This is a genomic window from uncultured Faecalibacterium sp. (genome assembly GCF_900066275.1).
Classification (GTDB): Bacteria; Bacillota; Clostridia; order Oscillospirales; family Ruminococcaceae; genus Faecalibacterium; species Faecalibacterium taiwanense.
This window is the reverse complement of record NZ_FMFG01000017.1, coordinates 1-49,792: the sequence shown is the minus strand read 5'-3', so window position 1 is coordinate 49,792 and position 49,792 is coordinate 1. Positions and strand designations below refer to the sequence as shown.

Here is a 49,792-nt window from a genome sequence, read left to right as displayed (position 1 = left end):
CTGGGAGAGGTCTGTGCAAACCTGTCGTAGAAATACGATAAGGCGGCACTTTCCTACTCTACTATGTGGGCGGCGGAAAAATGCTGCACTGCGGTGACCCTATCCAGTATGCAGATATCAACACAAGCTACTGGCAATCCCACTTTTACGCTTTCGGGCGACCGCCCTACAACTGATTGGAGGTGAGCATATCAATATTGTCTCCTATGGTGGCGGTGCAAACAGCACCGCCCTTCTTGTTGGGCTGCACCAGCACCACATTCCCGTTGATCTGATCTTGTTTGCAGATACGGGCGGCGAGCATCCGCATACCTACGCTTATCTGGTTATCATGGATCAATGGCTGAAAGAACATGGTATGCCAGAGATCACACGAGTCTATAAGACCACAAAGGACGGCAAGCGTCTGACTTTGGAGGATGAATGTTTGAAAAGTGGCACGCTGCCCTCTATTGCCTACGGCTTTAAGCGGTGCTCTTTGAAACACAAGATCGGCCCGCAGGAAAAGTTCTGCAACAATTATCCCCCGTGCCGTGAGGTCTGGCGCAGCGGGAAGAAGGTAGTCAAGTTCATTGGCTATGACGCAGGTGAGCATTACCGCAGCGACAAAGTATTGCTGAATGATTTAGCAGACCCCAAATACAGCAAATGGTATCCCTTGATGGAATGGGGATGGGACAGAGAGGAATGTATCCGGCAAATCGAAGCGGCAGGCTTGCCGCAGCCGGGAAAATCCTCCTGCTTTTTCTGCCCCAGTATGCGGGCAGAAGAAATCATCGACCTGCGTGAGCATTACCCTGATTTATTCCGGCGTGCACTGGCACTTGAGGACAACGCAAAAGCCAATCTGAAAACTGTCCGTGGGCTTGGACGCAACTATTCATGGAAAGAACGATTTGGAAAGGAGTTTATTTGACTATGGCAACGACACAGAAGATCCGCAATGACATTACGAAAATGAAGGAGAAGATCGCGGAACAGCAGAAACGCCTTCGCGCACTGGAGGCGCAGCTTGCGGAGGAAGAAAATCTGGAGATCGTCCGCATGGTGAAGGCTGTCCACATGGACAATAAGGAGCTGACTGCCTTCCTGAAAGCCTACGCCAGCGGCCTGATTACCTTGCCAGAGGATATGATGGCGGCGGATAGCGGCGCGGAGATCGAGGAAACGGAGGGATACGAGGATGAAGCATAATTTTTTGACAAAAATGGTATCGGCTCTTTTGGCGGTGGTGCTGAGCACTGCCGCCTTTTCTGTCACCGCCTTTGCCAGCGGCGGCGAGGAAACCATGGAGCCCGTGGCTGAACAGGAAACGGCCGGGGATGTTTCTGATCTGCTTTCCGATCTGGCCGGCAGCCAGGTCACGGTATCCGTCACCGAGGATGGTATCCAGTTCAGTTCCGGCGAAAAGGACTCCGGGCAGACCGGCACCGTCACCACGGGCGGCGGCAATCTGAATGTCCGCACGGGTGCGGGAATGGACTACACCGCCTTCACCCAGCTTCCTAACGGAACGACCGTGAAAGTGATCGGCACGGACGGCGACTGGCTGAAGGTCATCCTGCCGGAAAAAGTTGGCTATGTCTATTCCGGCTACATGACGGTAAGTGATGGCGAGGCTGGCTCCGGGGGAGGTTCTTTCTCTCTGGACACGGAAACGTTGGAAAATCTGCTGGGGATGCTGGGCGGCGGCTTGAATGGCAGTGCTGCCCTGACGCCGGACGGGAACCTGTCGCTGATTGACGATATCGGCAGCCCGACCGCCAGCGGCAAGCAGTTTATTACAGTGGAAACGAAGAACGGCAATGTATTCTATCTCATTATCGACCGTGATGACGAGGGCGAGGAAACCGTGCATTTTCTGAACCAGGTGGATGAAGCCGATCTCATGGCACTCACGGAGGATGGAGAAAAGGCGGAAACACCTATTGTCTGCACCTGTACGGAGAAGTGCCAGGCCGGAGCGGTCAATACCGCTTGCCCGGTCTGCGTAAAAAACCTTAGTGAATGTGTTGGCACAGAACAGAAAGCTGCGGAGCCCACCGAGCCGGAGAATCCGGAACCCGAAAAGAAAAGCAATACCGGGGCGATCCTGGCGGTGCTGCTGATCCTTGCAGCCGGAGGCAGCGCAGCGGTCTATTTCCTGGTGCTGAAACCGAAACAGGGTAAGAAAGTCCCTTCTGACCTGGATGATTTCGACCTGGAGGATGAAGAAGAATATCTCACCGCGGACGAGGAAACGGAGGAAAAGAATGAGTAAACTGATTATCGCAGAAAAACCGAGCGTGGCAAAATCTATCGCGTCGGCCCTGGGTGCTTCATCCAGAGCCGATGGCTTTTATGAGGGCAACGGCCTTCTCGTATCTTGGTGCGTGGGACACCTGGTATCCCCGATGGATGCTGGTGGCTATGACGAGCGTTTCAAGAAATGGCGCTATGATGATCTCCCCATTCTGCCGGAGCCGTTCCGCTATGTGCTGGCACCCGGCAAAGAGGACGCCTTTGAAAATCTCCGTGCTCTGATGAATCGCTCCGACGTGGATACCATCGTCAATGCCTGTGACGCCGGGCGTGAAGGCGAGCTGATCTTCCGCCTGATGTATGAAATGGCTGGATGCCGCAAGCCGGTCCTTCGCCTCTGGATTTCCTCGATGGAGGACAGCGCTATCCGAGAGGGCTTTTCTGACCTGCGCCCCGGCGCCGATTATGAAGCATTGTATCAATCAGCCCTGTGCCGCCAGAAAGCGGATTGGCTGGTGGGGATCAATGCCACGCGCCTTTTCTCCGTCCTCTATCACCGCACCCTGAATGTAGGCCGTGTGCAAACACCCACGCTGGCAATGCTGGCGGAGCGTGACGCAAAGATCACGCTGTTTCACAAGGAAAAATATCATTTACTGCGCCTGACGCTGGACGGAGCCGAGGCGGTGTCGGAAAAGTTCACCGATCCGGCGGAGGCAGAACAGGCAGCGGCCATGTGCAAGGGTGCGGCCGTCACCTGTACCTCTGTCACGAAAGAGCAGAAAAAGGAACAGCCTCCGAAGCTCTATGACCTTACCACCTTGCAGCGTGAGGCAAACCGCCTGTTCGGATATACGGCAAAGCAAACCCTTGACTACGCCCAAAGCCTCTACGAAAAGAAGCTGCTGACCTATCCCCGCACGGACAGCCGGTATCTGACCTCCGACATGGCGGAAATGGCCTCCTGTGTGATCCACCTGGCGGCAAAGCTGCCGCCCTTTGATGGCTGCACAAACTTCTTCCCGCTGGTGGAGACCATGATCTCCGACAAGGATGTATCCGACCACCACGCCATTATCCCCACGATGGAGATTGAAAAAGCGGATATCAAGGCTCTGCCCTTGGGCGAGCGCAATTTGTTCCTCCTGGTCTGCTGCAAGCTGCTGTGTGCATCGGCAGAGCCGTATGTATATGAGGCGGTCACGGCAATTTTCGACTGCGGTGGCCATTCCTTCACCGCAAAGGGCAAGCGCATCCTCTCCGAAGGCTGGCGGGAGATCGACCGCATTTTCCGTACCTCCCTAAAAGAAAAGCCTGCGGATGGGGACGGCGATACGCTCCCGGACTTCACCGAAGGGCAAACTTTTGACGGTGCGGAGGTTGCTGTTACCGAGCATTTCACCCAGCCGCCGAAGCCCTACACCGAAGATACCCTCCTGTCAGCTATGGAGAACGCAGGCAAGGATGATATTCCCGATGAGGCGGAGCGAAAAGGTCTTGGCACGCCTGCGACCAGGGCGGCCATCATTGAAAAGCTGGTGGCAGCCGGATTTGTGGAACGCAAGGGCAAGAGCCTGATCCCCACAAAAGCCGGTATCAACCTTGTCACGGTCCTGCCGGAGCCGCTGACCTCTCCCATGCTGACAGCGGAATGGGAACAGAAATTGACGGAGATTGCAAAGGGCGGCGCTGACCCGGATACCTTCATGGACGGTATCCGCACGATGGTCCAGGAGATCGTGTCCACCTATTCCTGCATTTCCGAGGATGGCAAAAAGCTGTTTGCCCCGGAGAAGGAAGTGATCGGTACCTGCCCCCGCTGCGGCCAGCCGGTTTATGAGGGCAAGAAGAACTTTGCGTGTTCGGATCGGTCCTGCGGTTTCGTCCTCTGGAAAAATGACCGCTTCTGGACGAGCCGCAAGAAGGAGCTGACAAAGAAGATGGCAACGGACCTTCTGAAAAAGGGACGTACCAATGTCAAGGGAATGTGGTCTGAAAAGAAACAGGCTGCTTATGACGCTGCGGTGATCCTGGATGATACGGGCGGCAAATACATCAACTTCAAACTGGAATTTCCGAAAAGAAAGGAAGGTGTCAATGGCAGAAAATAAGACTTTGGAACATTTACCCGAAGTGAGGGCGGCGGTGGCTGCCCTCTCCCCGGAGGACCGGGAGGTGCTGGCGGCGGTGCAGACCTCGCCCTTCAAGCTGACAACACCAGAGCAGTTCAAGGAGTTTGCGGCCAACATCGACTATTTCGTATTTGAACGCAATATCCACGATCTGAATGATCTGGGGTGGCGGTATCTGGCACAGCACATGGATATGCTGCTGCCCCCGGAACTTCTGAAAGCAATCGACCCTGTTCCTTTTGGCAAGTATGCCATGCAGGAGGAACAGGGCCATTTTACGGAACACGGATATATTTCTCTTTCCGGCGACGAGTGGGTGCATGAACGCCCTGCGGAGCCGGAGAAAAAGCCCTCCATCCGGGAACGGTTGGAACAGGGCAAGAAGGAATGTGCAGAGAAAAGCAAGGCGCAGCCCCATAAGGAAAAGTCTGCGCCGGAACTGTAAGGAGGTGCTGATATGCCATATTACAATCACGACAAGGATTATCCTTTTGCCGCCTTTATCACCAATCTTGGAAAGTACAATGAGGGCGAGCTTGTGGGCGAGTGGGTGAAGTTTCCCACCACCGCCGAGGAACTGAAAGAAGTGTTTAAGCGGATCGGGATCGGCCAGAAGGATGACTTCGGCCAGCCCTATGAGGAATGGTTCATCACGGACTATGACTGCTATGTGGACGGTCTTTACAGTAAGCTGGGTGAATATGAAAATCTGGACGAGCTGAATTATCTGGCATCGAAGCTGGATGAAATGAGCGAAAGCGAATACGCACAGTTTCAGGCCGGTATGGAAATGGGCGACCATTGCGGCAGCCTGCAGGAGATCATCAACCTCACCGAGAATCTGGATTGCTATGAGGTTTACCCCGATATCCATGACTATGACGATCTGGGCCGCTATTACATCGAAGAACTGGACGTTATGCAGGTGCCAGAGCATTTGCAGAATTACATCGACTATGAGGCCTACGGCCGGGACGTTGCGTTGGAGGAAAACGGCACCTTCACGGATCAGGGCTATGTGCGTGATACGGGTGACAGTTTCCATGAGTATTACGACGGTGAGCGCGGCAGTATCCCCGACGAGTACCGGGTGATGACTTTTCAGGACGATCTTCCCGAAGAAGAAAAATCCGAGTGGGCTATAGATATCGCCTTTGACATGGACAAGTTTTTCCGGCAGCGTGATCCGCAGTATGCGGCGGAGCACCCGGAGGCGCACGCCGCAAAGGAAGAACTTTACGAAAGCCTGATGGCTGGGCGCATTTCCGCTTTGGATGAAAAGCTGGCGGCGCTGGGACAGACGCAGGAAGACTATCTTCCTTCGGAGATCGAAAAATTTAAGGATGCCACGGGCTATGAGGAATTTCTTGATTTTGATCCGGCGGAGGTCAAGGCCGCTTTGGATGATCCGGAGAAGTCCCATGCGGATGAAATGCTGTCCGCTGCGGAGAAGGTTGCCTCGGAAAAGATGACTGTGCTTGTAGTGGAACCTATGAAGGAACCCTATGTGAAGGAGATCGACCCCGACCTTCATTCCCTGCAGGCAGAGGTTGGCGGTGATATTGGGGCAACCTATCCCTATTCTGACCCGGTGGCGCTGGTCTGCAATGATGAAGGAAAGCTCATCGGGCTTGATCTGAACCGTGGGCTACGGGATGAAAATGGAGAAATTTATGATATCGTAGCAGGGACTTTTTTGGTGGTTGGACTTGGTGAGGAAGATTTTGCCTCCCTGTCCCCGGAACTGATTCAGAAATACACGGAACAGTTCAAAACGCCGGAACGATTTATGCAGATCAATGGCAATATCGTTGTTCTCCCTGTTCCCGCAGAGAAGCAAGACCTCGCTTATCTGCCAGACCGTTTTGAGACCGGCGAGCGTGTGCAGACACCCAGGGGCAGCTTTCAGGTGACGGCTATGAGCCGGGAACAGATGGAGGCGGCCGGTTACGGTGTCCACCATATTTCCGATGATGGAAAGTATCTTATCATGGGAAATGGTACACGGGCCTTTGCCGTGGCAGCGGAGCAGCCGGAGAAGGACAATCCTCTCCGCACCGCTGAAATGACGCTGGAGGATGACTACGGCATGATCGACGGCGTTATCAACAACGGCAGACGCGGCGAAGAATTGGAAAAAGCCCAGGAGTATGCAGAGCGGACAACGCCGGAGAAGCCTTCCATCCGTGAGAGGTTGGAGGACGCAAAACGGGAGTGTGCCGAGCACAAGCCCCCGGAGGGCAAGAAGCCCGGCCGTGATGTGCCGGAGCATGACTGCCTATGAGTCGAAGCAAGAAATGGCGGCTGGAATGGGCGTTCTTCCTGGGTGAGAACGGCAGGCGGCAGTATAACCATATCTGTAAAAAATGTGTTCACGGCTGCAAGCAGAGTTTCCGGGCGTGTCTGGTCGCTTGTCCGCATTACAATTCCAAACGGTCTAAAATTTGTGAGGATAAGGGTAGAAAAACCGCAGAATAATTCCCTGTATCCGTACTTTCAAAGAGAGCCTTTATGATTTCTCATGTGTCGGTCTGCTTGCTGGCACATAGAGAAAATGGCTCGATTCCAAACACTTTCTGATACACAAAACGGGAGTACAGCTTTTCGGTTCATCCGATTGGCTGTACTCCCGCTTTTTCTTGTGCGCCCGGCGGCGCACGTTTCTAACGGGTTAAAGTCCCGAATCCGCCCGGTAGTGGGAAGGATATAGCCGAAGGCAAGGGTGTCCATCGTGAGGTGGAATCTAAAGGAAGCCGGATGTGGGAACAGACTAACCACGGGCAAATCTCTGGTCTGACGAACAGAAATCTCATATAAGGTTATGCATGAGGGTAAGGCTACAAGTCAAGTCAAAGCCCAATAACTACACGGAATCATGTATGATAAATGAGGCAGATGGATGGAGAGGAAGAAACGTGTGGTACCCGGGGAGGTCTGTGCGGTATGCCTTGAAAGAGGTAATCATTGCATAAAGCAATGCTGAACGCATAGAAGTCAGCAGAGGTCATAGTAGCCGAGAGGTGAAGGACCGAATCAGTAGGAGTCTTGAGTATGACCGAGAAAGGAGGAATGACCGTCTATGGCAGAAAACATTGAAAACAATGGCTGTTCGCAAAGAGATAATGCGGAACATGAAGGGTATGCGAAAGCGTCTAGGTCATTCAATCGGATATGGAAAGAAAGAGACAGTGCACAGCCGAGACTTTTAGAAGCGATACTGTATAAAGATAACTTTAACAGAGCGTATAAGAGAGTTAAGGCAAACAAGGGAGCGCCAGGAATTGATGGCATGACCATTGAAGAGGCTCTTCCATATCTAAAGGAGCATCAACAAGAGATAACCGACCGCATTTATCGTGGAAAGTATACTCCGTCTCCAGTAAGACGAGTTGAGATTCCCAAACCAGATGGTGGTGTGCGAAAGCTTGGCATACCAACAGTGGTAGACCGTACACTTCAACAGGCAATAACCCAACAGTTAGTGCCAATCTATGAACCGCTGTTTGCAGAGGACAGCTATGGCTATCGTCCGAACAGAAGTGCAAAAGACGCAATACTTAAGGTTAAGGAGTATACCGAACAAGGCTATACATTTGCTGTAGTCCTTGACTTGACAAAGTACTTCGATACTCTTAATCACGAAATTCTCATCAATCTTCTCCGAAAGAATGTAAAAGATGAACGTGTAGTACAGTTGATAAAGCGCTACCTGAAAAGCGGTGTAATGGAAAACGGAGTAGTCATTGACACAGAGGAAGGCTCACCACAAGGTGGGAATCTATCACCATTGTTGGCAAATGTCTACCTCAATGAGTTTGACCAAGAATTCTTGAAAAGAGGTGTTCCATGCATAAGATATGCAGATGACATCGTGCTTCTTGCAAAGAGCAAGCGAGCATCTGAGAGACTCTTGGAAAGCAGTACAAAATATCTTGAGGAGAGGCTGAAACTTATAGTCAACCGAGAAAAGAGTCGTACGGTCAGCGTATTTGCAATCCGAAATTTTAAATTCCTTGGCTTTGCATTGGGAAGGAACGGAAAAGGCATTTATGTCCGAGTTCATCCGAAGTCATGGAAGAAGTTTAAGTCCAGACTGAAGGAGTTGTCTTCCCGTAAACGATGTCAGTCAATCAAACCAAGCCTTGAGAAAATCAAGGTATATGCAAGAGGATGGCTGAACTATTACGGAATAGCAAGTATGAGGAGCAACATTGAAGATATCAACGGATGGCTCTATCACAGAATACGCATGTGTATATGGAAACAGTGGAAACTTCCAAGAACAAAGAAAAGAAATCTGATAAAGATGGGAGTACACGAATACTATGCGAACATGGCAGCAAACTGCCGAAGAGGACAATGGTATTGTGCGAATCTGACAACAGTTAAGAAAGCCATGACAAAAGAAAGACTGATAAACGGTGGCTTCTACGATTTAGCCACAGCTTATCAGTCGGTGCACGTCAACTATTGAAACCGCCGTGTACCGAACGGTACGCACGGTGGTGTGAGAGGACGGGAGCTAATCACTCCCTCCTACTCGATTTTGCTACCATCAAATTACTTTAACACGGTTCTGTTGTTTGAACAGGAGTACAAATTGTACCTCCGTTGAAAAGGAATTTCCATAGTATTTTCTCATTAGGATTGGATAGGAAAGGATGGATAGCCGCCGCAGTAGGCGTTGTGGGAATGTGTGTAAACTGCCAGGATTGTGAGGCTGTGGGAAAGCTGTTTGCAGACTTGTGGGAAAAGGCTTGTCTTTTTCCATCAGGTTGTGAATGGCTTTTCCATCGGCACGAGCGGCAGTTTTCCATATTTCCATGACGCAAGAAAATCATCCAACGATCAGCCGGTACACCGTCAGCGGCACATACCATACCGCTACGATCAGCCGCCATACCAGAACGAAACCACCGATCACACCACCGATAATAAAGTTCAATGTAAACAGGGCGATCCCTCCACCCAGGGAGCCGCCGCCCGGCACGATCCAGAGGCACATCCGATGGAGGCCAAACGGCAGCCCGCAGAGTATCCAGAGCCATACATAGTCAATTTCTCCGTTCTTCATGCAAGCGGATTTGAAGATACAATACAGAATCAGTGTCATGGTCACGGGCAATACGCTTTTGAAGAAAAATGCTTTGATTGCTTCGCTTCTTGTCATCGGTAAAACCTCCTTCCGCAGTTCCATTATACAGGATGCTGGGAGCTGCGCCCAGCGTCTTTCAAAGAAATTTATTCAAGTTCATGCCGCCGCTGTTGTTCCTGTTCCTTTGGAACGGTCAGCAGCGCCTCCACATTCTGCTTAACGGTATCGTATTCCTGGGCTTCGGTTCTTGCGGCTTTGTATTCAGCAAGGAGCCGTTCCTTTTCTGCGGTGAGATTGGCAAGTTCCTTTTTCATGCTTTCCGTTGTCGGCAGCGGCACAGCCCCCAGCCGTTTCAATTCTCTGGCGGCCGCTTCAAAAAGGATGATCTCGCTCTCATGCCCCCGCAGGAACTTTTCTTTATCATTCGATTTGCGGTATCTGTCATAAAGAGGCTTTAGCTGGCGGTAAGTGCCGGCGTGCTTCATCACAATGGCAAGTTCGGCACTTCTGCTTTCTATCCGCTTGATTTCTGCATGAGCGGTATCCCTGCGTGCGGATACTGCGGTCAATTTGCTTTCCAGTTCTCCATAACTGCTTATCCCGTGTTCCGTCAGGAAATTCATGGTCTTGGCGGCCTGTTTCAGATTGTTCAGCTTCGCCCAATGGGTGAAGCCTGCACTCTGCTGTGTCTTGATGTTGTTCTGGATATCAATAAGCAGGCTGATCTTTCCGTTCTGCGGTTTCGGCTGGTGGGAAGGTCTGGAGCGTCCGGCAATCCGGGCAGCAAGGGCTTCTTCGGTGTAGTCCACACCCAGGGTTTTCAGACGGGTGAATCGTTCCTGATCCGGTGCTCTGGCAGAGATATACTTGCCGCGCTTGATCTCATAACCTTCTCTCTGCAGGCGGCGAAGCAGTTCTTCCAGGTTGGAACAGGCTGGCAGGAGTCGGTCGATGGCCGCTTTCAGCTTCGCCTTATAGCTGGTGCCGTTCTGCGCGGCCTGATGTTCAATATAGCTCTTGCCCTTGTCCTGTCCGGGGATTATGACGGACAGACCGTGTTCTTTGCAAAGCCGGTCCGAAGTGCGGCGGATATCGTGATAGCTTCGCTTGTTGGAATGATAGTGCTTATGATCCGCAAAACTGACCGCATTGAAAATCAGGTGGTTATGAACATGATCTTTGTCTATGTGGGTGGTAAGTACAAATTCATACTTGCCGCCCAGAATTTCTTTTGCAAGCTCCATGCCGATTTCATGGGCTTGCTCCGGCGTGACCTCCCCAGGTTGAAAGGCTTGGATCAGGTGGCGCCCCAGGTTCGTTCCCTTGTCAATAGCATGGCGGCGGGTCCAGGCAAATTCGATATCCGCAGTTTCGGCGGCGCAGCCATAGGAGGATACAAGCAGCTTTCCGTCCGTCTTTTCCGGGTTGCAGATATAGTCAATGGCTGCTTTCAGCGTTGACTTGATAGGATGTGTCTTTGTAACTGCCATATCTCGTCCAGCCTTTCCCGTATCTCGTCCATGTCGGCCTGATACGCAGGACCTCCGGCGTTGATTCGCTTGGCGATCTGGTTGATGTTCCGCCCGATGGCGGAAAGCTCTTTGGTGAACGCCTTGATATCTGCGGTGTCCGTATAGATGATATATCCGTCAATCGCCATCTTGCGGAGGTAGGCACCATATCTGCGTGTGGGGAGCTGGCTCATTTTCTCGTCTATGAGCTGTTTTTCGTCCTCCGTAACATAGAATTTCATTTGGATATTCCGCTTTCGGTTTGCCATGCGCCGCCTCCGTTCTTTATAAGGGTTTGGGACTATCCCAACAAGCAATTTTGAATTTTCGGGCAAGGGACCTGAAAATCTCAAAATTTGCAAGCGGGTACTCGCTTGCTGTGCTTGCTACCGTATCTTATCCCTACTTATAAAGCGTTGCGGAAACCTCAAAATGCCCGCAAAATAAGAAAAACAGAGGATGTTCAGACACCCTCCGTTTCTTCATTCGGCTTTTCAATTTTTAAGGCCCCGTCAATGGCACCTTCCACGATAGGCAAATACTGTTCCGGGCAGAGCTTTAACTTCTGTCCGACCCGCTGGCGCAGCTCGCTTTCCTCTCGCATGACCTCTGGATTGAAATATCTCTCCATCGGCAGGCCGCAGATTTTTACAAGCTGAATGATGACCGGCAGGCTGGGGATCGTGCCCTCGTTTTCAATGTTGGCAAGATACCTGGTATCAATGTTCACCTTTTCGGCTAAATCTTTTCGTGCAAGGTTCTTCGCCTTCCGTGCTTCTTTTACATCTGCACCGAAGGTTTCAAAGCCAGGGCAGTCTTCAACTTTTGCCATTCAACATCACCCACATACATTCTATATTTCATAGTTTGCACATGGAATGATTTGATATGTACCACACATACATTTTATAATTCTTTGTTATGTCCTGCTCTCCTTGACTGACTACCAAATATGAAGTATTATATACTTAGTTTCAACTAACTCAAAAAAGAGGGCACACAATGACAAATCAATACATGACGAAGCTGTACCACGATCTGCTCTCCAACTCTCCGCAGACAGTGACAATAGATATTCCGGCTGATATGGGAACAGGCCAGATTTCACAGGTTGTTACAAAGCAAGGTGCTGTTGTATCCGACTGGAAAATGAACTATTTTTCAGATATGAATGTGCAGGGTGTAAGCTGCGAAGATTATATTCAACTTTTATTTTGCTTCAATGCGGCTTCATCGGATGCTTTCAGGCAAGGATTAAGGATAGAGAATCAACACGCATACTTCAAAATTCAAAAAACATCCATGGACTGCGGCCATGAAAATATGCTATACTAACCGTGGTTTGCTTATGCTAACCAGGGAGGAAATACAAATGAGCGAACAGCAATTTACAGACTTTTTTGATCCGGAAATTCAAAAAATTGTCAGCGAAGATGGCTGCTCCATTTACAGAATGAAAAACGTAACTGGAGAGGGTGTTATCACTCGTTATGAAATTCTTCCGGGTATTGAATTATTCTATAATGATTTTCACATGAGCGATGGACAGAATCAAAACAAGCTTCCGCACTCTGATGTACTTGAAATCAATCATTGCCGGGAGGGACGTTTTGAATGCGAATTTGCTAATGGAGATTATCAGTATGTCGGTGCTGGCGATCTTGCAATTAACCGCCTGACAAACGAAACTACATCAACTTACTTTCCGTTGTCGCATTATCACGGCATTTCTATTACCATTGATCTGCCTACGGCAGATCAAACTATGAAGCGGATAGAAAGTGTGATTGGTGGGCTGAATATAGATGTCTTTTCGATTGCAGATAAATTTTGCAAAAATGACACCTGCGTTGTATTAAGAACCCAAAGCGAAATCGAACATATTTTTTCGGAACTTTATCGGGTGGAGCCTCGGATGATTGCTTACTATTTGAAAGTGAAAGTGCTGGAATTGCTGATGTTTCTGAATCAGGTTTCGCTTCAGGATTACCAGGAAGAACGAAGATATTTTGCAAGAAATCAAGTACAAACAATAAAGAAAGTACAGGAATATATGACAGCCGATCTTCGCAACCATTATACTTTGCAGGAGCTATCAGAAAAATTTGAAATTCCTCTTACCTCAATGAAGGTTTGCTTCAAGGGCGTTTATGGGTGTTCTATTTATGCTTATATGAAATCCTATCGTATGCAGGCTGCTACGATCTTGCTTCGGGATACTTCTGACAGCATAACAGAAATTGCGGCTAAAATGGGATATGATAATCCCAGTAAATTTTCCGAGGTATTCAAAAAGGAATTTGGAGAACTGCCTTCCGAGTTCCGAAAAAAGTTGTCCAAATAGGGGATGTTTGGTCTTTTTAGAGTGGCAGCAAAATAGCAGATACAATATACTATCATCTGTACGAGCAGATGATTTAAGAGCGTCGTGCAGACGCTCTTTCTTTTTACATGGAGGTTAGCCCCCTCTAACTCTCAAAGGAGTCGGTATTATGAAACAGGATATGAGAAAATATATCCTACGGAAACTGATTGAACTGATATTTACTTTACTGTTTGTAACTCTGTTGTCTTTCTTGCTGATGAGACTGTCATCCGTTGATCCGGCCACAGCTTATGCAAAGAGGATGATCGGAAACCCCACAGCGGAGCAGATTGAAAAAATTCGGATTCAGTTAGGTTTTGATAAACCATTGCTTGTCCAGTATGGCCGTTGGGTATGGGACTTACTGCATTTTGATTTAAGCGTTTCTTTGGCAAATGGACATGATGTTTGGACGGATATTGCCACAGCCTTTCCGAAAACGCTTGGAATTGTAGCTCTGGCATCTATCTTTCAGGTTGTTTTCATTGTAATCGTTAGTTGTATTGCCTTTTTACTTCCGTGGAAACTTCCGAAAAAGGCAGTCAGGCTTTTGTGCATTTTGGGTGTGTCCATACCCTCTTTCTATTTGGCAACCGTTTATCTGGATTATTTTGCTGTTCAAAAGTCCTTAATTTCTGTGGCAGGAAATACAACCCTACTCAGCTACATATCTCCGGCAATCTGCATTGGCGTATTCGGGGCTTCTTTCTATACGCCGCTTCTGATGGATGCTCTGGAGCATGAAAGCAACGAGGATTACGCATTTTATGCCCGTTGCCGTGGGCTTTCGGAAAAAAGGCTTTTGCTGTGCCATTTTTTTCCGCGGGCAGCGATGGGTTTAGTTCCAAACTTTTTACAAAGCATTGGTTTGGCACTGGCTAACGCAACGGTGATTGAATCCATTTTTTCAATTCCGGGATTTGGTTATCTGATTGTAAACCATGTGCTTGATCGCGATACTCCCATGATACACGCCGAGGTGTTTTTTCTGGCGCTGGCGATTGCTCTTTGCAACATTGCCGCTGACTTGGTGCAGTGGGCAATCGGGCGTAAAAAGGGGGTGGCATAAATGAACGCTAAGCGTTTTCGGAAACGGTTTGCGCTCCTTATTCCGACACTTGTGATTATTTTCTTTTTCATCGGATTTTTATTTGCTCCCAACGATCCGATGAAATCAAATCTGTTGGCGAGATATGCTGATCCCAGTGCAGAATATCCGTTTGGTACGGATGCGTTAGGCCGCTGCATTCTGTCGCGGATTCTTTATGGCGGATGGACAACGCTGGGGATTGTATTAGGCGGCTCTCTTATTGTTTTTCTGATTGGTACTGTCATTGGAATGGTGACGAGCCGGGCCGTTATGAAAGAAAATGCGCTGATAGATGGACTGATTAACGCTGTCACGGCTATTCCTCCGATTGCGTATTTGATTGTGTTTATTGGAGCCTGGGGCAGCGGAGCGAAAACTACTCTTGTCGCGCTCACTGTGTCTTACATTTTGAGATACATAAAACTGGTTCGTACCCGTACCGACATGGAAATGGGAAAAGCCTATGTCATGTGTGCAATCGCTTCCGGCGCTTCAAAGCTCAGAATCATGCTGATTCATATTTTCCCGAATTTGATTGCCGAAATGATTCGCTTTCTGTGCCTTTCCTGTGCGGATATGATTCTGGCTATTACCGGATTTTCCTTTATTGGATTAGGGCTTGGTGATAATGTAGTAGATTGGGGAAGTATGATTTTAGACGCAAGGGGTGCTTTGGTTCTTCACCCGACCATGATTCTCTATCCAATAGGGGCAGTAATTTTATCGACACTCTGCTTTAACGTCATTGGCAGGCAGTTGACAACGAAGGAGGCAGAGTGATGTTAAAAATTGAACAGTTAGATGTCAAGGAACGGTCAGGCCGCTACCTTCTGAAAGACATATCTATGGAAATTCCTGCAGGCCGTGTGATTGGACTTACAGGTAAAAGCGGCTCTGGAAAAACAACTTTGCTGCGGAGCATTTTGGGAATGCTTCATACAAGCTGTCATATTGATGCCGGGAAGATTTTGTTGGACGATATAGATTTATCACATCTTTCCCGCAAGTCACATCGTGAGCTTTGTGGGAAAAAGCTTGGATTTATCCCCCAGAACCCTATGACGGCTTTTGACAGCCGATTAAAAATCGGTTATCAGATGCGGGAAACCTTTGTCAATCGTTTGCATTTGAATACAAGTGAAGCAACTGACCTGGCGAAAGAGAAACTGGTTTCCGTGAATCTAAAAGACACGGATCGGATTTTGGGGGCGTATCCGTCTGAACTATCAGGCGGAATGCTACAACGAGTAGCTGCGGCAATCTTATTGGGAATGTCGCCGGATTATGTTTTAGCCGATGAACCAACCGCTGCATTGGATGAAGAAAACAGGGATTTATTGCTTCTCATCATGCAGGAGCAAATGAAGGACAAAGGCATATTATTTGTATCCCATGATGTGGCCGCACTTAAAAACTTATGTCAGAACGTTTATGTTCTGGGAGCCGGAAAAATTATTGAGCATGGAACGATGGATAAACTCTTGTCAAGTCCGCAGACAGACTGGATGAAACAATTTTCCGCGTTGAGCCATAGGGAAAGTCGGGGTGAATGGAAATGGGAGAAATTGTAATCCAGAATGTAAATCAGGTATATCATAATGCGAATCAGGGAGATTTCAATGCACTTTCGGGCATCAATCTCCGTCTTAGCAAGGGCGAAAATATTGCTATTGAGGGAGAAAGCGGATCAGGAAAGAGTACGCTCGCAAGACTTCTGATTGGACTTGAGAAACCCACTTCGGGAAAGATATTACTGGATGGTGAAGATATAACCTGTTGGAATTATCGAACATGGAAACAGCATCGTAAAAAAATACAGGCGGTCTTTCAGGATTCTTCCGGCACTTTAAATCCTGCCAGGTCCGCATACGCAAATGTGGAAGAAGCACTGGTGAACTTAACTGATAAGAAAAGAGCTGAGAGAAAAAAACATATTTTAGATTTGATGGATGCCGTACACATGGATTATAGGCTTTTGGAAACTCCTGTCCGTCAGCTTTCGGGCGGCGAACAGAGGCGTCTCTCTTTGCTTCGGGCGATTGCCGTGGAACCAGATTACTTAATCATGGATGAAGTGACCAGCGGGCTTGACCTGATTTCGGCGGATGCCGTACTTACTTTAGTAGAGAACTTTGTGAAGCTATCCGGCAGCTCCTGCATTTTCATTACGCATAGCAGAAAGGACGCAATGCGTATTGCAAATCGGATTATCATCATGCGGGAGGGACGGATCGCCGAGCAAGGCTATCTAATAGATCAATTATCAAACCAGAAAGGACAAGGATAACATGAAACAGATTTACAAGAAACTTCTCGCCGCTGCATTGGGCGTGAGTATGCTTCTGTCTATGGTCGGCTGTGGTCAGAATGATACCTCCGATCAGACGCAGACTGGCGGTGAAAACGAAGCGAAGGTACTGACGATCGTCACGGCTAAGGAATTGGACAGCCTTACGACACTGACCATGAACAAGGAAAACAATATTGCCTGTGGCCTGGTCTATGAGACTTTAGTCGCCTATGAGGACGGGGAAATTGTTCCCGAACTGGCCGAGGAATGGGGATGGGATGAGACAAATACTGTCCTTACCTTTAAGCTCCGTCAGGATGTTGCTTTTACAGATGGAGCCGCTTTTAATGCGGAAAGCGTAAAGGAAATTCTGGACTTTGACCGTTCCAACCCTAATTTTAGCGGTATCAAGGGCATTTACAACATTGAAAGCGTAGAGGTTGTTGACGAGTACACGGTGGCTGTTCATTATGCTGCCCCTTGCTTCTCTTATATCAATGACTTCTGCTTCCAGAATGTTGCTGGTATGATGTCCCCGAATGTGTTTGAAGCTGAAAACTTCCAGACATTCACAGATGTTGTCGGCACTGGTCCATACATCCGCGAAGAAATGATTTCCGGTGACTGCACCCGTTTTGTCAGAAATGAAAACTATTGGGGCGAAGCTCCTTACTATGATGAAGTTGTCATAAAGTATATCCCGGAGGCATCTTCCAGACTTCAGGCATTACAGACTGGTGAGGTTGACCTGATTTACGGTGCTGACCTTCTCAGCTATGATGACTATAATCAGGCTCTTTCTCTGGATGGGATCGAGGGCGCAATCAATGATGGAAATACCCTGACCCGGAACCTGGTTCTGAATGCGTCCAGCGAAATTTTGAGCGATCTTAAGGTTCGCCAGGCGATTGCATACGCTGTCAATAAGGAAGAAATCACCAAGGGCCTGACCTATGGATACGAAACTCCGGCCACCAGCCTGTTTGCACCCGGAGCGCCCTACACAGACATTACTTATAACAGCACATGGAGCTATGATCTGGATAAAGCAAATGCACTTCTGGATGAAGCTGGATGGGTGATGAATGAAAGCACTGGTATCCGTGAAAAAGATGGACAGCAGCTTTCCCTGAATTACACCTATTGGACTGATCTTTCTCTTGCACAGGACATGGCTCTTGCAATTAAGACCCAGCTTGCAGAGGTTGGTATTGACGTAACCACTACCGGCCAGGATCAGATGACCTGGTGGACCGAAGGCGTTGCAGGAAATTATGACATTACAACATGGAATACAGAAGGGTCTTATACTGAACCGCACAAGTTCCTGCAGGAATCCCTCGGTGCTGATCCTCATGCTATTTCCTTGCAGGCACTTGAGGATTTCCAGAGCTATTCGGATGCGGTAAATGCGTTCTCCACCTCTGCTGATCCCGAAGTGGTTCAGAGTGCGATTGCTACTGCACTGAATGTTTCCAACGACAATGTGATTGACCTTCCGATCTCCTATTCTAAGGATCTGGTTGTATATAATTCCTCCAAAATCGCCGGATATACTTTCTCCAGCGTGCCACAGTTCTTTGAGATCGATAACGTACAGCCTGCGGAATAAATATAATCCAATGTCTAAATGGAGGGTTTAAAGCCCTATCAGAGTGGCGAAAAATAGCCGAACGACTATAATAGAGGTTGGTTAGAATTGTTTAACCAACCTCTATTTTTATGAAAAGGAGCGTATGTGAAATGGACAAGAAAGATAATCCCATGTCCAGACTGATGGAACTTGCCGCTCCATATAAGGGTGAATATGTTCTTTCAGTGATTCTGGCAATCCTGGGTGTTGCCGCCGGATTGTTGCCGTTTTTTGCAGTTTCAAAAATTGTGATTCTCTTGATGGATGGAGAGACATCTGTGGCCGTCTATATGGAGTGGTGTCTAATTGCGGGAATTGGTTTCCTTGGAAAAGTATGCTTTGCAAATTTATCTACTTTAGTTTCCCATACGGCCACTTTCGCAACTCTGGCGGAAATCCGCCTGAAACTAGCAGATAAACTTACCAGGGTTCCGATGGGCTATATGATTAACACCCCATCGGGAGAATTAAAAAATGTCTTGGTAGATCGTGTGGAGGGAATGGAAACGACCCTTGCGCATTTAGTACCGGAGCTGACAGCGAATCTCTGTATTCCAATTTGTATTCTGATTTACCTACTGTTTTTGGATTGGAGAATGGCGCTGGCTGCATTGATTACCCTGCCGATTGGTATGTTGTGCTATAAGGGAATGGCAAATGGATATGAAGAAAAATTCCAGGGTCTTATTATGCGCGTGCGTAAAATGACCAGCACTGTGGTTGAGTATATCGGCGGGATAGAAGTCATTAAGGCGTTTAATCAGTCTGCTAATTCTTACCAGAAATATTCAGATGCCGTTGAAGATAATGCGTCCTATGCTGTGAACTGGATGAAAAGCGTGCAGCTTTACAAATCCATGCTTGTTACAATCTGGCCCAGTGTGTTAGTGTGTGTTCTTCCTATTGGCTGTGTCCTGTACCGGAACGGGAGCCTGAGCGTTCCGGCATTTGTTACCTGTATCGTGCTGTCATTGGGTATTATCACACCAATTTTAAATGCCATGAACTTTACGGACAGCATTTCTCAAATGAAATCAGTAGTCGGGGAATTGTGCGCCGTATTGGATGAAAAAGAACTGGATCGCCCGGAAACGCCGGTGTCTATTCATTCTTCCAATATTGTGTTAGAAAACGTCAGCTTTTCGTATGAAAGCGAAAAGCCGTTGCTAAAAAATATCAACCTTTCTATTCCAGAAAACAGCATTACCGCTTTTGTCGGCCCCAGTGGCGGCGGCAAGTCTACCATTACGAAGCTGATTGCGGGATTTTGGGACGTAACAAACGGAACTGTCAAGTTAGATGGAATAGATATTCGCAAAATTCCGTTGTCACAGCTTATGGATAACATCGCTTATATTTCACAGGACAACTATCTTTTTGACGAAACTGTTTTAGAAAATATCCGTATGGGAAAACCATCCGCAACGGATGAAGAAGTATATCAGGCCGCCAGAGATTGCGGCTGTTACGATTTCATTCTGAATCTGGAGAATGGATTCCAGACAGTTGTCGGCGGTGCCGGAGGTCATTTGTCAGGCGGCGAACGCCAGAGGATTGCGATTGCCCGCGCTGTATTGAAAAATGCGCCGATTGTTATTCTTGACGAGGCAACTGCCTACATTGACGCTGAGAATGAAGCGTTAATCCAGGAGGCAATGGCGAAAGTAATTGCCGGAAAAACCGTTCTGATGATTGCCCACCGTCTTTCGACGATTACCGACGCAGATAAAATTGTTGTCGTGAAAGACGGGCAGATTATAGGCGAGGGAACACATGAAAACCTGCTGACTTCCTGTATGCTCTATCAGGAAATGTGGAAAGCGCACATGGATACAAAAGATGTGGCATAGGAGGTGTGAACGATGATAGATACGTTAAGCAAAATTTATCAGTTTTCAGGAAAAATGCAGGGGACAATGAAAAAAACCATCCTGTTTTCCGTCCTGCACTCCCTTTTTGATATGATGTCTTTTGGAGCATTAGTCCTGGTGTTTTCGGGTTTAATAGACGGTTTTACTACTTCTATGATCTGGATGATATTTGGAATCACTTTGACGAGTATGATGCTTAAAATTTGTTGCAGCTATATTTCAGATTTTGGCAAGGTGCAAATTGGATATTTTATGTGCGCGGAGAAGCGGATTCATATTGGAGATCGCATGAAATATATGCCGATGGGGTATTTTAGCGATCATAATTTAGGGAATCTGACTTCTGTTGTCACCACTACTATGGGCGATATTGAAAATAATGCTTCTATGGTGTTGACTAACATATTAGGCGGATATATCCATGCAGCGATTATTACTATCGTTATGCTCTGTATCGACTGGCGGATCGGACTGACGATTTTGTGCGGGATTCTGCTTTTTACATGGTGCATCAGCCGGTTACAGAAAAAATCGGAAACGGTTTCTCCGCAAAGACAGCAAGCCCAGGAGACTCTCGTTTCTAATGTGTTGGAATATGTTCAAGGAATGCTGATTGTAAAATCCTTTAATCTCAGTCATAGTTCCAATAGCAAGATGAAACAGGCAATCTTGGACAGCAAGGATAAAAACCTGAAATTGGAGCGCACATTCGTCCCTTACAATATGCTGCAACAGATTATTCTCTACGGAACAAGTATTCTTGTTATAGTGGAGGGACTGTACTTTTATCTGAATGGAACAATGGCGCTTTCCATTTGTCTGCTGATGACAGTAGCATCCTTTATGCTCTTTGGTCAGCTTCAGTCAGCCGGAAATACTTCTGCGCTCCTGCGATTACTGGATGTTTCGATTGACAAAGTAAACGAAATTGACAAAACTCCCGTCATGGACGAACATGGTAAACCCGTAAAGCCTGAAAATTACAATATTGTTTTTGATGATGTTTCTTTTTCTTATGGCGAACACCAGGTTCTGGATCATGTGAGCCTGACTATACCCGAAAGAACCGTAACGGCTATCGTCGGTCCGTCCGGTGCCGGAAAAAGTACGCTTTGTAACCTGATCGCCCGGTTTTGGGATGTTGACGGAGGAAAAATTACAATCGGCGGTGTAGATGTGCGGGATTACACACTGGACAGTCTGCTTACCAATATTAGCGAAGTATTCCAAAAGGTATATCTTTTCGCTGATACCATAGAAAATAATATCAAATTCGGCAATCCAGCGGCTTCCCATGAAGAAGTTGTAAAAGCAGCTCAAAAGGCTTGCTGCCATGAGTTTATTATGAGCCTGCCAGATGGTTATGGCACCGTAATTGGAGAGGGAGGCGCTACATTGTCCGGCGGTGAAAAGCAACGGATTTCGATTGCCAGAGCAATCCTGAAAGACGCTCCTATCATCATTTTAGACGAAGCTACATCAAGCGTCGATCCAGAAAATGAAAATCTTCTGATGGGTGCTATTGCAGAACTGACAAAGAATAAAACGGTTATTATGATAGCTCATCGGCTAAAAACAGTCAGAAACGCAGATCAAATTTTCGTGTTGTCTGGTGGTCACATTGTTCAGACAGGCAAACACGAGGATTTGATAAGGCAGCCTGGTATTTATGCAGATTTCATTGGTATTCGCAAGAAAGCGATTGGATGGAAACTAAAATAGCCGTGGGAAGGAGGAGGCAATGAAACTATATGCGTCAGGCGAGGATTACTTAGAGGCCGTGTTGGTTCTTCAAAGGAAACAGGGCATGGTTCGCTCCGTTGATCTTGCCCGGCACATGGGCTTTAGCAAACCGAGCATCAGCCATGCGGTGGGCGGTTTGAAGAACGGTGGTTTTCTGATCGTGGATGACGATGGATTTCTCCATCTGACCGCCATAGGTCAGGAGGTTGCCGAGAAAATCTATGAGCGGCACCGATTTTTTATGGAGCAGCTTGTGGCCGCTGGCGTTGATCTTGAAACGGCAGAACAGGAGGCTTGCCGGATCGAACACGCCATCAGTGATACATCTTTCCGAAAGCTGAAGGAGAAAGTACAAGGAACCGATTAGCGCACATCGGTTCCGCTCTGCATAATAAGTTATCTGCCCCGTCCGGGGAAAGAAAAAAACCGTTGACTGGGGCAGATAATTTCGTGCGCTATTTTAAGGTTTAAACTCAATCGGCGGTTTTGAAGGACAATTTCAGAGCCGCCGTTTCTTTGCGTTTACACAAACCAATGACGACTTGCAGGGACACGGTAGCCGATGGGAGGTTATTTTGCCGTGTCCTTTTCTCTTTTTCGCAGTATCCATGATCTGCACCAGCTAAAAAAAGCGTAGCCCCTCCATCGGAGCAGTCCGGCTTCGAGTATGAACTATACCATGTAAGCAATCTTCTTTATAAAACACTTCTGCGCCCAGCAGGTTCGTTGCGACTTGCTGGGCGCTTTTTGCTGTTTTCCGAGGACAAGCCCACCTCGAAAAAAATTTTTGAGAAATTTTCAAAAAGGAGGCTTTTAGCGGGTAGCGAGCGGCTTCGCGTTCGCCTTGTTAGCGGAAAGGGAGAAACCCACCTCATTCCCCCAGGAAAGGGGGTGAAAAGATGGATATGATCCCCCGCAATGACTATGGCGAGCGGTGCCAGTTCGATGCTTACTGCAAGCTGGTACTGTACCATGAGGCGATTGACTACCTCCGGGAAATGCAGAGGCGCCGTGACAGGGAACTGTCATTCAGCGACCTTCCGCAAATGGAGATGGACAAGCTCTGCGTTATAGATCACTACCCCAGTGACAGATTTACATTCTCGTCCCACGGGTATGACCTGCATATCGAAAACGAGCTTGTGGCTGATGCCTTCGCCGGTTTGTCTGTTCAGGAGCAGAGTATTTTGATCCTGCATTTTGTTCTGGACCTGCCGGATCAGGAGGTTGGCCGCCTTGTTGGAATGTCTCGCAGCGCCGTTCAGCGGCGAAGGGCAAAATCATTGACCGAGCTGCGGATCAAGTTGGCCGCACTCATGCCGAAGGGAGGTTGAAGGTATGAAGAAACCCACTTACAAGGGCAAAGAGCTTCTTCCTCTTTCGGTAATCGACGCCGCCCGTGACGGGGACTCTCAGGCTGTGGATCAGGTACTCCGGTATTATGAGGGCTATATCAATAAGCTCTGCACCCGGACGCTTTACGATCCTGACGGCCAACCCCATGTTCGGGTGGACGAGTACATGAAGCGCCGATTAGAGATCAAGCTCATTCATTCCATTGTCAGCATGAACTGACAAGCCCGGTCTGAAAGCAGAAACAGCTTACCCTTTCCCTGTTTCTCTCTTTCGTGGCCGAAGGCAGCACCTTGACAAAGAAAGCCCGTTGGGAGGCCAGCGCCGCAGTATAAGGCAAACGGATACATTCCTGTTTGTGCCGAGCCATACGGCCGGCGCGCCATGACCTCGTTTCAAGTCCGCAGGACGGGACCACTGTAACGGGCGAGCGAACAGCACCAGACCGCAAAGCAAGCGTGGCGGCTTGCGGGCGATGACACACGGGCAGGGTCAAAGATACTCGCGCATTGAACGCCCGCAAAGCATTGTGCGCCGCACCCATCAGCATGGGCCGGGGTTAGACTCCCGTGGAGCTGTGCCAGCAGCCGTCCGTTTTGCCTCTTTTATTGCTTATCAACTTGCAAACAATGAAAGGGGTCAATCTATGCAAGAAGATAGAAACTTTGAAAACAAATTCGCCCCGCCAGTACGGAGCGAAAAGAAAATTGGAAATACAACCTTCACCGTCAATTCGTTCTTCCTGGAACAAACAAAAGACGGTGTGGTTTCTAAAATAGAGCGGCTTATCAAGGATGATGTCCGAAAAAAAGCTGCTGCAATTTGACCTCCATAGGCAGACAAAACCAACAAAACGCGGTAGAATGAAGATAGAACTTCATACCGTGTTTGACTGCCAGATTGGAGGTTATTATGTTTCATCAGTCAAACACCGCTGCCGCACTTCAATTCCCTTACACCGCTATGAGCGTCGAAGCTATTACCGCTTTGTACTGCCGTTTATCGCGTGACGATGAATTGCAGGGTGACAGCAACAGTATCATCAACCAAAAGAAAATTTTACAGAAGTACGCTCTTGAACACGGGTACACCAACTTCCGCTTTTACATTGACGACGGCATTTCAGGAACAACCTTCAATCGACCTGGTTTCCAGGAGATGATCGCCGATGTGGAGGCAGGGATCGTCAAACGGGTCATCATCAAAGATATGTCCCGTTTTGGCCGTGATTATCTGCAGGTGGGTATGTATACCGAGATCATGTTCCCCGAACATGATGTTCACTTTATCGCCGTAAATGATGGGGTGGACAGCACCCAGGGCGATAATGAGTTTACTCCCTTCCGCAATATCATCAATGAGTGGTATGCAAAAGACACCAGCAAGAAAATCCGTGCCGTTATGAAGGTCAAGGGAAACGCTGGGGAACATTTGACGACCAGTGCCCCCTACGGGTATATGAAGGACCCGGAGGACAGCAAACATTGGATACCTGACCGTGAGGCTGCCGATGTGGTCTATGAAATCGGGCTGTATGTTATGGATGGGTTTGGACCGTCCCAGATAGCACGAAAGCTGCGGGAGCGGAAAATCCTCACTCCTGCCGCTTACTACGAAAGCAAAGGCATCCCTTGTAATGTAAAAAAGCAGGGTGATCCCTATGGCTGGGACAATACCACGATAGCGGGAATTATGGATCGCTGGCGTGAGTACCTGGGGCATACGGTGAACTTCAAGACCACAAAGAAGTCCTACAAGAGCAAAAAGAAAATTAAAAATCCCGAAAGTGAATGGGTCATCTTTGAAAATACCCATGAACCTATCTGGACAGAAGCCATTGCCGAGGCTGTAAAGCAGGCGCGGCAGTCACGGCGCCGTCCGACAAAGATGGGCGAAATGGGGATGTTCTCCGGCATGATGTACTGTGCCGATTGTGGCTCGATCCTGTACCAGTGCAGAGCGACCGGTTTCCGAAAGGATCAAGAATATTATATCTGCTCTGGTTACCGTAAGGGAAAGCAGGTATGCAACACACCACACTCCATCCGAACGGTTATCCTGGAGGAACTGATCCTTCAAAATCTGCGGGAGATTGTGTCCTTCGCAAGAAGCCATGAAAACCGCTTCGTTCAAATGGTCATGGATATGGATGTAAAGGAGCGCAATAAAGGTCTTGCCAAAAAGCGCAGGCTACTGTCTGAAAGTAAGAAGCGTATCACGGAACTGGATATGATCTTCAAGCGGCTGTATGAGGACAACATCAGCGGAAAGCTGACAGACGAGCGTTTTCACAAGCTGTCCACCGACTATGAAGCGGAACAGGCTGGCTTGCAGGCACAGGCTGCAATGCTCCGTGAGGAAATCGAAGAAGCAGAAAGCAAAAGTGCCAATGTTGATAGGTTTCTGTCCGTTGTCCGCCAGTACACCGATATCCCGGAGCTGACACCCCGTATCCTGCATGAGTTCGTTGAGAAGATCGTCATTCACGCGGCGACCGATCCCCATAGCAAAATCAACCGCAGGCAAGAGGTAGATATCTACTACAAAGGTATCGGGATTTTGGAAATGTCCAAAGTATTTGATAGCAGGCAAAAATGAAAGAAACGGCATAGCCGAAGCTATACCGTTTCTCTCTCGCCTTAGAATGTTTTCTTAACTGGACACCCCTAACGCAGCCTCCCTTTTTTATTTGTGATCCGTTATTTTACATAGCCAAGGGTCGCAGCCATCACGGCCTTGATGGTGTGCATCCGGTTCTCGGCTTCGTCGAACACGATGCTCTGGGGGCCTTCAAACACTTCATCGGTCACTTCCATGGCATCGCGGCCAAAGCGCTCGCCCATCTCCTTGCCCACGGTGGTCTTGTGGTCGTGGAAGGCGGGCAGGCAGTGCATGAACACAGCGTGCGGGCCTGCAATGTCCATCAGCTGCTGGTTGATCTGGTAGGCGGCAAGGTCGTTGATGCGCTCAGCCCACACCTCCACCGGCTCACCCATGGACACCCACACATCGGTGTACAGCACGTCGGCACCCTTGGCGGCCTTGGCGGAATCCTCCTCAAAGGTGAGGGTGGCACCGGTCTCGGCAGCGATCTTCTGGCACTCGGCCACGAGGGCAGCGTCCGGCTGGTACTTCTTGGGTGCACAGGCGGTGAAGTTCAGGCCCATCTTAGCGCAGCCCACCATCAGGCTGTTGCCCATGTTGTAGCGGGCATCGCCGAAGTAAACGAAATTGATGCCCTTCAGATGGCCAAAGTGCTCCCGGATGGTGAGGAAGTCAGCCAGGATCTGGGTGGGATGGAACTCGTTGGTCAGGCCGTTCCACACCGGCACACCGGCGTAGTAGGCAAGGTCTTCCACGATCTGCTGGCCATAGCCCCGGTACTCGATGCCGTCGAACATGCGGCCCAGCACACGGGCAGTGTCGGCGATGGACTCCTTCTTGCCGATCTGGCTGCCGGACGGGTCAAGGTAGGTCACTTCCATGCCCAGATCGTGGGCAGCGACCTCGAAGCTGCAACGGGTGCGGGTGGAGGTCTTTTCAAAGATCAGGGCGATGTTCTTGCCTGCCAGCTGGTCATTGTGGCGGATGCCGGCCTTCTTTTTTGCCTTCAGGTCTGCGGCAAGGTCCAGCAGTTCTTCGATCTCGGCAGGGGTGTAGTCCAATAGCTTTAAAAAGCTGCGGTTCTTCAGACTCATTGTATATTTCCCTCTCTATGCAAGCATTGTTGAATATTTATTCGATATATAGTTCTATTATAATGATATCCTGTAAAAATTGCAATACCCTGTCGGATATGCTATACTGGCTGTGCTGCCCTTCTCCATTCTGGCAACAGAAGGGGGTGGATATCATGGACACCATTCTAACCAATTTTCTGGTGGCTGTCGCAGCACAGGTAGCTGCACACTTCCTGTGCAAGTGGCTTGAGAGTCACCGCAAGGGCAAGTAAGCACAAAAAGAACCCTCTCGGAGCTGCAACTCTGAGAGGGCTCTTTTTTGTGCGTGGATACAATGGAATGTTCTAACCAACTTCCTACCCTTAGTATATGCAATCCCACACAAAAGTCAAGATGCTATGAAAAAAGTTCACAGCTCCAGCTCTGCCTTCCGTCCGGTGGACTGATAGGCAGTCAGCTTCACGCCGGCCTTTTTGAACATGAACCGCGCCGCCACGCTGGAATCGCTGTCGTGGTACTTGTCGCCGTAGTACACCACCTCGGCAATGCCCGACTGGATGATGGCCTTGGTGCACTCGTTGCAGGGGAACAGCGTCACGTACACCCGCGCACCTTTCAGATTATTGTGGGCGCTGTTGAGGATGGCGTTCAGCTCGGCGTGGCACACGTACATATACTTGGTGTCCAGCGGTGCGCCCTCACGCTCCCAGGGCATCTCGTCGTCGCTGCAGCCAATGGGCATACCGTTGTAGCCCAAGGACAGAATTTTGTTTTCCGAGCTGACGATGCACGCGCCCACCTGACTGTTGGGGTCCTTGGAGCGCATGGCCGTGAGCAGCGCAATGCCCATGAAATATTCATCCCAGTTGATGTAATCCATACGTTTCATTTCGGTATGCTCCTTGTGCCTGTATTCTGCCTTTTATTATAGCGTATCGCTGTGGATTTTACAATAAACTTTGGCACTGCCGTGCAACTTGCACAAAACCTTGCCCCGAAGTTTGGCGCTTGATTCGTCAGAATTTTCAAACGAAATATTTAAAAATCATTTTGAGTGTGGTATTATCTTTGTAAAATATGCCACAAAAGCGGAGAGAATGCTCCGTGCGGCGGAAATGAGGGAAAAACCGATATGAAATACGCAAGCAACAACATCCGCAATATCCTGATTGCCGGTCATGCCGGCAGCGGCAAGACCACGCTCACCGAGGCGCTGGTCTATTTTTCGGGCGCTGCCGAGCGTATGGGCCGTGTTGAGGACGGCACTACTGTTTCGGACTTTGACCCCGAGGAAGCAAAGCGCAAGGCCAGCCTGTCTGCATCGGTCGTCCCCGTGGAGTACGAGGGCATCAAGTACAACCTGATCGATGCGCCGGGCCTGTTCGACTTCGAGGCCGGTGAGTACGAGGGCATCCGCGCAGCCGAGAGCGTGCTGGTGGTGGTGTCCGGCCGCAGCGGCGTGACTGTGGGTGCGGAAAAGGCGTTCCAGCTGGCCCGCAAGAATGGCAAGGCTACCATGGTGTTCGTCTCCAAGTGCGATCTGGAGAATGCCAACTACTTCAAGATCCTTGAGGATATGAAGATCAAGTTCGGCTCCACCGTCTGCCCCTGCGTGGTGCCCGCCAAGCTGGACGACGGCACCCCCGTGTACATCAACCTGTTCAGCCAGAAGGCCTTCAAGTACGAGGGCGGCAAGCAGATCCAGGTGGACCTGCCGGACATCGGCCACCGTTTTCAGGGCCTGATCGAGGCCATGAGCGAAGCCATCGCCGAAACTGACGATGAGCTGATGGAAAAGTTCTTCGGCGGCGAAGCCTTCACCACCGAGGAGATCGTGGAAGGCATGCGCAAGGGCGTCAAGGACGGCCTGATCACCCCCGTGTTCTGCGGCAGCGCCGTGAACCAGCAGGCACTGGATATGCTGCTGTTCAACATGCACAAGCTGCTGCCCAGCCCGGAGCACGAAGCCAGCACGCTGGCCGAGGATGCCGCCGGCGAACCGGTGGAACTGCACTGCACCGTGGACGAGCCTACCGCCGCCTACGTGTTCAAGACCGTGGCCGACCCGTTCGTGGGCAAGCTGAGCTACCTGCGCGTGGTCAGCGGCAAGGTGACTGCAGGCGAACCCCTCACCAACGCCCGCACCGGCGATGTGGAGAAGATCTCCAAGCCCCTCACCGTCATTGGCAAAAAGCAGGTGGACTCCGACGGCATCATTGCCGGTGACATCGGCGCAGTGGCAAAGCTGGTGAGCGCCAAGACCGGCGACACCCTGTGCGACGCTGAGCGCGTGGTCAAGCTGCCCGCCCCCGTGTTCCCCAAGCCCAGCCTGTTCATGGCCGTCACTGTGGCCAAGAAGGGCGACGAGGGCAAGATCAGCAGCGCGCTGGCCCGCCTGATGGAAGAAGACCCCACCCTGAGCTACGAGAACAATGCCGAGACCCATCAGCAGGTGATCGGCGGTCTGGGCGAGCAGCATCTGGACGTGGTGAAGGCCAAGCTCAAGAACAAGTTCGGCGTGGAGATCGGGCTGGAAGCCCCCCGCATCGCCTACCGCGAATCCATCCGCAAGGCCTGCCAGAAGCAGGGCCGTCATAAGAAGCAGACCGGCGGTCACGGCCAGTTCGGTGATGTTATCATCAACTTCGAGCCCTGCGACAGCGAGCAGGTCGTGTTTGAGGAGAAGGTGTTCGGCGGCAGCGTGCCCAAGAACTTCTTCCCGGCTGTTGAAAAGGGCGTGCGCCTTGCCGCCGAAAAGGGCGTGCTGGCAGGCTACCCCGTGGTGGGCCTGAAAGCCACCCTGCTGGACGGCAGCTACCACCCGGTGGACAGCTCCGAGATGGCCTTTATTATGGCCGCAAAGCTGGCTTACAAGGCCGCTATGCCGGAGGCCGGCCCGGTCATTCTGGAACCCATCCACACCCTGAAGGCTCATGTGCCAAACGACAACACCGGCGATATCATGGGCGATGTGACCAAGCGCCGCGGCCGCGTGCTGGGCATGGAGCCGGACGAGGACGGCCTGCAGACCATCATCGCTGAAGTGCCGCTGGCAGAGCTTGCAAACTTTACCACCTTCATCCGGCAGACCACGCAGGGCCGCGGCTGGTTCACCACCGAGTTTGCCCGCTACGAGGTTCTGCCCGAGATGCTGGTGCCTGCCGTTGTGGAGCAGGCCAAGAAGCTGGGCAATCTGGACGAGAGCGCAGACGATTAAACGGCAAACGTCAACTTCCCCAGTCTGCTGCGCAGACAGCCCCCTCGCCGAGGGAGCTGGCAGAATCGTCAGGTTCTGACTGAAGGAGTTCCCACCGAAATACGACATCACCCCGACCCCCGTTGACACTTTTCCCTCTGTCAGCGGGGGTTTTTGCGGGCAAAAAGCTTGACAATGCGCAGTGATACGGTATAATAAAAATAGAAGGGGCGCTGGTCCTATCATGGTCAGCTCCTTACCCTGCAATCAAGATTGACCGCGTGGCTGGGAACCGTTGGCGGTCAATCTTTTTTGTTATCATCGTCTTTCTTCTGCGAAGTTTTTGCCATGACCTCAACGGTCAGACGAATCACATCCACGATCAGGCCCAGCAGTGTGAGAATGAACGTGAGCAGTGCGAGAGTCTCCAACAGAGTCATCCGACATCCCTCCCTTCGCCTTCAGGGCTCCGGGCGGTTTCCTTCAAAAAAGTTCCCTCCCGGACCCCCTGCTTCGTTCCATGTACAGGAAGAATCAGCGATTCGGGCAAGAGAGCATGACCACCGGTCGATACGATCAGCGCCTTATTTTTAGTATAGCATATTTCTCGACCCAATACAACAAAAAGCCCCCGGTACTGCGAATACCGGGGGCTTTTTGTTTAGTGCTTGGGGAATGCCCTATTCCAGGTTTCGATCACGTTGAACTTCGGTGTCCAGCCTTCGGGCTTGAAGGTGTCTGCGCTCTTGGCCTCCATGATGCCCTGCTCCGCTTTCCCTCTGTCGGCGGGGATTTTTGTTGTTATTTTTCTCAGATCCTCTAAAATCTCTGCCATTTTTAGGCATCCTTCCAATCTTGTCTAAAATCCTTGATTTCTGTTGGGGGGGTAGAATAAAGATTGGTGAATCTTTTTTGTCCACGATCCGCGCAGACAAGATCCACCCGCAAAAGTCGTATCAAGGAGGAATTTATATGAAAACGCGACTTATCAGCCTGCTGCTGGCATTCAGCATGGCACTGACATTTCTGCCTGTCGGGGCAGTCTCTGCATTTGCGGCGGAGACGGGCAGTAATGAGCTCGACCTCACCCCTAACACTGGGGTCACAATCACAGAGACTGCCACCTATGATCTGCTGCCCAGCAAAAATGCACAGGGGCATCTTGTGATTGACGCCCCTGGAAGCACTGTGACGCTCAATCTCAAAGGCAGCATTACGATCCAGTCACTCTCTACTTATTTTATTCAGGTAAAGCAAGGCACGCTTGTTTTTAACGGAGGGGACTACAAAATCGATTTCAACTCGACAGCCAAAGGCTTGATCCAGATTCAATCAGGTGCCACGGCGATTATTGAATCTGGAAATTTTGAAGGCAATGAGGAAATCATCAATAATGCCGGCAATGCAGTATTGAATGGAAGCGGTCACTATTGCACATCAAACACTACCGCGAATACCTATGTTGTTTACACCTCTGGCGGTTCCACTTTGACAATTAACGACGGTTATTTTTATTCTGAGGCAAACCATGTGATTTATGGGGCAAACCATAATAAAATCGTAATCAATGATGGAACATTCATCACTGAGGCTTGGAACAAATCCACGCTCAACTTATACGGTTCCGGTGAAGCAGAAATTCATGGCGGAACGTTCAAAAGCATGTCAAGCGGTCGAGTTCTTGGCACATGCGGTGTTGTGACCATTGAAGAGCAGAATGGCAAAAGCATTCTGTTCGAGGGAGAGGGTACGCAGACGCTTGTTGCAATTATAGCACGTAAAGGTACAACATTGAATTTTAAGAGCGGGACTGTGAAATCCCCCAAGTCAGCCGCAATCGGAGGTGAAGGCGGCGAAACAATCAATATTACCGGCGGGACGATTCGTGACAGCCTGTACGGTGTAATTGTGCGCTATAACCCCACAGCAGTTAATGTCGGAGGAAACGTTGTTTTTGAAAATAACGTAAATGATATTTATCTGAACAAAAAAGATCACGGCATAGATCAGCGGGTCACGATCACGGACGACTATAAGGGAACGGCATCGGTTGGTTTTGCTGAACCCGATGAGAATCTTCCCGTTACTACGCTCACCAACGGTGAAAGCTATCAGAAAGATCTGAAGTTAACAAGTGTAGACCCCAACTATATTATTGGTTATAAACAAAATGAGGATGGAAGCGAGTACCGCTACCTTGAAAAGCGCACCGGCTACTTCGTGAATGTCGTATCCGGCACAGCATCCATCGACGGCGGCGTTACTGCACTGCCCTCTACAACACAGATCCAAGACGGACGGCAGGTTAATCTGTCTGCTGCCCCGGCTCAGGACGGCTTGGAGTTTGAACAGTGGGCGGTCTCCCCTGCCAGTGCTCTGCCTGCTCTGACCAGCACAGGCTTTGATCTGACTGCAAGCGAAACATCTTTCCGCATGCCCGCTCAGGACATCACACTGACTGCACAGTACCGCCCCAGCGCTCCCGCGATCGACGACGCCTCTGCCGACGCCTCTGTTGATCCTGCCATCAGCACTGCGGTAACGATCATTGGCGGTGCACTGCTGGTGGGCGGGCTGCATCAGCTGGGCACCGAGCTGTGGCTGATCCATCATCTGCCCAAGGGTACCGCCATCCCGGAAACTCGCATCGAACTGGCCGAAGTGCTCTGGAAGGATGCCGGACAGCCTGCTCCTGCTGCCGAAGCCGCTTATACCGATATCGACACCGACGACACCGATGCGCAGCAGGCTGCACAGTGGGCAATTGAAAACGAGCTGATGACGCTGCGCAGCAGTGAGCATCCGGACAAATTCGACCCCCATGTGCCGGTCTCCACCGTAAAAGCCATTCGCGCGTGGAAAAAGGCACAGCAGATGAAACCGTCTACCAAGTAACACCCAATGGAATCAAAACAGCCCGTTCTCCTTTTTTGAAGAGCGGGCTGTTCCGTTATTTGCTCCAGCCGACACATTTTTCTGCCCTACCGCCGCCTTTTTTGTTGACAAAGCAGCCGCCTGCTATTATAATAATGTAGTCAAAATGGCATTCTTGTGCGGCTTTGCGGCTGTGCAAAACAAATAGACAAGGAGAGATTCTCAAATGGCACAAGAGATCAAGATGTCCGCTGCCGGTCTGAAGGCAATGCAGGAGGAACTGGAATACCTCAAAACGGTGCGCCGCAAGGAGCTGGCCGAAGAGATCAAGGAAGCACGCAGCCACGGCGACCTTTCCGAGAACAGCGAGTACGACGAGGCCAAGAATACGCAGGGTCTGGTGGAGAACCGCATCACCGAACTGGAGCAGATGATCAAGAACGCCGTCATCATTGATGAGAGCGAGCTGAGCGTGGACAATGTCTCTGTGGGCACCCACGTCACCATCCTCATGACCGGCGAGGACGAGAACGAGGAATACGACATTGTGGGCCGCACCGAAGCCGACCCCCTGAACGGCAAGATCAGCGACGAAAGCCCCGTGGGCCACGCTCTGCTGGGCAAGGCTGTGGGCGACAAGGCCGAAGTGCTGCTGCCCACCGGCCACACCGTGGAGTACACCGTGCTGAACATTACCCACGCTGCAGGCTGAGCAGGCCAAACGAATAGGAGAAACCATGGAAGAACAAAAGAAGAACCCGGCGCAGGGCCTGTCCGAGAGCGAGCAGGTGCAGGTGCGCCGCCAGAAGCTGGCCGACCTGCAGGCTGCAGGCCACGACCCTTTCACCCTGACCAAGTACCCGCAGGATGCCTACTCTGCCGATCTGAAGGCCGAGTTTGCCGACCTGCCCAACGAGACCGACAGCGGCAAGACCGTGGCGCTGGCTGGCCGTATGATGTCCAAGCGCGTAATGGGCAAGGCAAGCTTTGCCCACCTGCGGGACGATAAGGGCGACATTCAGCTGTACGTCCGCCGCGATGAGCTGGGCGAAGAGCCTTACGCCGCCTTCAAGAAGCTGGACGTGGGCGATATCATCGGCGTGAAGGGCGAGGTGTTCCGCACCAAGACCGGCGAACTGAGCGTACGCGCCACCGAGCTGACCCTGCTGGCCAAGAGCCTGCGTCCCCTGCCCGAGAAGTTCCACGGCCTGACCGACACCGAGATGCGTTACCGTCAGCGCTACGTGGACCTGATTGCAAACCCCGAGGTGAAGGACACCTTCGTGAAGCGCAGCCAGATCCTGAAGGAGATCCGCTCCTATCTGGACGAGAAGGGCTTTCTGGAGGTGGACACCCCCATCCTGACCCCCTTCGAGATTGGTGCCTCTGCCCGCCCCTTCTACACCCATCACAACAGCCTGAACATGGACATGGTGCTGCGCATCGAGACCGAGCTGTACCTCAAGCGCCTGATCGTGGGCGGCATGGACCGCGTGTATGAGGTTGGCCGCATCTTCCGCAACGAGGGCATGGACCCCAAGCACAACCCGGAGTTCACCAGCATCGAGCTGTATCAGGCCTTCACCGACTTCCACGGCATGATGGATCTGGTGGAGGAGCTGTACAAGCGCCTTGCCCAGAAGATCTGCGGCAGCATGGTCATCCCCTATCAGGGCAAGCAGATCGACATGGGCCACTGGGAGCGCCTGACCATGGTGGAAGCGGTCAAGAAGTATTCCGGCGTGGACTTCAACGACTGGAAGTCCGACGAGGATGCCATCGCCGCCGCCAAGGAGCACCACGTGGAGCTGCCCGAGGTGCCCACCAAGGGTTCCATTCTGGCCGAGTTCTTTGATGCCTTCGTGGAGGACAAGCTCATCCAGCCCACCTTCATCTACGACTACCCCGTAGAGATCAGCCCGCTGGCAAAGCGCAAGCCGGACGATCCCGCCTTCACCGAGCGCTTTGAGTATTTCATCGACTGCACCGAGTACGGCAACGCCTTCAGCGAGCTGAACGACCCCATCGACCAGAAGGGCCGCTTTGAGCGTCAGGTGGCCGAGCGCAAGGCCATCGAGCCCGACTGCAAGGCACAGGTGGACTACGACTACGTGAACGCACTGGAGTACGGCCTGCCCCCCACGGGCGGTCTGGGCTTCGGCGTGGACCGTCTGGTGATGCTGCTCACCGACAGCGCCTCCATCCGCGATGTGCTGCTGTTCCCCACGATGAAGCCGATTGAGCAGTAAATTCCGCGTTTGCGCAGCAATGAAAGCCCCAGTGGGGCTTTTAAGCGGCCGAGCGGTCTTGCGCCAGCAAGATGGAGGGGCCTTGCCCCGACAAGTTCGCGTTTAGCGCAAAGTTGGAGCATATGGTGGATGGGCGTAGACCTGTAAAGAGCTAATATAACAAACACAGCCCCGCTTTGGCGAAGGAGAAGCCAAAGCGGGGCTGTATTCAATGAAGGAGAAATGAAAGGAATATCAGGTTACAGATTCAGCTCAAACTGTTCCACCGTAACAGTTGCTTTGCCGTCTGCGGCAAAGGTGATGCCATCGGCAGACTGGGGGGTGTAGATCCATGCGGTCATGGTCTGCTCACCGTCGTTGGCGAAAACTTCGATGCTGTTTTTATCCAGCAGGATGCGGAGTTTGAGCGCACCGTTCTGGCTGCGCACCTTGCAGCTGCGGCGGTGAACAATGTCGGCACGGGAACCGGCATAGCTGCGATCCAGCGTCAGCTCGGAGGTGTAGGGGTCGTAGGTCAGGCTGGTGTGATGGTCTGCGTCAGCAGCCAGCTTCAGGGTGAAGGAGCGGTATTCGCCGGGCTGTACCGTGACGGTCAGGTCGGCCACACGGCCCTTGATGCCTTCCAGAGAAGTTTCGCTTTGCACCGTCACATTTTCGTGCAGGGTGCGCTTGCCGTGGACGGCGTCCAGCTCCCGCACCGGGGCCTGAACAATGCGTCCATCCTTGATGTGCAGCTCACGGGGGCAGATGGTCTGTCCGAACCACTTGCAGCCCTTGGGCTTATCCTCGGTGTCCGACCATGTCTGCAGCCATGCGGTCATGATGCGGCGGCCATCCGGGGCAAGGGTGGTCTGGGTGGCGTAGAAGTCGATGCCGCCGTCCATCAGCTGCACGTTTTCCTTGGTGAAGGTGTGGGTGGCTTGGTCGTAACTGCCGATGAAGGCAATCACGTTGTGACCGTTGTGGAACTCGCCCTTGGGCAGCATCTCCATGGGGCCGAGCATCAAGACCTGCTTGCCGTCCAGCGGGAAGAAGTCCGGGCACTCCCACATTTTGCCGTACTGATTGTTGCAGCGTTCCAGCACCGTGACAAAGTGCCAGTCGAAGCCGTCCTTGCTCTGGAACAGTGCTGCTGCGCCGCTGCCGTCCTCGGCCAGACAGACGGTGACGGCGGAGTAGGTGCCGTCGGCCTCACGCCAGATCTTGGGGTCCCGGAAATCGAACTTACTGAAGCCCTCCGGCAGGTCTTTCTGGGTCAGCACCGGGTTGCAGGCAGGCTTTTCGTAGTTGAGACCGTCACCAATGGCGATGCTCTGGGTCTGGATATCCCGCATCTCCCCATTGGGCTGCTTTTCTGCCACCACGCTGGTGTACATCAGCAGCTGCTTGCCGTCATCCATCTCGGTAGCAGAACCGGAGAAGCAGCCGGGGCCGTTGTCTGCCGGGGAATCCGGGGCAAGCGCACAGGGCAGATACTCCCAGTGCAGCAGGTCGGTGCTGACAGCGTGACCCCAGTGCATGGGCGCCCACCGCACATCGTAGGGGTTATACTGATAGAACTGGTGATACTTCCCTTTATAATAAGAGAAGCCGTTGGGGTCGTTCAGCCAGCCCACATAGGGAGTCATGTGGTAAGCAGGGCGTTCCGCCGGGGAAATGGCAGCGCCGTGCTCGGCCTCGTAGGCACGGGCTTTTTGTAAAGTCAAATCGTTCATGGAATCCTCCAAAGGAAAGAATTCTTATGCGTAGTAAGCATCCAGATATTTCTGCATAATGCCCAGATAGTCGGACAGGCCGTAGTCTTCCAGCTTGCTCAGATATTCGTTCCACTCTGCATCCTTCGTGCCGTTCATGATCCAGTTGGCCTTCTGCGTATTCATGTAGGTCTGCAGATCTGCCTGCAGGTTAGAGACCTGCTCGGTGTCCTCGCTGCTCATAAAGACATTGGGATAGACATAATCGTTGTTCATATCCGGGGTGTAGATCTCCTTGATCCAGTCCAGACGGTACTGTGCATCGTCCGGGCAGGTAACGTATACACCATAGTAATCATCCAGAACCGCCAGAGGTCCACTGACACACTGCGCTTCACGGACTTCCACGGGAGAAGCATCGCCCAGAGGAGCGTGCTTCAGCATGGGCTCGCCCTTATCGTTGGTGGACAGTTCAAAGATGTTAAAGCCTTCCGCATCGCCGTAAGTACCCCAGTTGTTCTGCGGAGACTGGAGGGGTGCGTACATCTGATCCAGCCATGCGCAAACCAGTGCAGGATTAGTCGCCTTTGCGGTGACAACGCATCTGCCGCGGGCAAAGCCGCTGGTGAAAGAACCGTTCTGCGGAGTGATATTTCGGGTATCGGCGGTCAGAGCAGGCAGCGGCTCCCAGTCGGTCAGGTTGTCAATGTTGGCAACATCCCAGCTGAAGCAGACACCATAGCGGCCAGCCTTGCCCTTGGAAACATAGGTGGACCACTCCTGCGTGAAGCACTCCGGGTCGATGAGCTTCTCGGCATACAGCTTGTGCAGCCAGTCCAGACCATCACGGTAGCCCTGCTGGGTGGCGGCACAGATGACTTTCCGGTCGTTGGTAACGGCAATATGGCGGTCCTTGTCAGCATCGCCGTAGCCTTCGCCAAAGCCATTGATGAGGATGCTGGGGTCCTGATCGCCGTTGTTGACGATGCAGGACATGGGGATGATGTCGCCGTCAATGCCATACTCTGCCTTGATAGAAGCGGCGTTATCACGGAATGCAATCAGCACCTGCTCAAACTCGTCCACTGTGGTGGGCATCGACAGACCGAGGAAGTTCAGCCACTTGGTATTGATGAAGCTCATGTTGCCAATGGTCTGGATGGCGGTCTTTTCTGAGCCGAGCTGCTCGATCCAGGGCAGTGCCCAGATGTGGCCATCGCTGTCGGTGCACATGGTGCGGTACTCCGGGTACTGCTCAAAGACCTTCTGGAGATAAGGCATATTGTTGTCAATGTAGTCTTCCAGATTGAGGATGACACCCTGATCTGCGTAGCGCAGCAGATTGCTGTCGGTAAAATCAGCAGTAAAAACAAAATCCGTCAGGGTGTTGGGGTTGGACATATTCAGGGTGATCTTATCGCTCCACTGGTCGGACTGGATGGCGGTCCAGTCGATGTGCACATTGGTCTGCTCTTCCAGACGCTTGAAGATGGTGCGGTTGTTCGGTTCGGGTTCGCTGCCCACAGGGAAGCTGGTCATACCGGTAAAGGTGACCTTTTCGGACAGCGGAAATGTAACGGCACCGGTCACGTCCACAGCTGCGGCAGCAGAATCGCCGCTGCCGGTGGATTTGCCGCCACAGGCAGACAGAGCAGCGGCAGAGCCCGCCAGAGCGCAGACCTTGAGGAAGTTGCGGCGAGAGATCAGCTTTTTCATGGTATTTTCTCCTTTTTCATGTTTCTTTTTTCGTGTAACAGATGAGCGTACCTGCTTATAAAATTCTGGAATATCCTCAGCCCTTAATGGAACCAGCCATGATGCCGGCATCAAAATACTTCTGGAAGAAGGGATACATCACCAGCAGCGGCAGACTGGAAATAATAATGGTTGCATATTTGAGCAGCTCTGCCATCTTGGCACGTTCGGCAGTACTCTGGATATCTGCGATCATGCCGGATTCCGGCTGGCTCTGGATCAGGATGGAACGCAGCACCAGCTGCAGCGGCTGCTTCGATGCGCTGTTCAGGTAGATCATGGCGTCAAAGTAGCTGTTCCACATTGCCACGAACTGCCACAGGGCCAGAACTGCCACCACCGGCATACAGACGGGCAGCAGGATCTTGAAGAAGTAAAGCATCTCGCTGGCTCCATCCACATCCGCAGCTTCGCGCAGCTCACGCGGGACGCCTTGATAATAGGTACGGGCAATGATCATGTTCCACACGCTGAATGCTCCCGGCAGAATGACCGCCCACATGGAATCCAGCAGACCCAGATTGTTGATGAGCAGGTAGGTGGGGATCAGACCGCCGCTGAAAAACATCGTGATCACAAACAAGGTGTTGAAGATCTTTTTGCCTTTGAAGTCCGGCAGCGACATGGGATAAGCGGCAAGCATCGTCACAGCTACCGAGATGATGGTGAAGATGATCGAGTAAAGCACCGCGTTCCTGAAGCCGACCCAGATCTGCTTGTCCGAAACGACACGCTGGTAAGCATCCAGACTCCACTTGCTGAAATCAAAGGAGATGCCCTTGTTTTGCAGAGTGACCGGGTCCATAAAGGACGCGATGACGATGTAGATCATCGGAACGATGATCGCCAGCAGGAACAAGCCCAGAAGTGCGTAGCCGCAGTACAGGATGATCTTATCTTGTCTGGTGTAGAGGGCCATTTTTGATTTTTTCTGTTTTGCCATGGTAAACCCCTCCTTACAAGCCCTTGCCATCGTTCATTTTGGCAACGATCTTGTTCACTGCGATCAGCAGGATGACGTTGACAACGGTGTTGAACAGACCGACTGCCGTGGAAAAGCTGTAATCTCCGTCCAACAGGCCCTTTTTATAAACGTACGTTGCAATGATCTCGGCAGTGTTCAGGTTCAGGTCCGTTTGCAGGGCATAGGCTTTTTCAAAACCGATGCTCATGATGTTGCCTGCCTGCAGGATAAACTGAATAACGACCATATCCTTAATGGCGGGCCACTCCACCGTCATGATCTGCTGGATCAGGTTTGCGCCGTCGATCATCGCAGCTTCCTTCAGATCTTTGCTGGCGTTAGAAAGGGATGCGGTGTACATGATGGATGCCCAGCCGGCACCCTGCCAGATGCCGCTGATAATGTAGATGGGGCGGAACGCTTCCGGCAGCGTCATGAAGTTGATGCTGGTGTGAAGCAGGCCGTTCACCGGACCAGTGACACTCAGCAGCACCCGGACGATGCCGCACAGCACGATGACCGAGATGAAGTTGGGCATATACAGCACCAGCTGCACCTTCTGCTTGATCTTCTTGCTCTCGATACGGTTGAGCAGGAATGCCAGCAGGATGGGGATCGGGAAGCCCCACAGCAGACCGTAGACACTCAGCTTCAGGGTGTTGATCAGATAGCGCTGGAAGTCCGGCGAGGACATGAAGCGGGTAAAGTTTTTGAAGCCTACCCACTCGCTGCCCCAGATGCCCTTGAAGGGATTGTACTTCTGGAACGCGATCAGCACACCGCCCATGGGAGCGTACTTGAACACCAGCGTCAGCGCCACGGCAGGCAGCAGGAACAACAGGTAAAGCTGCCAATGCCGTTTGATGTAGACCCATGTGTTGTGCAGCTTGCGTTCTGCTGTCAGCACAGCCGTTTCCGGCGAGGCCGTCTTTGCTTTCATGAATCATTCTCCTCCTTTTTGATTTGCTTGCCGTTTGATTCGCACTTTACATTTGCACCTTTGAATTTTACGTTTTTCACTTCTATTGTGCAAATGTAAAATCCTTTGATTTATTTATACCACTCGCGCAAGCGAATGTCAACGATAATTCATGGTATACATCAAAAATTATTGTGGATTTGTACAGATGCACAAATCCAAAAGTGCGCAAATATGCAAAATGATGATTTGCATTTTTGCATTTGACTAATTTGTGCATTTGCACTATACTGGAGTCGCAAAGAATAAGATCCGTCACCGGACTTTATCTATAAAAGAAAGAACACCCGCTCCTATTTATAAAGAAAGAGGATGACTTATGGCAACCAAAGTCACCATTCAGGATATTGCAAACGAACTGCAGCTTTCCCGCAACACAGTTTCAAAGGCCATCAACAATACCGGTGTGCTGGCAGATGCCACACGGGAGAAGATCCTGCGCAAAGCCGCCGAAATGGGCTATAAGCAGTTTGCCTATCTGCCGCTGTTTCAGGAAGACGCTGCAAAAGCAGCAGAGCATTCCATTCTGCCGAGTGACAAACGGGAGATTGCCATGCTGACGACCCAGTTTTTGAGCAGCTCTCACTTTTCCTCCATGATGCTGGATCGTTTCCAGTCGGAAATCGAGCATCTGCATAGCTGTACGACCATTCATCGCATTTCTCCCATAGAGCTGAAAGAGAAAAAGCTTCCATCTTCTCTCAACATCCAGCGCACAGCCGGCATCATCTGCATTGAAGTATTCGACTATGACTATGCACAGATGCTGTGCGATCTGGATGTTCCGCTGCTGTTTGTAGACACCCCTGTGATGGATATGCGTCCTCCCCTTAAAGCCGACCGCCTTTATATGGAAAACCGCATTGAGGTCCAGAATGCGGTGGCCCACATGGTCCAGCGCGGCAAAAAACGCATCAGCTTTGCGGGGGATAAAAACCACTGTCAGTCCTTTTTTGAGCGTTATATGGCTTATAAGGATGCAGTGGAGTACTTTGGTCTGACAGAAGGCCTGAGCACCTGTGCGATGCCATCTGGACAGCAGAACTATCCGGTATCCCTGTACGAAACCATACGTCGGTTCAAAACGATGCCGGATGCCTTTGTCTGCGCCAATGACTTTGTTGCCATGGATCTGGTCAAGGCATTGAATGAACTGGGGTATTCGGTTCCCGATGATATCTGGGTCTGCGGCTTCGATGACAGCCAGGAGGCTTCTTACTTTGCCCCCCATCTGACTTCGATCCATATCCATGGACAGATCATGGGCTACACCGCTGCCAATCTGCTTATGACCCGCATCGAAGAGCCATCGCTGAACTATCGCACCGTCTATACGGAAACCAACCTGATCCTGCGCGAATCCACAGGAGATTGAGCGAAAGGAGAACCCCCATGCGTGACCTGTGCAATACGGACAAGCCGCTGTTTGCTGTGCTGACGAAATTGACTTACAGTGCTTACCTGAACATCTTATGGCTCGTGTGCAGCCTGCCCATCGTTACCATAGGAGCTTCTACGACCGCATTGTTCTACGTCACGCTCAAAATGGCGGAAGATCGGGACGATGGTCTGACCCGGATGTTTTTTAAGGCGTTCCGGGAAAATTTTAAGCCTGCCACAAAACTCTGGCTTATCCTGCTGACAGTCGGCAGTTTCCTGGCTGCGGATGGCTTTGTGCTGCGCCGAATGTGGAGCGAAAACATTTTCTGGACACTGCTCACTGCAGTGCTTATTGGTGCGGCAGTTCTGTACGGCATCGTTCTGCTGTATGCCTTTCCTCTGCTGGCACGGTTTGAAAACACCACCTTCGGCATCCTGAAAACAGCGTTTCTCGTGGGTGTCCGGTATCTGTTTTGCACCCTGCTGATGGCGGCGATCTATGGCATCATGGGGTACGTCATAGTGTTTGTGTTCACGCCCGCATTCCTGCTGGGCATGGGCTTGTGCGCCATGCTCTGCTCCTTTCTGATGCTTCGGATCCTCTATCTGATCGGTGGAGACCCTGATGCAGTACACGAGGAATACGACCATGACAAAAACTGACCGGGATACGCTCCGCTCCCTCCATGGGCGCAAAAAGTGGGAGCACATCTGGGCATACTACAAGCTGCCCATTGCGATCGTGCTCATCGTCGTCTATATCCTCGGGTATGCAGCCTACCGTCATGTGACGAAAAAAGAGGATGTGCTTTACCTTGGTCTGGTAAATATCACTGCCGGGTCTGATCTGACGGAACAGCTTACCACCGGCTTTGCCGAGGCACAGGGTCTGACCAAAAAGCAGCAGGTCGATCTGCTGTCCGGCTTGCTGCTCAGCGAAAGCGAACACGCAGAGGAGCAGTATGTATATGCTTCGGAGATGAAGCTGCTGGGTGCAGTCAGTGCCCAGCGGTTAGATGTTGTTCTGATGGACGAATATGCACGGGGTCGACTGTTGGCAGATGATTATTTTCTCGATCTGCGGACACTGGATGCGTCTTTCCATGCACTGTCGGGTCTGAACGCCGGTGGGACCGTGCTGGATATTTCGGACACGCCGTTTGTCAGGCAGGCAGGTTTTTCTGGCAAGGTCTATCTTGGGGTAGTGCAGAATGCACCGCACCCGGAGCGTGCAGCCGCTTACATTCATTATCTGTTCCAGCGGTGACCGTTGGGTTTTAGCTTATAAAATAAGGAGAAAACGCATGGACATTTTAACGATTGGTGAAGTTTTGATCGACCTGACCCAGACCGGCAAGGATGCGCGCGGCATTCCTCAGTTTGCCGCAAACCCCGGCGGTGCACCGGCCAATCTGGCGGTGGCTGCTTCCAGACTGGGCGCACAGACCGCCTTTATCGGCAAGGTGGGTGCGGATGCCTTTGGCCGCTACCTGAAAGAGGTTCTGGCAGAAAACAAGGTAGACGTTTCCGGCATGGCGGTGGATGCAGACCACCCCACCACCATGGCGGTGGTCTCGGTGGATGCCACCGGCGAGCGGGATTTCAGCTTCTACCGCAGCGCAAACGCTGACGTGATGCTGTGCAAGGAGGACATTTCGGACGAGGCTTTGAAAGCTGCGAAAATCGTCCACTTCGGCTCTGTCAGCCTGACCGCTGACCCCTCCCGCACCGCTACTCTGGATGCTGCCGCCCGCGCCAAAAAGCTGGGTGCTACCATCACCTACGACCCCAATTACCGTGCAAACCTCTGGAAAAACAAAGAGGATGCGATTGCACAGATGAAAGCTCCCCTGCCGCTGGTGGATATCCTGAAGGTGTCCGATGAAGAACTTCCCCTGCTCACCGGAACCACCGATTGTGAAAGCGGCACGGCACAACTGGCACAGAACGGCATCCGGCTGATTTTCGTCACCTTGGGTGCAAGCGGCGTATTCTACCGCTTTGGGGAGAAAACCGGCCATGTGGCAGGCGTTCCCTGCAAGGTAGGCGACACCAACGGCGCAGGCGATACCTTCTTTGGGGCTGCTCTGTCCAAGCTCTGCAAGGAGGAGCTGGACACCCTGACGGTGGACAAGCTGGAAGGCATTCTGGCTTTTGCCAACAAAGCGGCCAGCATCACCACCAGCCGACATGGTGCTATCCCCGCCATGCCCACCCTTGCGGAAGTGGAGGGCTGAACCATGGCAGCAAAACAGGAATTTGAGTCCCGGTTTGCCAAGCACAAGGACGAGCTGGAATGGCTGTTCATGGAACTGTACCACAACCGGGAAGGGCTGGAGGTTCTGGAGCGGGAGATGGCAGAAGCCTACAACGCCCGCAGCGCCGAGCTGAAAGCACTGGACAAGGCACGCTCTGCCGACCCGGAGTGGTACAAGCGGGGCAATATGTTCGGCATGACCATGTACACCGACCTCTTTGCCGGAAATTTGAAAGAATTGGCAAAGAAACTGCCCTACCTCAAGGAGCAGAAGCTGACCTATCTGCACCTGATGCCCCTGCTGCAGATGCCCCATCCCCACAACGATGGCGGCTATGCGGTGGAGGATTTCGACACCGTAGACCCGGCCCTTGGCACCAACAAAGATCTGGAAAACCTGACCCGGGAGCTGCGGAAAGCCGGCATCAGCCTGTGTCTGGATTTTGTCATGAACCACACCGCCAGCACCCACCGCTGGGCGATGGCGGCAAAGGCAGGAGACCCGTGGTTTCAGGCCTATTACCACCTCTACGAGGACCGCACCATCCCCGACCAGTACGAGCAGACGGTGCCTCAGGTGTTCCCCAACACCGCACCCGGCAACTTTACATGGTGTGAGGAGATGCACAAGTGGGTGCTGACCACCTTCCACGATTATCAGTGGGACCTGAACTACGCAAACCCGGCGGTGTTCGTGGACATGACCAAGAGCATCCTGCATCTGGCAAATCTGGGCGTAGAGGTGTTCCGCATTGATGCAGTGCCTTATATCTGGAAGCAGCTGGGCACCACCTGCCGCAACCTGCCCCAGGTGCACACCATCGTGCGGATGCTGCGCATGGTATTGGAATGCGTCTGCCCGGCGGTCATCCTCAAGGGCGAGGTGGTCATGGCTCCCAAGGAGCTGGCCGCCTACTTCGGCACCCCGGAAAAACCGGAATGCCACATGCTCTACAACGTGTCCACCATGGTCAACCTGTGGGGTGCCCTTGCCAGCCGTGATACCCGGCTGCTGAAGGCGCAGCTGGATGCCCTCCATGCCCTGCCGGACAACTGCTGGTTCGTGAACTATCTGCGCTGCCACGATGATATCGGCTGGGGTCTGGACGAGGCGGTGGAGAAACGGCTTGGCATTGACCCGCAAAAGCACAAAGAATATCTGTATCACTTCTACGAGGGCAATTTCCCCGGCAGCTGGGCAAAGGGTGAGCTGTACAACTACGACCCCGCCACCGGCGATGCCCGGAGCTGCGGCACCACCGCAAGCCTGTGCGGTATCGAACAGGCACTGGAAAAGGACGATAAAACCGCACTGGACTACGCCGTAAAGCGCGACCTGCTGTTGCACACTGCTATGGCGTTTTTGCAGGGCTTCCCCATGCTGAACTGCGGCGATGAGATCGCACAACTCAATGGCTGGGATTACAAAAACGACCCTGACCGTGTGGAGGACAGCCGCAATCTGCACCGCAGCAAATTCAACTGGGAGGACGCAAAGCAGCGCACCCGGAAGGGCACGCTGCAAAACAAGTTGTGGCAGGGCATGGAGCAGCTGCGCCAAATGCGTGCAGACCCCTGCTTTGCCCCGGATGCGTGGGTGACCACATGGGACAGCCACAACCCCGGCGTGCTGGCGCTGGTACGCAAGCGCGGTGAGGAAACGCTGGTGGGGCTGTTCAACTTTACCGAGTACCCGGCAGGGGCCAGTCTGGACGCTCTGGGCGGCGAGTATCACACCCCGGAGGGCACTTCCGTCTGGCTGGCGGATGTGGAACTGGAGCCGTATCAGGCACTGCTGGTAAAAACAAATAAGTAAAGCGGAATACTCCGGTAACTTTCTCTTGGTTGGAAAGTTGCCGGAGTATTTTTGTTTCGCGCAAACTGCAAGGTCACTGGATCATTGAAATGTCGGAGATGATTGCCACCGCCAATGCCACGCGTGCCTGCGCAAAAAATCCCCCCGATACCGGGTATCCGGTATCGGGGGGATCTGTCATTCTGAGGCTTTACGGAGGAAGCGCTCAGAGGTTACTTTTTGGGGAACGCCTTGTTCCAGATCTCAATGGTCTTGAACTTGGGCATCCAGCCGTCCGATTCAAACTTGCCTTCCCGTGCATCCAGCAGACCCTGCTCCACGCACCACTGAGCGGCCTTGGCCTGCTCGGCATCGGTGATGTCTGCAAAGGCGGGCTGTGCGGCGGGTTCGGGCTTGCCCTTCTCAGTCCAGATGAGCAGTGCCAGCTGGCCGCGGTTTGCAGGGATGGCTGCGCCCTCGGGCAGGAGGCCGTTCAGGATGACGCGGGTGGCGATCTCGTAGCCGCCCCAGATGGCTGCACCACCCACGGCCACGGCGGCAATTGCACCGCCCGTGGTATCCATGGGTGCAGGTTCTACGCCGAAGTCTTCATCAATAGGTTCGTCCGGGTCAGGCTTGGCCACCGGGCTTGCCGACCAGTGGGCGATCAGTTTGACCGGGTAAACGGGCATCTTAAACGTAGTGGTCGCGCTCTTGGCATTGTCCAGCTTGAGCTGCAGATTTTCCGGCACATTCTCCGGGAAGTTCTCGGGGTACACGATCTCCCATTCCACGAACTCCATGCCGGGGTATTTCTCGGCATCATATGGGGTAGCTGTGATCTTCACCTCGGTGCCGATCTCTGCGGGGATATCGCTGCCCTCGCCCAGAGTGGACTTTGCCGTGCCGCCCTCAACAGTAACGGTACTCCTCAGCACGGAAGCGGGGATGCTGTAAACGGCGGTCAGCTTCACGCCGTCCTGCGGCATGGTAAAGACGATCTTTTCCGTGCCCTTTTCCGTTTCGGAGCCCAGACTACCCTCAATTATGCCAATATTCTTGCTGGAATCTTTTTCCACCTTCCAGTGATGGAACGACTCATTCTCCTTGACAGGCTCATTGGCTTCGATCGTGACGGTCTGGCCCGGCTGTACGAACACCGTGCCCGTCTGTCTTTCGCCCTTTCCGACGCGGATCGTGCCGTCCTTCACTGTGACCTGCATATCTAATACAGGTGCCGGGAAGCTATAAGAAGCTTTCAGCTCCACCGGGCTGGCCGGCATGGTGAAGGTCATATTTTTTTCGGTATTTTTCTGCGCTTCGGTCAGTTCAAAGCTTTCCGGGCTGATCACTTTCCAGCCGCCGAACTTTGTAACACTCGGGTTTTCGTTCTTACCGCTCACCGTGACCGTTTCACCCTCAAAGGCGCTGGTCAGGCCGGTGGTGTCGTCGCCCACCTGTGCGGTGCCGTTTTTCACGGTAATGCTGTAAGTCTCCCTCGGCTCAATGCGCAGGTATCTGCTTCCTGCCGCTTCTGCAAGCGGATGAATGCGCGGGTCGATCAGCTTTGCATCCGGCTCTTCGCTGGTATAGTAGACGTAGTTTTTGCCGCCTGCCTGTGTAAAGGCAACAGTGCCCACACGGCCGCCCTGTGCGTTGTTTTTCAGGGTCACAGTACCGGAAGCGGTGATCTTGGTATCTCCGGAGACTGCTCCTGCGGCATCTCTGATGGAAATGGTGACATTCTCGGCGTTGTTGATGGTCAGTTTTTCCGCCGCTCTGCCAACGGTGCTGTAAATGGCCACGTTACCATTGCTGGTGATATTTGCGCTGCCATTCACAACGTTGCTGCCTGCAGAAAGCGTCACTTCGCTGGAATCATAAATGTTCAGGCTTCCGTTCACAGCCATACTTTTGTCGCTGCGGATATTCACCTTACCGGTGCAGTTGATGTCAGCCTCGCCCTGAATTGCATCATACCGGTCACTGGTAACGGTCACATCGTGTGCACCTACAGCACTCGAATCGCCTTGCTGTCCGATCGTCAAACTACTTCTTGCGCCGATGCCGCCGTTCAAAATGACATCCGTCTCCGGCGCTCTGACCTTCAGCACATAATTGATCCTCTCTTTTGCCGTCAGGGTCTTTTTCTCAATGTCATAGCAGAGGGCACCATCACCTAAGATATCTTTATAGTTTACACCGTTAACAGCTGTCTCATTGACTGTAATATCCCAGTTTGCGGTATCCTCCACCTTGCCGTCTTGGTTCAAATAGGTGATAGCACCGGTCAGGCTGTTTTTGTCCACCTCAACGATGGTACTGCTGGGACTTATGATCCAGCCCCAACTATCTTTGAATTTCTGTACGGTAAGGCTGCCGCCGGTCATGGTCAGGTCATTCGCACTTGCCAACGCGCCGATGGCTGCTCCGGGCTTTCCTGCAATGGCCTTCACGGTGCCGCCGGTAATGGTAATGGTCGTAGGCAACAGCGAATATTCATTATAACCACTGCCAATACCGTAACCCCACTCGCCGCCCGTGGCCGTCACCACGCCGCCATTGATCCTGATATTTTCAGCCTTGCCAGAATGGCCGCCGCCGATGCCGGCACCATCCCTCCCTGTGCACTCTGCAGTGATGGTGCCGCCGTTGATGACAATATTACGGACGTTGTTATTATAACTACTGCCAATGCCAGCTGCACAATCACCGCCGTAGGCCTCCAGCGAGCCGGTGCCGTCGATGGTCAGGGTCCCGTCATCGTCTGCCTTTTCCAGACCGGCGCGGTTCTCGCCGCTGCGCAGGATGTTGGTGCCTGTAATAACCAGCTCCACATTGCCGCTGACCGAGACTGCCGCGCCGGGAGCATCGATATTGACATTGGACAGCGTGACTTTTGCACCAGTGGTGCCGCCTTCGATGGTCAGGGTGTTGGTCGTCCGGCCGCCGTCCGTTGTGATCTGCAGATCGTCCTTTTGCTGAGCTTCATTATTGCCCTGCTTGGCATACTGTTTGCCATCCTCCCCAATATAGACTCTGATGCTGCCGTCCTTGAGATTCATCTGATACGCAGGTTCTTCTTCCATCATACCGTTCTCTTCGTCCAGCACGCTCACCGCGCTTTTGGCGGCGGTGCTCTGCTGGAGCAGGGCATCGGTGCTTGCGGCCAGAGCCGGGGCGGAAAGGCTGAACATCATGCACGCTGCCAGCGCAGCGGAAGCTGCCCGCCGGGCCAAAATATTTCGTTTCATAGGGGTTCCTCCTTTGCGAAAATTATTACGGGGGGGGGTATGCATTACGGTACTTTGATTATCTCACACTTTACCGGATTTTGGAAGCAAACCTGCGTGAATCGCCCTAAAAGCAGCGTGAAAAGCATGATTTGTGCCGGTTCTGTTGCAGTTGCCCGGCCCGCAGGCACAGCAAAGCCCCCGGCAGGTTTGCGCCTGCCGGGGGCTGTTTGCTGTTTTACTGCTTGGGGAATGCCTTATTCCACACTTCGATCACCTTGAACTTCGGGGTCCAGCCTTCGGGCTCAAAGCAGTCGCCCTTGGCATCCATGGCGCCCTGCTCCACGCACCACTGAGCGGCCTTGGCCTGCTCGGCATCGGTGATGTCTGCAAAGGCGGGCTGTGCGGCGGG

The 49,792-nt window shown here is 51.8% G+C and carries 42 protein-coding genes and 1 pseudogene; 30 read left to right on the top strand and 13 right to left on the bottom strand.

Translation table 11 applies throughout. The features are described from left to right. Window positions 1-190 precede the first annotated feature (190 nt). From QZL71_RS07645 to ltrA, 7 genes are all read left to right on the top strand, one after another. The gene (locus QZL71_RS07645; RefSeq protein WP_294648413.1) at window positions 191-916 is read left to right on the top strand and encodes a phosphoadenosine phosphosulfate reductase; all 726 of its coding nucleotides are present in this window, start codon (window positions 191-193) and stop codon (window positions 914-916) included. Window positions 917-918: 2 nt separating this feature from the next. Next, the gene (locus QZL71_RS07640; RefSeq protein ID WP_118199903.1) at window positions 919-1,194 is read left to right on the top strand and encodes a DUF4315 family protein; all 276 of its coding nucleotides are present in this window, start codon (window positions 919-921) and stop codon (window positions 1,192-1,194) included. Then, entirely contained in the window at window positions 1,184-2,260 is a 1,077-nt protein-coding gene (locus tag QZL71_RS07635; protein ID WP_294648412.1) for a CD1107 family mobile element protein, read from the top strand. The genes QZL71_RS07640 and QZL71_RS07635 overlap by 11 nt, the downstream gene beginning before the upstream one ends. Further along, a complete protein-coding gene (locus QZL71_RS07630) occupies window positions 2,253-4,352 on the top strand; it encodes a type IA DNA topoisomerase (RefSeq protein ID WP_294648411.1) in 2,100 nt (699 codons plus the stop codon). The genes QZL71_RS07635 and QZL71_RS07630 overlap by 8 nt, the downstream gene beginning before the upstream one ends. After that, a complete protein-coding gene (locus QZL71_RS07625) occupies window positions 4,339-4,818 on the top strand; it encodes a hypothetical protein (protein WP_294648410.1) in 480 nt (159 codons plus the stop codon). The genes QZL71_RS07630 and QZL71_RS07625 overlap by 14 nt, the downstream gene beginning before the upstream one ends. Before the next feature lie 12 nt (window positions 4,819-4,830). Then, window positions 4,831-6,657 (top strand): antirestriction protein ArdA, encoded by a 1,827-nt coding sequence (locus tag QZL71_RS07620; RefSeq protein ID WP_294648409.1) that lies wholly within the window; start codon window positions 4,831-4,833, stop codon window positions 6,655-6,657. 795 nt (window positions 6,658-7,452) lie between these two features. Next, the gene (gene ltrA / locus QZL71_RS07610; protein WP_294648407.1) at window positions 7,453-8,847 is read left to right on the top strand and encodes a group II intron reverse transcriptase/maturase; all 1,395 of its coding nucleotides are present in this window, start codon (window positions 7,453-7,455) and stop codon (window positions 8,845-8,847) included. Window positions 8,848-9,210: 363 nt separating this feature from the next. Here the strand turns inward: ltrA and QZL71_RS07605 are convergent, their stop codons facing one another. The 4 genes from QZL71_RS07605 to QZL71_RS07590 form a co-directional block, all read right to left on the bottom strand. Further along, window positions 9,211-9,543: a DUF6050 family protein gene (locus tag QZL71_RS07605; protein ID WP_294648406.1), complete on the bottom strand. Its 333-nt coding sequence runs from the start codon at window positions 9,541-9,543 to the stop codon at window positions 9,211-9,213. Window positions 9,544-9,614: 71 nt separating this feature from the next. Beyond that, window positions 9,615-10,958: a relaxase/mobilization nuclease domain-containing protein gene (locus QZL71_RS07600; protein ID WP_294648405.1), complete on the bottom strand. Its 1,344-nt coding sequence runs from the start codon at window positions 10,956-10,958 to the stop codon at window positions 9,615-9,617. Beyond that, window positions 10,919-11,248: a MobC family plasmid mobilization relaxosome protein gene (locus tag QZL71_RS07595; RefSeq protein ID WP_294648404.1), complete on the bottom strand. Its 330-nt coding sequence runs from the start codon at window positions 11,246-11,248 to the stop codon at window positions 10,919-10,921. The genes QZL71_RS07600 and QZL71_RS07595 overlap by 40 nt, the downstream gene beginning before the upstream one ends. Before the next feature lie 194 nt (window positions 11,249-11,442). Next, window positions 11,443-11,811, bottom strand: coding sequence for a helix-turn-helix transcriptional regulator (locus tag QZL71_RS07590; RefSeq protein WP_117492189.1), 369 nt, complete (start codon window positions 11,809-11,811; stop codon window positions 11,443-11,445). Between the two features lie 170 nt (window positions 11,812-11,981). Between QZL71_RS07590 and QZL71_RS07585 the strand changes: the two are divergent. From QZL71_RS07585 to QZL71_RS07520, 14 genes and pseudogenes are all read left to right on the top strand, one after another. Beyond that, window positions 11,982-12,203: pseudogene (locus QZL71_RS07585) on the top strand (AraC family transcriptional regulator); the annotation flags it as partial. 148 nt (window positions 12,204-12,351) lie between these two features. After that, on the top strand, window positions 12,352-13,323 hold the full coding sequence (locus QZL71_RS07580; RefSeq protein ID WP_294648403.1) for a helix-turn-helix domain-containing protein: 972 nt from the start codon (window positions 12,352-12,354) through the stop codon (window positions 13,321-13,323). A gap of 148 nt (window positions 13,324-13,471) precedes the next feature. Continuing rightward, complete coding sequence (locus QZL71_RS07575; protein ID WP_227104905.1) at window positions 13,472-14,413, top strand: ABC transporter permease; 942 nt, start codon at window positions 13,472-13,474, stop codon at window positions 14,411-14,413. After that, window positions 14,414-15,214 carry an ABC transporter permease gene (locus QZL71_RS07570; RefSeq protein ID WP_227104903.1) on the top strand — a complete coding sequence of 267 codons (801 nt, stop codon included), beginning with the start codon at window positions 14,414-14,416 and terminating at the stop codon, window positions 15,212-15,214. It begins immediately after the preceding gene. After that, window positions 15,214-16,005: an ATP-binding cassette domain-containing protein gene (locus QZL71_RS07565; RefSeq protein WP_118760973.1), complete on the top strand. Its 792-nt coding sequence runs from the start codon at window positions 15,214-15,216 to the stop codon at window positions 16,003-16,005. Before QZL71_RS07570 ends, QZL71_RS07565 begins: the two co-directional genes overlap by 1 nt. Further along, window positions 15,984-16,721, top strand: a complete 738-nt coding sequence (locus tag QZL71_RS07560; RefSeq protein WP_294648402.1) for an ATP-binding cassette domain-containing protein — start codon at window positions 15,984-15,986, stop codon at window positions 16,719-16,721. The genes QZL71_RS07565 and QZL71_RS07560 overlap by 22 nt, the downstream gene beginning before the upstream one ends. A gap of 1 nt (window position 16,722) precedes the next feature. Further along, the gene (locus QZL71_RS07555) at window positions 16,723-18,336 is read left to right on the top strand and encodes a nickel ABC transporter substrate-binding protein (RefSeq protein ID WP_294648401.1); all 1,614 of its coding nucleotides are present in this window, start codon (window positions 16,723-16,725) and stop codon (window positions 18,334-18,336) included. 131 nt (window positions 18,337-18,467) lie between these two features. Next, entirely contained in the window at window positions 18,468-20,207 is a 1,740-nt protein-coding gene (locus tag QZL71_RS07550) for an ABC transporter ATP-binding protein (protein ID WP_294648400.1), read from the top strand. Window positions 20,208-20,219: 12 nt separating this feature from the next. Next, a complete protein-coding gene (locus tag QZL71_RS07545; RefSeq protein WP_294648399.1) occupies window positions 20,220-21,950 on the top strand; it encodes an ABC transporter ATP-binding protein in 1,731 nt (576 codons plus the stop codon). Between the two features lie 19 nt (window positions 21,951-21,969). Further along, entirely contained in the window at window positions 21,970-22,338 is a 369-nt protein-coding gene (locus QZL71_RS07540; RefSeq protein ID WP_227104891.1) for a metal-dependent transcriptional regulator, read from the top strand. A gap of 532 nt (window positions 22,339-22,870) precedes the next feature. Next, window positions 22,871-23,305 carry a sigma-70 family RNA polymerase sigma factor gene (locus tag QZL71_RS07535; RefSeq protein WP_117863053.1) on the top strand — a complete coding sequence of 145 codons (435 nt, stop codon included), beginning with the start codon at window positions 22,871-22,873 and terminating at the stop codon, window positions 23,303-23,305. Window positions 23,306-23,309: 4 nt separating this feature from the next. Continuing rightward, entirely contained in the window at window positions 23,310-23,546 is a 237-nt protein-coding gene (locus QZL71_RS07530) for a helix-turn-helix domain-containing protein (protein WP_117863054.1), read from the top strand. Between the two features lie 253 nt (window positions 23,547-23,799). Further along, a complete protein-coding gene (locus QZL71_RS07525) occupies window positions 23,800-24,150 on the top strand; it encodes a transposon-encoded TnpW family protein (RefSeq protein ID WP_294648398.1) in 351 nt (116 codons plus the stop codon). An 86-nt stretch (window positions 24,151-24,236) separates the two neighbouring features. Beyond that, window positions 24,237-25,922 carry a recombinase family protein gene (locus tag QZL71_RS07520; protein WP_294648397.1) on the top strand — a complete coding sequence of 562 codons (1,686 nt, stop codon included), beginning with the start codon at window positions 24,237-24,239 and terminating at the stop codon, window positions 25,920-25,922. A gap of 101 nt (window positions 25,923-26,023) precedes the next feature. Here QZL71_RS07520 and argF read toward each other — a convergent pair whose 3' ends face one another. Together argF and QZL71_RS07510 are read right to left on the bottom strand one after the other, a co-directional pair. Then, window positions 26,024-27,022 carry an ornithine carbamoyltransferase gene (argF, locus tag QZL71_RS07515; RefSeq protein WP_294648396.1) on the bottom strand — a complete coding sequence of 333 codons (999 nt, stop codon included), beginning with the start codon at window positions 27,020-27,022 and terminating at the stop codon, window positions 26,024-26,026. Between the two features lie 391 nt (window positions 27,023-27,413). Further along, the gene (locus tag QZL71_RS07510; RefSeq protein WP_294648395.1) at window positions 27,414-27,893 is read right to left on the bottom strand and encodes a deoxycytidylate deaminase; all 480 of its coding nucleotides are present in this window, start codon (window positions 27,891-27,893) and stop codon (window positions 27,414-27,416) included. A gap of 243 nt (window positions 27,894-28,136) precedes the next feature. Here QZL71_RS07510 and QZL71_RS07505 point away from each other — a divergent pair, with 243 nt between their 5' ends. Then, complete coding sequence (locus QZL71_RS07505; protein WP_120081154.1) at window positions 28,137-30,221, top strand: elongation factor G; 2,085 nt, start codon at window positions 28,137-28,139, stop codon at window positions 30,219-30,221. A gap of 281 nt (window positions 30,222-30,502) precedes the next feature. Here QZL71_RS07505 and QZL71_RS07500 read toward each other — a convergent pair whose 3' ends face one another. Then, the gene (locus QZL71_RS07500) at window positions 30,503-30,640 is read right to left on the bottom strand and encodes a hypothetical protein (RefSeq protein ID WP_179860474.1); all 138 of its coding nucleotides are present in this window, start codon (window positions 30,638-30,640) and stop codon (window positions 30,503-30,505) included. A gap of 221 nt (window positions 30,641-30,861) precedes the next feature. Next, window positions 30,862-31,035, bottom strand: a complete 174-nt coding sequence (locus QZL71_RS07495) for a hypothetical protein (RefSeq protein WP_179860473.1) — start codon at window positions 31,033-31,035, stop codon at window positions 30,862-30,864. Window positions 31,036-31,172: 137 nt separating this feature from the next. Between QZL71_RS07495 and QZL71_RS07490 the strand changes: the two genes are divergently transcribed. From QZL71_RS07490 to lysS, 3 genes are all read left to right on the top strand, one after another. Further along, on the top strand, window positions 31,173-33,095 hold the full coding sequence (locus QZL71_RS07490) for an InlB B-repeat-containing protein (RefSeq protein ID WP_294648394.1): 1,923 nt from the start codon (window positions 31,173-31,175) through the stop codon (window positions 33,093-33,095). 205 nt (window positions 33,096-33,300) lie between these two features. Continuing rightward, a complete protein-coding gene (gene greA, locus QZL71_RS07485; RefSeq protein ID WP_005945007.1) occupies window positions 33,301-33,786 on the top strand; it encodes a transcription elongation factor GreA in 486 nt (161 codons plus the stop codon). Window positions 33,787-33,811: 25 nt separating this feature from the next. Then, window positions 33,812-35,323, top strand: coding sequence for a lysine--tRNA ligase (gene lysS / locus QZL71_RS07480; RefSeq protein WP_294648393.1), 1,512 nt, complete (start codon window positions 33,812-33,814; stop codon window positions 35,321-35,323). Window positions 35,324-35,562: 239 nt separating this feature from the next. On the opposite strand, the gene QZL71_RS07475 is transcribed toward lysS, so the two are convergent. The 4 genes from QZL71_RS07475 to QZL71_RS07460 all read right to left on the bottom strand — a co-directional run bounded on the left by QZL71_RS07475 (window position 35,563) and on the right by QZL71_RS07460 (window position 40,676). Next, window positions 35,563-37,038, bottom strand: coding sequence for a glycoside hydrolase family 32 protein (locus QZL71_RS07475; RefSeq protein WP_120079979.1), 1,476 nt, complete (start codon window positions 37,036-37,038; stop codon window positions 35,563-35,565). 24 nt (window positions 37,039-37,062) lie between these two features. Further along, a complete protein-coding gene (locus QZL71_RS07470; RefSeq protein WP_120079955.1) occupies window positions 37,063-38,733 on the bottom strand; it encodes an extracellular solute-binding protein in 1,671 nt (556 codons plus the stop codon). 76 nt (window positions 38,734-38,809) lie between these two features. Beyond that, window positions 38,810-39,715 (bottom strand): carbohydrate ABC transporter permease, encoded by a 906-nt coding sequence (locus QZL71_RS07465; RefSeq protein WP_044954131.1) that lies wholly within the window; start codon window positions 39,713-39,715, stop codon window positions 38,810-38,812. Between the two features lie 13 nt (window positions 39,716-39,728). Further along, window positions 39,729-40,676: an ABC transporter permease gene (locus tag QZL71_RS07460; protein ID WP_005945026.1), complete on the bottom strand. Its 948-nt coding sequence runs from the start codon at window positions 40,674-40,676 to the stop codon at window positions 39,729-39,731. 358 nt (window positions 40,677-41,034) lie between these two features. Between QZL71_RS07460 and QZL71_RS07455 the strand changes: the two genes are divergently transcribed. Genes QZL71_RS07455 through QZL71_RS07435 form a run of 5 tightly spaced genes read left to right on the top strand, consistent with a single transcriptional unit; the run spans window position 41,035 to window position 46,168 of the window. Further along, window positions 41,035-42,090: a LacI family DNA-binding transcriptional regulator gene (locus QZL71_RS07455; protein WP_223388660.1), complete on the top strand. Its 1,056-nt coding sequence runs from the start codon at window positions 41,035-41,037 to the stop codon at window positions 42,088-42,090. A gap of 17 nt (window positions 42,091-42,107) precedes the next feature. Next, window positions 42,108-42,758 (top strand): YesL family protein, encoded by a 651-nt coding sequence (locus QZL71_RS07450; RefSeq protein WP_294648392.1) that lies wholly within the window; start codon window positions 42,108-42,110, stop codon window positions 42,756-42,758. Further along, window positions 42,745-43,362, top strand: coding sequence for a hypothetical protein (locus QZL71_RS07445; protein WP_294648391.1), 618 nt, complete (start codon window positions 42,745-42,747; stop codon window positions 43,360-43,362). Before QZL71_RS07450 ends, QZL71_RS07445 begins: the two co-directional genes overlap by 14 nt. A 37-nt stretch (window positions 43,363-43,399) precedes the next feature. Next, window positions 43,400-44,332 carry a carbohydrate kinase family protein gene (locus QZL71_RS07440; RefSeq protein WP_294648390.1) on the top strand — a complete coding sequence of 311 codons (933 nt, stop codon included), beginning with the start codon at window positions 43,400-43,402 and terminating at the stop codon, window positions 44,330-44,332. Between the two features lie 3 nt (window positions 44,333-44,335). Further along, a complete protein-coding gene (locus QZL71_RS07435; protein WP_294648389.1) occupies window positions 44,336-46,168 on the top strand; it encodes an amylosucrase in 1,833 nt (610 codons plus the stop codon). A gap of 212 nt (window positions 46,169-46,380) precedes the next feature. Here QZL71_RS07435 and QZL71_RS07430 read toward each other — a convergent pair whose 3' ends face one another. After that, complete coding sequence (locus tag QZL71_RS07430; protein WP_294648388.1) at window positions 46,381-49,401, bottom strand: InlB B-repeat-containing protein; 3,021 nt, start codon at window positions 49,399-49,401, stop codon at window positions 46,381-46,383. Between the last annotated feature and the right edge of the window lie 391 nt (window positions 49,402-49,792).

Bases quoted from the DNA above. Each gene is read 5' to 3' on its own strand.
- QZL71_RS07640 (WP_118199903.1), top strand. From the start codon at position 919: ATGGCAACGACACAGAAGATCCGCAATGACATTACGAAAATGAAGGAG.
- QZL71_RS07635 (WP_294648412.1), top strand. From the start codon at position 1,184: ATGAAGCATAATTTTTTGACAAAAATGGTATCGGCTCTTTTGGCGGTG.
- QZL71_RS07630 (WP_294648411.1), top strand. From the start codon at position 2,253: ATGAGTAAACTGATTATCGCAGAAAAACCGAGCGTGGCAAAATCTATC.
- QZL71_RS07625 (WP_294648410.1), top strand. From the start codon at position 4,339: ATGGCAGAAAATAAGACTTTGGAACATTTACCCGAAGTGAGGGCGGCG.
- QZL71_RS07620 (WP_294648409.1), top strand. From the start codon at position 4,831: ATGCCATATTACAATCACGACAAGGATTATCCTTTTGCCGCCTTTATC.
- ltrA (WP_294648407.1), top strand. From the start codon at position 7,453: ATGGCAGAAAACATTGAAAACAATGGCTGTTCGCAAAGAGATAATGCG.
- QZL71_RS07605 (WP_294648406.1), bottom strand. From the start codon at position 9,543: ATGACAAGAAGCGAAGCAATCAAAGCATTTTTCTTCAAAAGCGTATTG.
- QZL71_RS07600 (WP_294648405.1), bottom strand. From the start codon at position 10,958: ATGGCAGTTACAAAGACACATCCTATCAAGTCAACGCTGAAAGCAGCC.
- QZL71_RS07595 (WP_294648404.1), bottom strand. From the start codon at position 11,248: ATGGCAAACCGAAAGCGGAATATCCAAATGAAATTCTATGTTACGGAG.
- QZL71_RS07590 (WP_117492189.1), bottom strand. From the start codon at position 11,811: ATGGCAAAAGTTGAAGACTGCCCTGGCTTTGAAACCTTCGGTGCAGAT.
- QZL71_RS07580 (WP_294648403.1), top strand. From the start codon at position 12,352: ATGAGCGAACAGCAATTTACAGACTTTTTTGATCCGGAAATTCAAAAA.
- QZL71_RS07575 (WP_227104905.1), top strand. From the start codon at position 13,472: ATGAAACAGGATATGAGAAAATATATCCTACGGAAACTGATTGAACTG.
- QZL71_RS07570 (WP_227104903.1), top strand. From the start codon at position 14,414: ATGAACGCTAAGCGTTTTCGGAAACGGTTTGCGCTCCTTATTCCGACA.
- QZL71_RS07565 (WP_118760973.1), top strand. From the start codon at position 15,214: ATGTTAAAAATTGAACAGTTAGATGTCAAGGAACGGTCAGGCCGCTAC.
- QZL71_RS07560 (WP_294648402.1), top strand. From the start codon at position 15,984: ATGGAAATGGGAGAAATTGTAATCCAGAATGTAAATCAGGTATATCAT.
- QZL71_RS07555 (WP_294648401.1), top strand. From the start codon at position 16,723: ATGAAACAGATTTACAAGAAACTTCTCGCCGCTGCATTGGGCGTGAGT.
- QZL71_RS07550 (WP_294648400.1), top strand. From the start codon at position 18,468: ATGGACAAGAAAGATAATCCCATGTCCAGACTGATGGAACTTGCCGCT.
- QZL71_RS07545 (WP_294648399.1), top strand. From the start codon at position 20,220: ATGATAGATACGTTAAGCAAAATTTATCAGTTTTCAGGAAAAATGCAG.
- QZL71_RS07540 (WP_227104891.1), top strand. From the start codon at position 21,970: ATGAAACTATATGCGTCAGGCGAGGATTACTTAGAGGCCGTGTTGGTT.
- QZL71_RS07535 (WP_117863053.1), top strand. From the start codon at position 22,871: ATGGATATGATCCCCCGCAATGACTATGGCGAGCGGTGCCAGTTCGAT.
- QZL71_RS07530 (WP_117863054.1), top strand. From the start codon at position 23,310: ATGAAGAAACCCACTTACAAGGGCAAAGAGCTTCTTCCTCTTTCGGTA.
- QZL71_RS07525 (WP_294648398.1), top strand. From the start codon at position 23,800: ATGACACACGGGCAGGGTCAAAGATACTCGCGCATTGAACGCCCGCAA.
- QZL71_RS07520 (WP_294648397.1), top strand. From the start codon at position 24,237: ATGTTTCATCAGTCAAACACCGCTGCCGCACTTCAATTCCCTTACACC.
- argF (WP_294648396.1), bottom strand. From the start codon at position 27,022: ATGAGTCTGAAGAACCGCAGCTTTTTAAAGCTATTGGACTACACCCCT.
- QZL71_RS07510 (WP_294648395.1), bottom strand. From the start codon at position 27,893: ATGAAACGTATGGATTACATCAACTGGGATGAATATTTCATGGGCATT.
- QZL71_RS07505 (WP_120081154.1), top strand. From the start codon at position 28,137: ATGAAATACGCAAGCAACAACATCCGCAATATCCTGATTGCCGGTCAT.
- QZL71_RS07500 (WP_179860474.1), bottom strand. From the start codon at position 30,640: ATGACTCTGTTGGAGACTCTCGCACTGCTCACGTTCATTCTCACACTG.
- QZL71_RS07495 (WP_179860473.1), bottom strand. From the start codon at position 31,035: ATGGCAGAGATTTTAGAGGATCTGAGAAAAATAACAACAAAAATCCCC.
- QZL71_RS07490 (WP_294648394.1), top strand. From the start codon at position 31,173: ATGAAAACGCGACTTATCAGCCTGCTGCTGGCATTCAGCATGGCACTG.
- greA (WP_005945007.1), top strand. From the start codon at position 33,301: ATGGCACAAGAGATCAAGATGTCCGCTGCCGGTCTGAAGGCAATGCAG.
- lysS (WP_294648393.1), top strand. From the start codon at position 33,812: ATGGAAGAACAAAAGAAGAACCCGGCGCAGGGCCTGTCCGAGAGCGAG.
- QZL71_RS07475 (WP_120079979.1), bottom strand. From the start codon at position 37,038: ATGAACGATTTGACTTTACAAAAAGCCCGTGCCTACGAGGCCGAGCAC.
- QZL71_RS07470 (WP_120079955.1), bottom strand. From the start codon at position 38,733: ATGAAAAAGCTGATCTCTCGCCGCAACTTCCTCAAGGTCTGCGCTCTG.
- QZL71_RS07465 (WP_044954131.1), bottom strand. From the start codon at position 39,715: ATGGCAAAACAGAAAAAATCAAAAATGGCCCTCTACACCAGACAAGAT.
- QZL71_RS07460 (WP_005945026.1), bottom strand. From the start codon at position 40,676: ATGAAAGCAAAGACGGCCTCGCCGGAAACGGCTGTGCTGACAGCAGAA.
- QZL71_RS07455 (WP_223388660.1), top strand. From the start codon at position 41,035: ATGGCAACCAAAGTCACCATTCAGGATATTGCAAACGAACTGCAGCTT.
- QZL71_RS07450 (WP_294648392.1), top strand. From the start codon at position 42,108: ATGCGTGACCTGTGCAATACGGACAAGCCGCTGTTTGCTGTGCTGACG.
- QZL71_RS07445 (WP_294648391.1), top strand. From the start codon at position 42,745: ATGACAAAAACTGACCGGGATACGCTCCGCTCCCTCCATGGGCGCAAA.
- QZL71_RS07440 (WP_294648390.1), top strand. From the start codon at position 43,400: ATGGACATTTTAACGATTGGTGAAGTTTTGATCGACCTGACCCAGACC.
- QZL71_RS07435 (WP_294648389.1), top strand. From the start codon at position 44,336: ATGGCAGCAAAACAGGAATTTGAGTCCCGGTTTGCCAAGCACAAGGAC.
- QZL71_RS07430 (WP_294648388.1), bottom strand. From the start codon at position 49,401: ATGAAACGAAATATTTTGGCCCGGCGGGCAGCTTCCGCTGCGCTGGCA.